Genomic DNA, 57,671 nt, shown 5'->3' with positions numbered 1-57,671 from the left:
CCCGCACGGTGAAAGGCCGCCGTCATCGCCTCAGGCTGGGGAAACTTGCTGTCATTCCAGTTAAAAACGTAGCGTTTATCGTTGATCGAGGTATACCCCGAGGAGAGCTGGAATGAGTCACACGGGATGCGATGCTCCGCGCACAGCCGTATAAACTGCATCAACTGTTGCTGAGCGTCCGGCGCGTCAGTGTAGTACATGGTCGAGCCGCTGTAGCCCAAGCTCCATTTCGGACCAAAAAATGTTTTACCGGTGAGGCGAACAAACTTTTTAGTGACGTCTACCATCGTCGGCCCTAAAAAGAGGTAGTAATCGAGGTCGCCCGCCTCGGCGCTAAAACGCCGATACGGCAGGTGATAATTATCCAGCTCGTTGCCCAAATCGATACGGCAGGTGCTGAGATTGTCATAAAAAAGGCCAAAGCTGAGTGCTTCATTTCGCGTGATGGTGAACGGAATGTGCTTATAAAGGGGATCGGTAGTGGCCGCGTTATACCCCATCGCATCAAGATTACGCATCTCAAAGCGGCGGCCGGTGCGGTTTAAGTCTCCGGCTTTTTCGCCCAGCCCGTAGTAATTATCCTGCGCATAACGGCGCTGAAAATGCTCTACCCCTCCCCCCTCCGACGGCAGTAAGTAGGCACCTGTGGGACGATCGCTTGCCATAAGCCGCCATTCTTTCTGCGCATCTTTACCCTCCCACTCCAGCCGCAACGGCTGATGCACCGTCACGCGCATTTGCGAGGTGGTAAGCGTCAGACTATTTTCGTGCTGTTCTAGGCTAAAGTCTGGCAGGCTGAATCCCTCATTGCTCAGCCGATCGCGGCCTTCTAGAGGTACGTCTTTATGAGGCGCAATACTCCAGGTACGGTCCAGAGCCAGTTCGCCCCTGCGGCGCAGCAACACGCGAAACAGCCCAGTTTCCAGCACGCGCAGGCTGAAAAGATGTGTATCGTCGACCCGCAAATCTATGCCCGCCGCGTGCCGACTCTCCAGTTGCCAATGTTTTAACGTCTTCATGCTTGCTCCCCTTTTGCTGGATTACGACGCTCGGCGATAAGCGCAATCAAAAAAACTGCCCCGACCAAATCAAAAAAACCCATCGCGATAAACAGCGGATTAAAACCAACGGTGTCGGCTACTGCGCCGATCAGCAGAGAAAATAGAAAGCTTGCGATCCATGCAGACGATCCGCGCATACCGTTCACCGTCGCCACCTGACTTTTATCAAAAGACTCCACCACGAGGGCGCTCAACATGCAGGAGATCACCTGATGCCCAAATCCGCCAATCGAAATAAGCCCAATGGCTAGATACGGGTCCTTAGTCATCGCCACAAAAGCCAGTGATACCATCATAAAAGCGCCGGTTACTGAACTGGCAACCACCGAGTTAACTCGGGTGCATTTGAACCATTTACGGTAAAGCGCGGTGAGATATCCGCTGGCTACGCTACCGATATCGGCGGCAAGAAACGGCAACCAGGCGAACATGGCAATGTGTTTGAGGTCCATGCCTCGCTCATTGGCGAGGTACAGCGGAACCCAAAAGCTGAACACCGCCCAGGCAGGCTCAGCCAGAAATGCCGGTATGGCGATGCCATAAAACTTTTTGTTTTTTGCTACGATTTTCAATGAGGCAATAAACGGTAAACGCGTTTGCTGCGGTTCGTTATCTTGGCGAATCAGGGCGAGTTCTTCTTTGCTCAAATTAGGATGGCTTTCAGGCGCATGATAAAAACGCCACCAAAGCACCACCCACAGCAGTGACAAAAATCCGCAGAAGAGGAATGCTCCGCGCCAGCCGAATGAGAGATGGGCAACGATAACGATTGGCGGTGCCAGCATGGCACCAATTGAGAAGCCGACCCCCGCCCAACCCGCGGCCACCGGTCTCTCCTTACGAGGAAACCAGTCGGAAATAGCTTTAGCATTGGCGGGCGTTGCGGCGGCCTCGGCGCTGCCCATAAAAAAACGTAAAACCGCCAGCTGTATCCAGCTTCCTACCCCAGCGTGCATCATGCACACCACCGCCCACACGGCGGCGAAAATCATAAAACCCAGCTTCAAACCGATAACGTCAATCACCCAGCCGCACAGCGGTTGAAAAAGGGTGTAGGCCAGTTGAAACGCCGCAACCACCCAAGAATAGTGCTCGGTGCTCATACTGAGGCTAGTTTTTAACTCCGGTGCCAGTAATCCAAGTGAATTACGAGTGATGTAGTTAACGGTGACCCCAAGCAGAAAAAGTGCCAGCATCCACCAGCGTAAGGCTTTGAATTTTCTTCGCGCAACAACGGCCGTCGACGCGGTATTAATTTGAGTTGTCATGCCTGTGCTCCCATCCGTCATTCAGTGTGCAGATGATGTTTATGTAAGGTACTCCAGAAGAGTAAGCAGGCCGATTTGTGAGCGAAACGTGATTTTTTGCAAAAGCTTTCACGTTATAACGTTGTTAACGAAGGAACACTGCTTTAGCGCCTATTTACTGGGCTTCGACCGTGATGAAAAATTTTGCACGATTGAATTTGAAGGAGATCACAGTTTGAAAGGAAAGTTGAATATCCAGCAGATTGCTGACCAAACGGGCCTCTCAATCAGCACTGTTTCTCGCGTTTTGGCCGGGAAAAGTAATACCAGCATTCAGGCCAGACAGCGGGTGTTGACGTGTGCCAAATCGCAGGGAACGCTTAGCGGTCTGTCGACAGGCAGACTGATGCTCAACAATATTGTTTTGTTTGCGCCTGCTCGCGCATTCGACGTCCGCAGCGATATTTTTTACTACAAGCTGATTCAGGGCATTCTCGCCGCCACGGCCCAGCATGAAGTACGGGTACGTTACTCTGCGATGGAGGAAGAGAACGCCGATGCAGCGCTGTTTATGGCGAAGATTTCCGATCCTTTGACCGATGCCGTGCTACTGGTTGGCATTGACGATGCGCACATTCATCAACTTGCCGCCGACGTCGGTAAACCCTGTGTGCTAGTAAACTGTCAGGATCGCCTAATGCGCCATGACAGCGTCTCGCCCGATCATCAAAGCATGGGTGACTTCGCCTGTGACTACCTTTTTTCTCAAGGGCATCAGCATATTGTCACATTACAGTGCCTGCGGCGGCAGACGATGGAGCTGCGTCTCAATGGGATTAAAAATGCGTTTACCCGCAATCATCAGGCCTTCAGCGATAGCCAGCACTTACTGAGCACCTCGGGATTTGGTGCCCAAGAGGCTGAACAAACGCTGCTCGACTATATTGACGGGTTGGAACCCAATGCTGCCCTGCCCAGTGCAATTCTCGCCGGCGGTGATTTTATGGCAGCAGGCGCGGTGGCGGCGTTGAGAAAACGCGGTTTATCCGTGCCGAGAGACGTCAGCGTGATGAGCACCGACGGCTTTAATCTGGCTGAAATTCACGATGTGTCGTTAACGGCGGTACAGGTTCCTCGTGACGAAATTGGCACCGAGGCGATAGCGCTGCTTCAGCGCCGTATTTTTCGTCCCGACGCACCTTTCACCACCCAGCTATTACAGGGGAAGCTGGTGGTTCGCGAATCAGTAAGAAAAGCCGGTGCGCGACCGGTCGCCCTTCGTCAGCATCAGTTGTATGACCCACAGAACTTGTGATGATGGGCAATAAAAAGGCTCCCCTAAAAGAGGGAGCCTGTAGGTAAGGTATGCCGCTAAGGCACAATGCGTTATGCCGGAACTTCCTGTGCCGCCGCCTCACGTGACCACACGCGGTGCTTCTTCAGCGCGGTAACAAACTTGTCGGCGACCTTTTTCGCATCATCATCTACCAGCACTCCTTCGTCCGGTTTGGGCAAAGGCAGCGCCTGATAAAGCTTTAGCGCCTCGCCCTGCAACCCAATGGCTTTAAGATGCTTAAACGCCTGCAAGAGATAGTTTTTTGCGTTACCGTTTTTAAGCAATGCCTCAATGCTCTCTTTGCCGGTCACTACGATCACACCGTCCACCAACACCGACGGGTTGCCTTCAATCGTGCCGTCGGCATTCACCTCTTTGCCCTGCAGGGTTTTAATTTTCCCCAACCGCGGGGCGAAAATTTTGGTGTGAATGCCCAGCCCGTTAAGCTCTGCGGTGATTTTTGCTACCGAGTCGCCGCAGACGCCGTCGGCGACCAGCAGTGCAATCTGGCGAGACTTGACCGGATGCTCTTTTTCGCCGTACAAACTCAGCGCCGCATCTTTTTTCAACCCGTTCACGTCTTTAGGGATCGGATGTGCGAGCTGTTCGTCAGTCAGAACAAGTCCGACGTTTTCCGCGACACGAGCGGCAAGCTGTTGGTCAATATAGGTCAACTGATCGACCACGCGCTCTCGAATCCACGGACGCACCACCTTACCGAGTTCGAAGCTGAAACCGCCCACAATATGATCCTGCTCGGTTTTGGTCTGGCTCAGCCAAAACAGTCGTGGCTGTGAGTAGTAGTCGTTGAACGATTCACTTCTGACGCGCACCTTTTCTCCACTTAGCGGCTGAGCATGCGTCGTGAAGCCGCCGTCTTTTTTGGCTGGTGGCGTTTCGCGCGGCCAGTTGTTATTAATTGAATTAGGCTCATAGTTGGCCTTGCCCGAAATGCCCATCCGATGCATGCCGTCTCGTTGATGATTATGGAACGGGCAAACCGGTTTGTTGATCGGGATTTCGTGGAAATTCGGGCCACCGAGTCGGCTGATTTGGGTATCCAGATACGAAAACAACCGCCCCTGCAGCAGAGGGTCGTCCGAGAAGTCCAATCCCGGCACAATATTTCCCGGACAGAACGCCACCTGTTCCGTCTCACTGAAATAGTTGTCGGGATTACGGTCCAACACCATTTTGCCGACAATTTGGACCGGCACCAGGGACTCTGGAATGAGCTTGGTCGGGTCAAGGATATCGAAATCGTACTTGTGCTCATCCTCTTCGGGAATAATCTGCAGTCCCAGTTCATACTCCGGATAGTCACCCGCCTCGATAGATTCCCATAATTCGCGGCGATGGAAGTCCGGGTCTCTGCCCGTCAACACCTGCGCTTCATCCCAAATTAGCGACGCGGCACCGCAGGTTGGTTTCCAATGGAATCGCACAAAATGACTTTTGCCTTCGGCATTGATCAGTTTGTAACTGTGGATCCCAAACCCCTCCATCATGCGGTAGCTGCGCGGAATACCTCTGTCGGACATCGCCCACATCACGTTGTGCATCGTTTCTGGCTGCAGTGATACATAGTCCCAGAAGGTGTCGTGTGCGCTTTGCCCCTGCGGGATTTCATTATGCGGCTCGGGTTTTACCGCATGAACGAAATCGGGAAATTTAATGGCATCTTGAATAAAGAAGATTGGCGTGTTGTTGCCGACCAAATCAAAGTTACCTTCCTGGGTGTAAAACTTGGTGGCGAACCCGCGAATATCCCTCACAGAGTCGGCGGAGCCTCGTGAACCCTGCACGGTAGAGAAGCGAACGAATACCGGCGTATCAAGACCCGGATCGACCAGAAAACCGGCCTTCGTTAGCGCTTGCTGAGATTTATAGACCTGAAAATAACCGTGCGCTGCGGCACCGCGCGCGTGAACAATCCTCTCGGGAATGCGCTCATGATCAAAATGAGTAATTTTTTCACGGAGAATAAAATCTTCAAGCAGCGTGGATCCACGAACGCCGGCTTTTAATGAATTTTGGTTATCGGCGATTTTCACACCCTGATCGGTGCGCAATGCCTGATTCTCAGGGTCCTCGCGATAGACATCGAGCTGCTCAAGCTTGGTATTGGTGACCGAGGGATTCTTATCGCTGCCTGCCGCGGTTGGCTCTGCCCCCGGAGGACTCACGCTTTTTTGCGGCTTAATGGGCGCGCCTTGCGGCGCAGTATCATTAAGATGGGGTTTAGCGGACTCTGCTTTATCTTTTTTTACTGACATTAATGACTCTCCTTGAAAGACTTACTAAAAACAGGGGTACTGAAAAATTATAGTCCCTGTGACAGTGCGCGCTTTTCGATGAAGGCTGAAGAGAGGGAAAGTGAGTGGTAACTTCAGGGCAAGCCGTTGCCTTGGCTCAAAAAAAGAATAAAAAAAACTGCATCTTAATATTTCAGACCCGAGTCTAAAACGTAAGATGCAGTTGTGCAGCGTGTGCCTTATCTGACTAAATTATTTCTTTTTCAGATGCGACATCAAACGCTTACGTTTACGCATTTGGTTAGGCGTCAGTGGGTTACGCTTACCTTCAAACGGGTTCTCACCCTCTTTGAACTGAATACGTATGGGTGTACCCATGATTTCTAATGAACGACGGAAGTAGTTCATCAAATAACGCTTGTACGAGTCAGCCAGGTCTTTCACCTGATTACCGTGAATCACCACGATTGGCGGGTTGTAACCCCCGGCGTGCGCGTATTTCAGCTTAACGCGACGGCCGTTAACCAGCGGTGGCTGGTGGTCGTCAGCGGCCATCTGCATGATACGGGTCAGCAAAGAGGTGCTTACACGCTTGGTGGCACAGTTATAGGCTTCGTTAACGGACTCAAACAGATTACCTACGCCACTGCCGTGCAGCGCGGAGATGAAGTGTATGCGTGCGAAATCGATAAAGCCGAGACGCAGGTCAAGGGTGTCTTTCACCTGGTCGCGAACTTCTTGAGTCAGTCCGTCCCACTTGTTCACCACGATAACCAATGAGCGACCGCTGTTGAGGATAAAGCCGAGCAGGGACAAATCCTGATCCGAGATGCCTTCGTGCGCGTCGATAACCAACATCACCACGTTGGCATCTTCGATTGCCTGCAGAGTTTTGATAACCGAGAATTTCTCAACGGTTTCAGTCACTTTACCGCGTTTACGCACGCCCGCGGTATCGATAAGCACGTATTCACGCTCGTCACGCACCATCGGAATATAAATGCTGTCACGGGTGGTGCCCGGCATGTCATAAACGACTACGCGGTCTTCGCCGAGGATACGGTTGGTAAGCGTTGACTTACCTACGTTAGGACGCCCAACGATAGCCAGTTTGATTGGCAAGGTGGTTGGATCGAAATCGTCTTCCACGTCTGCAGGAATTTCGTCGCCGTTTTCACCCAGCTGTTCTGCCCAATAGGCCGCGTTGGCCTCTTCTTCGGTCAATTCAGCTTCTTCAGGTTTTTCACCCACGAACGGGATCAGTACGTGCTCGATAAGCTGGTTAACACCGCGACCGTGCGAAGCAGCGATAGCATAAACTTCGCCTAGTCCCAGTGAATAGAAATCAGCGGTTGCACTGTCTGGGTCAAGACCATCGGTTTTATTTGCTACCAGGAAAGTGGCTTTTTCACGGCTGCGCAGGTGCTGAGCAATGCCCTGATCGGCAGGCATTACGCCCGCGCGAGCATCAACCATAAACAGCACAATATCTGCTTCTTCGATAGCCAGCAGTGACTGACCCGCCATACGGGTTTCTACGCCGTCTTCGGTCCCGTCGATACCACCGGTATCAACGATGATAAATTCGTTACCCTCGATCTCGGCACGACCATACTTGCGGTCACGCGTTAGCCCGGGGAAATCCGCCACCAACGCATCACGCGTCTTGGTCAAACGGTTAAATAAGGTGGATTTACCCACATTCGGGCGCCCAACAAGCGCGACGACAGGTATCATTTTTGAAGCCTCATTTTTTTATAGCCAATAAACATGCCCAACCCAAAGGGTTCAAACATCAAATCGCTATAATGCAAATCATTAAAATTCAATTTCTTACAACAGAAAAGGAGAACCATTTTTGCTGTTTTTAGAATACGAAACGGCCCCTGAGCAATTCAGGAGCCGTTTGATGGCAGAGCTATTATACCCATGATGCAGATATATACCCAAGTAATTGACGCTGCGACCAACGCAGCTACAGCGTCAAGAACGCAGGGTATTAGCGTTTAAAGGAGTAAACCTCTCCGCCTTTGGCCTGCACAACCAGCTTGTCGCTTGCCACAACCGGCGCACTCAACAGACCTGAGGTGTCCACTTTCTGCTGGGCGACAAAACGACCATCGTTAGTGTTCAACCAATGCAGGTAACCTTCGGCATCGCCGACCACAATAAAGCCGTTATACAGCACGGGTGCGGTCAAGTTACGGTGAAGCAGTTCGCTTTGCGTCCAAACGGTGACGCCGCCCTGAGTATTGAGGGCCATAACGCGGTCATTCTGGTCAACCATATAAATACGGTCACCTTCAACGATAATGTTATTTACCGAGCCCACTTCACGTTTCCACATGATTTGGCCTGAACGCAGGTCCATTGCTACCAGATTACCGTTATAAGCTACGGTATAGACAACACCGTTAACGATAACCGGTGTGGTATCAACATCGCTCAAACGGTCGATTTCAGTGGCGCCGCTTGGCTCAGAAATACGCTGCTGCCAAATCATCTGGCCTTCTTTCATCAGCACGGCGCTCACACGACCGTTGTCTCCGCCCACAATCGCCGCGCCAAAGGCTACAGCTGGAGCAGATTCACCGCGCAGAGAAAGCGTAGGCATATCAAGATTGGCGCTCCAGGCAATGCTGCCGTCTTTCTGATTCAACGCCTGCAGAATACCGTTGCTGGTGTGAATCAATACCAGACCGTCGCTGATGACCGGACGGGAGATAGCTTCACCCGCCACTTTAGACTGCCAGGCCACGGTGCCGTCTGCGGTATTGAGCGAGTAAACAATCGCTTTTTCGCTTCCGATATACAGGTTTGAACCGTCAACGGTTACGCCGCCGGAAAGCTGGGCAGAGATATTACTGGAGAAGAAGCCCGGATTTTCAGACAGGTTCACTTTCCATTTTTCTTTACCATTGTCAGCATCAAGCGCCTTCACGATGCCAAAGCGGTCAGCAGCGTAAATCGTGTTGTCTTTCCAGGCCGGATGCAGGTGAGAATAATACGCCCCTACGCCGTCGCCTACGGAAGTGCTCCACACTTCAGTTGGCGTGAACTGATTTTCAACTTTTGGCAGCGGAGACATTTTTACCACGTCTTCTTCGCCGCTGAACCAGGAACAGCCGCTCAGCAGGGCAACAGAGACGACGCCCACCAAGAGTGTTTTACGCAATTGCATCGGGGTTCCCCTTAGCTGGATAAATTATTCAATTTCATACGCAGCATGGTTTGCAGCGTTTGAGATGGCTTGGAATCAAGGCCTTTACTGTATGCATCCCTGGCACCTTTGGCGTCGCCCTTAGCGAGAAGAACGTCACCACGGACCTCTTGTTGCATCGCCATCCAGCCGTCGCCCTTAACGTTGTCGAGGGTTTTCATCGCGTCGTCCAACTTATTTTCCTGCAGTTGAACGCGTGCGAGACGGTAATTAACCAGTGATAATAAGTTTTCGTCTTTAGAAAGCTGAGTTGCCTGCGTCAGTTGTTTTTCAGCATTCGCAAAATCCTTGGCCTGAACAAAATGGTCGGCCAACTGCAGCGCAGCAAAAACGCCATAGCTGTTGCTGTTGCTCTGAGCAAACTTCTCTAAATTGGCAACGCCTTCGGCTTTGTTATCCGTCAATGCGGTGGATACCTGCTGGTATGAAGCAGAAGCTTCCGTTAAAGCGGTGTTCTGATGAACCTGCCAATAACGCCATCCACCCAAAGCAGCAATACCCAGCACGACGCCAATGGCCAGCGCTTTACCATTCTCGGTAAAGAAGCGGCGGACGGCATCAACCTGTTCGTTTTCAGTGGTATAGACTTCCACGTGGTCCTTCTCCTTAACCTAACATCGAGGCCAGACGCACAGCCAATTCGCTCTGCGCCAGCGTTTCTTGCTCACCACTTTGCAGATTTTTGACTACTACCTGCTGAGCCGCGACTTCGTCCTCACCTAATACCAGGGCGATACGCGCCCCCCATTTGTCGGCGCGGGCAAACTGTTTTTTAAAGTTGCCACCGCCGTAGTTAGTCATCACTTTTAGCTCAGGCAGCGCGTCACGCAGCGTTTCAGCCAGTTGCATCGCCGCACCCTGCGTACCTGCACCTGATGAAATGACGTAAGCATCTACCGTTGCAGGTGCTTTGAAATCGGGATTCACGGCCTGAACCAGCAGAACCAGACGCTCAAGGCCCATCGCAAACCCCACCGCAGGCGTCGCGCGTCCACCAAGCTGTTCAACCAAACCGTCATAACGACCCCCACCGCAGACTGTACCCTGCGCGCCGAGGCTGGTCGTTACCCATTCGAATACAGTGCGGTTGTAATAATCCAAACCGCGCACAAGACGCTGATTAACCGTATATGGGATACCTGCAAGGCTTAAAAGTTCACACAGACCTGCAAAGTGTTCGCGAGATTCTTCATCAAGGTAATCCGCCAGCGCCGGCGCACCGTTCAACAGCGCTTGAACCTCTGGACTTTTAGAGTCCAGAACGCGCAGCGGATTGGTATACATGCGGCGTTTGGAGTCTTCGTCTAGCTTCTCGGTATGTTGCTCGAGGAAGGCAACCAGTGCATCACGATAGTTTTTGCGCGCCTCAAGAGAACCGATAGAGTTCAGCTCGAGAGATACATGCTCGGCGATGCCCAGCTCACGCCACCAGCGGGCGGTCATCATGATAAGCTCAGCGTCAATATCCGGCCCTTGCAGACCAAAGACTTCCACACCCAGCTGATTGAATTGGCGATAGCGACCTTTTTGCGGACGCTCGTAACGGAACATCGGCCCGATATACCACAAACGCTGTTCCTGATTGTACAGCAGACCATGCTCGATACCGGCGCGCACGCAGCCAGCGGTCCCTTCAGGACGCAGAGTCAGGCTCTCGCCGTTGCGGTCCTCAAAGGAGTACATTTCTTTTTCAACGACGTCGGTAACTTCACCGATCGCACGTTTGAATAACGGGGTCTGCTCTACAATCGGCATACGGATTTCACTGTAACCGTAGGTGCCGAGAACGCGTTTAAGCGTGCCTTCAATGCGCTGCCAGAGTGCAGTGTCTGCAGGCAGATAATCGTTCATGCCGCGAATGGCCTGGAGGTTCTTTGCCACGTCAGTTCTCTATATTTTTTATAAAAATGAACCCGATTATAGGTGTTTTGTATCCTGAGGTTCAATGCGGATAGGTCAACACTTCATATCGGGTTCAGTTTAATTCGGCCCAAAGGGCAGGCGCGCCGCAATTGCAGCGCGAGCTCAGGTTACTTTTCGAGATGATTAATAACAATGCGCTTACTTTGATCCATCACGGCCGCTTTGGCCCGGATCTTGGCTTCAAGCTGGTCGATCATCTGCTCATTGTCGAATCTTTCTCTTTGACGAACGCCGTCTTCATAGAAGCCGCTCTTATTATGGCCACCGGTGACGCCCATGGTTGATACCAGCGCTTCGCCCGGGCCGTTCACAACGCAGCCAATGATAGAGATGTCCATCGGGGTAATAATGTCTTCGAGACGCTGCTCAAGGGCGTTAACGGTGCCGATAACGTCAAATTCCTGACGCGAACAGGTCGGACAGGCGATGAAGTTGATACCACGGGCGCGAATACGCAGCGACTTGAGGATATCAAAACCAACCTTCACCTCTTCAACCGGATCGGCGGCCAAAGAGATACGCAGCGTATCGCCGATACCTTCGGAAAGCAGCAGGCCGAGGCCAATCGCCGATTTTACCGACCCGGCGCGCAGGCCGCCCGCTTCGGTAATGCCGAGATGCAGAGGCTGCACAATTTGCTTGGCCAGCAGTCGATAAGACTCAACCGCCAGGAACACGTCCGAGGCTTTCACACTCACCTTGAACTGATCAAAGTTGAGTCTGTCGAGAATATCTACGTGACGCATTGCGGATTCAAACAGGGCCTGCGGCGTAGGCTCGCCGTATTTTTCCTGGAGATCTTTTTCCAGAGAGCCGCCGTTTACCCCAATACGAATAGGAATGTTTTTATCGCGCGCGCAGTCAACGACCGAGCGAATACGCGACTCATTACCAATATTGCCCGGATTGATACGCAGGCAGTCAACGCCGTACTCGGCAACCTGCAGCGCGATGCGGTAGTCGAAATGGATATCGGCAACCAGTGGTACGTTAACCTGCTGTTTAATCAGCTTAAAGGCTTCAGCAGCGTCCATGGTAGGCACTGAAACACGAACAATATCTACACCAACGCGCTCAAGAGCTTTGATCTGAGCAACGGTTGCGGCGACATCGGTGGTGCGGGTGTTGGTCATTGACTGCACCGCGATAGGTGCGCCATCACCGACAGGCACCTTGCCGACGTAAATCCGAGTTGATTTGCGACGGGTAATGGGTGCTTGGCTATGCATGTATACTCTTCTCCATTGTTACCAGTGTCTTGACCCCGTTTTTCACCTGAAAAACGGGGTCAACGTAGGCTGCTAAATTATTCAGCAGCCAGAGTCAGACGAGCAACACGGCTTGATTTTACAAAACGGCTTAGGTCAACAGGCTTGCCTTGGTATTGAATTTCAACCGCACCAGGTGCGCCGATTTTCAATTTATAAGGAGCCTTACCTTTCAGACTCAATTTTTCTCCCCCTTTCTTGATGCCGCTGAACAATGTTTTGCCCGCCGCATCGTCAACCTGCAACCAGCAGTCTGACTTAAAGGTCATGTTAACAGCGTCTGCATCTGTAGCAGCGTTGCTAGCCTGAGCATCGCCGGTTGGCAATGTAGAAGAAGGATTCTCAGCCGCAGTCGGCTGGCTTGTAGAGACCGCAGCGGGTGCCTGATTCTGCGCAGCAGTTACCGCGTTTGCAGCGGTATCTGGTGTAGTATTCAGGGGGACCGAGTTTTGCGCAGGCGTTGTACCGGCGTTAGTCGGTTCAACGGGCTGAGCTGCGGCTGGTGAAGATGCTTCACCCGTGCTCAGGGGAATAGATTGTCCCTGAGCATTGTCCTGGTTCAGTTGAGCGGTTGATTGATCTGCCATATTGGCAATCTCTTGCTGCTGTGCCTGATGGTTTTGCCACCACCATGCGCAGGTCAGACCGAGAACAACGAAAACTATCAGCCAGGTAAAGCCCATTAGCCAGCCGTCGCGCTTTTTGCGTGACTTGCGTAATGAAACACCCTGCATCGACGCCACTCTTGGCACGTTGATAGGCGCTTGCTTGCCGATTAATGTCGCCAATTCCTCTTCAGGAACGTGAACAAGTTTTGCGTAAGAACGAATGTAACCGCGTAAGAAAGTCGGTGCCAAATCGGCAGGCGTACTTCCTTCTTCAATTTGGCGAATAGTGGAAACCTTCAGGCAAAGGCGTTCTGCCACAGCCTGATGGCTGAGTCCCAACTGTTCACGAGCTTGACGCAGGCGCTCGCCCGCTGTCACTTTAGTGCTTTTATCTTGAGTGGCTTCAGTATTCATTAGCTAAGAACTGCTGGTACTGTTGGGATTGTGGAAAGTTTCGCGCAAGCTGCCTTCCATAGCGTTGAACGCTGTCTGGATTGCCTGCTGACGCCGCGAAACGAATTTGTAACATAAGACTGTCAGCGCTGGCTGGCAGAACATGTTGATAAACATCCAGTAAAACTTGCGCTTCGGCGCGTTTACCTTCTTTAAACTGTCTGTTGGCTTCAGTAATCAGCGGTGCACCTTTGTCGGGATCACGTTTCAGAGCCCGGCTCAATAACACTTTTGCTTCATCGTTCTGATTAGCCTTCAGAAAACAGTAGCCCGCATTTTCCAAACTGTCAGCTACCGGACCGGAATCAGGCAAACTGGCAGCGGCGCTAAACTGCTGTTGTGACGGTACATACTGCCCTAAACTACACAAAAACGCACCGTAATTATTCAGGACAGTCGCATTTTGAGGGGCAAGCTTGAACGCTTGTTGATAGCGGCTTTCGGCGGCATTGGCATTGCCGTTTTTTTGCTCGTACAAAGCCATTCCCAACTGGTTGCGATAATCCTGAGGAGCCGTATCAACCGCCTGTTGAAGATTGGACTTTGCCGCAGGCATATTGCCCTGCGACAGGAAGTTCATGCCAATCTGAAGCTGCGTTTGCGGCGCACCCGTGACGGCCTCAACCGGGGGTTGCTTCGAGCTGGAACAGGCTGCCAGTAGACACACTGCCACACTCGCCGTGAAAAAACCTTTCCACTGCCACTGCACTCTCGCCATACTTAAATCCTTTTACCCGCTACCGATAATAAGACAAACGCAAGCTAACACCCAGTATGAAGAAATTTAGACTGATTTGACCATTATGGACTCACCGGCCATTTTTTTCTTCAAAGTACGCTTGGTGCGGTCAATAACTTCACCGGCAAGCTGGCCGCAGGCGGCATCAATATCATCACCACGCGTTTTACGCACGATAACGGTAAAACCATAATCCATCAGAACTTTGGAAAAACGGTCGATGCGGCTGTTTGAGCTGCGTCCGTAAGGTGCACCCGGGAACGGGTTCCATGGGATCAGGTTGATTTTGCACGGCGTATCTTTAAGCCTTTCAGCCAGTTCGTGCGCATGTTCGGTGCCGTCATTGATATGGTCAAGCATGACATATTCAACGGTTACGCGGCCCTGATTGGCGTTCGACTTGCTTAAATAGCGGTTTACCGAAGCCAGGAAGGCGTCGATGTTATATTTGCGGTTAATTGGCACTATTTCATCGCGAATGGCATCGTTTGGCGCATGCAAAGAAATAGCCAATGCCACGTCAATCATATCGCCGAGCTTATCGAGCGCAGGCACAACTCCCGAGGTGGAAAGCGTCACGCGGCGTTTTGAAAGACCGAAACCAAAGTCATCGAGCATGATTTCCATCGCGGGAACGACGTTATTCAGGTTGAGCAAAGGCTCTCCCATGCCCATCATCACCACGTTGGTAATCGGACGCGTGCCGGCAATTTTTGCCGCACCGATAATTTTCGCGGCGCGCCAAACCTGACCAATGATTTCTGAAACGCGCAGGTTGCGGTTAAAACCCTGCTGCGCGGTTGAACAGAAAGTACATTCCAGCGCGCAGCCTACCTGTGAAGACACACACAGCGTAGCGCGGTCGCCGTCGGGAATATAAACCGTCTCAACCTGTTGATTGCCAACCTGAATAGCCCACTTGATGGTGCCATCGGCAGAGCGTTGTTCAACGGCCACTTCGGGCGCGCGAATTTCAGCAACGCTGGCCAGTTTGTTACGCAGCGTTTTGTTGATATCGGTCATATCTTCAAAATCATCGCTGCAGTAATGGTACATCCACTTCATAACCTGATCCGCACGGAACGGCTTTTCACCCATTTTGATGAAAAACTCTCGCATTTGTTTGCGGTTCAAATCCAGAAGGTTAATTTTGGCGCTTACCGGTGCCGCAGACTTTTCGGCCATTTCGGCCTTGGCTGCATTTTCGGCACGGATAACGTTCAGGGAGTCGATCTCGGTCGAGCTGAGAACGGGAATATCTAATTCGATAGTATTGGACATGCTATGTTGGCCTCGTTGTTACACGTTATGGCTCGAAGGAAGTGTGGGGATAATCTCCCACCGATGCTTATTGCTCAAACCAGTAAAATAATGAAACGCCCCAAGAGCGGGACTCTTGGGGCGCAACATTGTACAAATTTTAAGGCGGGGTGGCTATGGATGAAAGTCCGTTAATACAAATTTATTGTATCTGCGGGTTATCCTCCTCGGCGACCCAACGCCAAACTTCTTATTAACGCGCGCAGATTTCGCTTTCGTCAAAGAAGTAAGCGATTTCGCGCTGTGCAGACTCAACCGCGTCAGAACCGTGAACGGCGTTAGCAGTGAAGCTGTCAGCGAAATCAGCACGCAGAGTACCAGCCAGAGCGTTGTCTGGATTGGTTGCGCCCATGATGTCACGGTTACGCTGAACGGCATTTTCGCCTTCCAGAACCTGAACAACGACTGGACCTGAAGTCATGAACTCAACCAGACCGTCGAAGAATGGACGACCTTTGTGCTCAGCGTAGAAGCCTTCAGCTTTTTCTTTGCTCAGACGGATCATTTTAGAAGCGATGATCTGGAAACCAGCACGTTCAAAACGCGCGGTGATAGCGCCGATGTCGTTGTTAGCTACGGAGTTTGGCTTGATGATAGAAAAAGTACGTTCGATAGTCATAAAAAACCTCTGTCTGACTTTATAGGTTGTGCAGGTCGATAAAATGTTAACACTGCCGGAAAATGGCGCCGATTATAGGCGGCGAAGTAACGCTTGCCTACAGGAATAACAACATTTGATTAAAAAAATGTGTCACTGATTCGCTTTGTGGCGCAAAACGCCCATTTTCTATAAAGAATTTTACCTATCGACGGTGAAATCGAGGGTGCTGACCTGACTGCTCTCATCCAGCACGCTCAGTTGATAGTGTCCCGGCTGGCTCAGCGTGGTCTGAAAAGTGCGGTTTGATCCCGCCGTTTCAACCTGTTCACCGTTAAGAAACCACCAGCGCTGCCCTGCACCGCCCTGCGATTCAACGCGTAAGTCGAGGCTGTTTTTTCCAGGTAATGGTTTTAAAATCGCATTCTGGCGTACGCCAATAAGCAGCAGCGGGCTTATTGCAGGCTTGTTCAACGGGGGACAAACCGTGTCCGGGATCGGTAATCGCTGGTTGCGACGCTCGCTTTGCGATAACCAAGGTTCCAGTGGCAAAGGCCATAGCGCAACCCGCACAGGGTGAGAGTCAGGACAGTTGGCCGCCACCTGCTTACCCTGAGAATTCGTCCAAAGAGTGACGACATTTCCGCCCAGCGATTCCTGTCCGGGTGCCGCCAGCGTGGGGGGCAGAGTGCCGTCCAGCGTCCAGCTTTGCCGCTGTTGACGACAGTTTGCATCACCAGCCGCTAGCGGTTGCCCGCCCGGCCAGCACAATGTTGCAATACCTACAGAAGCGGGCCGAGGGTCGGTAACCGCCATATGCGTGTTAAAACGTGCTGAAGTGATTAATAAATTATTAACCTGATTAAGAATAGGCACTGCCGTGGCATAACCAAACTGTCCGGCAACCGGCGTGGCATCAGGTCTGCCGACCCATACACCAATGATATAACCAGGATTTACCCCCATAGCCCAGGCATCACGATAGCCATAACTGGTGCCCGTTTTCCATGCCAGTGGCACCGTGCCAGGCAATGAATCATCCGGCTGAGGCAGCGCCTGTCCGCCCAAAATGCGTCGAATGATCCAGGCGGCACCGGGTGAAAGCAGCCTGCGTTGTTGAAGGTGCTGCTCTGGCTCAAAACGCAGTTTGGCGACATTGCCGCCGCGAGCCAGCGCGCTGTAGGCCTCCGTTAACTGATCAAGTCGTGAGCCGGTTCCGCCAAGAATAACGGCAAGACTGGGGTCACTTGCGTTCGGGAAGCGCAGAGATATCCCAGCATTTCGCAAATTGGCAGTAAACCGTTTGGGTCCGTAGGCGTCGAGCAGCTGCACGGCGGGCAAATTTAACGAGCGCACCAAGGCTTCGCTGGCGCTGACCGGTCCGTGAAAACCGGTATCAAAATTACCCGGACGATAATCGCCGAAGCGCCTCGGCACATCCTGCAGCAGCGACTCGGCGCTGATTAATCCATCGTCGAGCGCCAGACCGTATAAAAAAGGTTTTAACGTAGACCCGGGCGATCGCCACGCAATGACGGTATCAACCTGACCAAAACGGGCATCGTCATTAAAATCTACAGAACCCATGTAGGCTTTAACCGCCATGGTCGAGCTTTCAACTACCAATACGCCCAACGACGTTTTCGCCGGTAGCTGGTGCTTCCAACCTGCTGCCAACGCCTCCAACTGCCGCTGTAGAGTGGCGTCTAGCGTCGTCGTCACCACTGCGCGTTTATTATTCGCCGTCAACCTGCGAGCCAGCAACGGCGCAAGCTGTGGCACCTGACGTGGTGCCAGCCAGATAGACTCCTGACGGATTTCATCCACCCGTTTTTGCGACCAAACGTGATACTCGGCCAAACGCGCCAACACTTTGTCTCTGGCTGCTTTTGCCCGCTCGGGAAATCTGTCGGGACGCAAACGGCTGGGTGCCTGCGGAAGCACGGCGAGAAGTGCCGCCTCACCCGGCGTCAACTCAGAAGGCGGTTTGCCTAAATAAGTCCAACTTGCCGCAGCGATACCTTGCAGTGTGCCGCCGTAGGGCGCGCGATTGAGATAAATTTCGAGTATCTGCTTTTTGGACAACGTCCATTCAAGCTGAAAGGTGCGGGCGATTTGTCGAAGCTTGCCGCTAAACGTACGTGGATGAGGGTCAATAAGCCGTGCAACCTGCATTGACAGCGTGCTACCGCCAGAAACAATGCCTCCGCTATGCAGATTTTGCCAAGTTGCACGCAGCAGCGAGAGCGGATTAATTCCTGGGTGATCCCAATACCAGCGGTCTTCGTAGGTCAGCAGCGCCTCAAGATAGTAGGGAGAAACCTGTTCAAGCTTCACCGGATAACGCCACACGCCTTGGGCATCGGCGTAGCGCCAAAGTGGCGTACCGTCCTGCGCGGTTACCACTCGCGCTACCGGAAGCTCCTGTAAGGGCAAAGGCCAAAGGCGATTTGCAGCCCACAGCAAAACGCCGCCGCCCAATATCAGTAACAGGAAAAAACGCGCCATTCGTACCCAAAAAATGGACCGCGCTCCGCCTCGCCATGTCATGAACAAGCGGCTACGACATTAGTGCACATTCATCTGCTCCGGCGTAGCGCCCGTTGCGCGCCATGCAGGTACATACATTGATTCAACCTGAGGCGCAGGAACCGCGTAGCTACCCGGGGTTACCGCGCGCGCCAAATACAGCAGCGCAACGTGGCGATATCCGTCAACGTTAACGGCTGCAATATAGCGGTCATCGCGGAACTCCTGATGTTTAATATCAGCCTGTTGCATTTCACTCATCAGCGCGGTCAATCCGCTGGCAGCCTCACCCAAGCTGGCGCTACTGTCGGCCAGGTTCTGATTTTCAAGCTCCAGTCCGGCAGGGAGTAGATCGACCACCAACGCATCAGGTATGTGCGCGTCAGCCCAAACATCGAGATGCACCACCACCAGATCGCCACTTTTCAGCGAAGCCAGCGACAGAGGGTTACCGTCCATACCGATGTAGTTGCGTTTTATATGCAGCACATTTCCACTTTCGGCCGGAGCCTGCAGCGGATAACCGGTAATATCAAAGCGGGTATAAACGGCTGCATCGCCGGTATTTTTCAATATCACCGGCTGCTGCAGCCGTGTGGCATCTAAGACCTGAGTCATAGCCGATGTGCCTGACAGCGGCTGTGTCTGGCCGTCAAGCGTGACCTGCCACGGCGTTTCTGCACTGTTAATCAAACTGCGCCCTGCCATAAACAGTGCGTTGCTTTCCTGCGTCGACAGCCAGCGCTGACCGTTGAGACTGTCTGAAAGAGACAGCAGCAGTTTATCTCGCGCATCCGGCAACAGGTTATTTTCGGTCAGCAACGAGAGGATTAAAGCGTTATCACGCAGTGAACTGCCATAATCCTCAAGCCAGTAATTTTTCTCTGGCCGCGTTTTATTGAGTCCCTCATTAATTGCCGCCTGCGAGCGCGGCATGTCGCCCATCATCTTCAGCGCAACGCCAAGCTGAACCAGCGGAAGGCCTGACTGCGCCGCACTGCGTTTTTCATACAACTGACGCAAGGCACCCAATGGAGCCTGCTGCTGAGCGGCAAGTACCAGCCCCGCATAGGCCTGAACCGCAAACCGCGTGCTGTCTGGCTGCGTGCTGTAGCGAACATCAATTTGATTCGGGTCTTGTAAATAGCGCTGCAAACGCTTGTTAGCCTTATCGAGTCCATCCGTTGAAACGCTGTAACCCTGCTGTGAAGCGCGCAGCAGGAAATCGGTAGCATAGGCTGTAAGCCAATACTCCTCGGGACTGTCTTTGCTCCATAAACCGAAACCGCCGTTTTCTTTTTGCATGCTGAACAGTCGGTCGATACCAATATCAATGCTGTGGCGGCGCGCATCATCGGTTGAGGTTTTAATCCCCATCGCGGCCAACTGAGCACGGCTGGTATAAAGCGATGGATAAAGCCCGCTAACCGTTTGCTCCAGACAGCCATACGGATAGGCCAGCAGCTCGGCAATATAGCGGGCAAGATTAAGTGGCGGTTTGCTGCTGAGCAGTAATCTCCCCTGCAGCGTATCGGACGCAAGCTGTTGGTTTGCATCTGGCGGAAGCTGCCACTGCTCCCCCGCGTGCAGTACAGTGCCTAAGTTACGCGTCAATGCGGGAAACGCGGGCCTTACGCCAATCGACCAACTGCGCTGATAGTCCGGAAGTTTTTCATTCGGCAGTAGCATACCGCTCAGGGTAATGCTCACCTGACCGGCACCCAATCCTTGCAATGCCTTCACCGGTATTGTCAGCGTTTTACGCTCGCCCTGCGCCAGGCCGAGGCTTTGCTGGGCAGCATCACCGCCGAGTTGGAGTAAACCCGAAGTTTTCAGGTCAAGCCTGAGCGTCTGCGCGGCCCCCGACAGATTGGTAACGTCAAGCGCCAGCATCGCCGTGTCACCGTTGGCCATAAAGCGCGGCGTCGCCAGGTCAACAATCACCGGTGCGGCAACCACAACTTTGGCCTCAGCGCTGCCAAAGTCTTCGTCACTCCAGCCCTGCGCCATTAAACGCAGTTCACCGTTAAAATCGGGTATCGGGATCTGCACTTCACCTTCGCCGTTGTCATCGAGCACAACAGGTTGGGCCTGCTGTGCCACGATAGTCACTTCAGTGACCGGCTTCTGTCCGCCGCGAGAAAGGGGGTCTTCATCACCGTCCCCCCCGAAACTTAAGCTGGCCAAGCGCCCTTTTCCCTCAATCAGATGACCATAAACATCATATTGGTCCACGCCGTAGCGCTTGCGCCCGAGAAATGCCTCGTAAGGATCGGGCGTTTTGAATTGAGTAATCGACAGCACGCCAGCATCCACGGCGGAGAGCAATAAATTAATACGATGCGGCACCGCTTTGCCCTCTACGCCTGCTTTTACCTTCACGGTCAGCATTTGATTTGGACGAATTTTTTGCGGCGCGCCGAGTTCAAGGCTCAGTTTTCGACCTTCAGTAACCAGCGGCAAATGCAGCAGCCCGACGGCGCGTTTCGGTGTCGATTGACGTTTTTTATCACCGGGACGCAGCACCAAGGCACTGAAATAGAGATCGTGTCGACGCCATTCGCTGTTTATCGGAACATCAACATCAATACCGGCCTCTGGCACATCAATTTCCTGCCACCACAGTGGACCTTCGCTGGACTCGACAAGCAAATAACCTTTACCCGCTGCCGGTGCCTGAATATGAATTTTTGCCCGCTCACCGGGCTGATAGGCCGGCTTATCGAGTTTTAACTTAACTTGGTCAGGGCGTACCGCATCGGTTCCGTCGGTATTGTCCTGCCAGCTGTAGCCCGCCCAGAAACGCAGGCTGCTGAGTTGGTGAGTTTGTGAGTCTTCCACCTCTATACGATAGGCACCAAATTCAACGGGGAAGCTGACTTTGGCAGAGCCGTCGGCAGCAATATCAACCTGCTGGCGCGTAAGCACCAAATCTTTTTTATCGTAGAGCGATTGCCAGCCGTCGCTTTCTGACCACTGCCAGTAATAGTCGCGGCGCTCACGCACCAGCCGCACCTCAATGCCTTTTGCCGCCATTTTTTGTCCGGCGGCATTGGCAAACACAATGTCAAAGTCGGCTTGGCTATTTTCATTTACCATCGCCTGAGACACCGTTTTATCCGTGCGATAATCGTAAACGTCCTGTTTTTGGAACAGTGGGCGAATACCTGGCAGTATTTCGGCAGGCCATACGGCCTGACTCACGCGGCGTGTTACCGGTCGACCGCCGGACTCCAGCAAACTGGCCTGCAAAATCACGGTCAGCGGCGAGTGAACATCGGCCCAGCTATTTTCAATGCTGACCTCACCTTTGCCCTCTTCGTCCAATGTCTGGTCAACGTCACTTAACGTTCTTGAAAGATTTTCTTCATTAATGGCTCCAAACTCGTAGTCAGGTAAAGCCGGAACCGCCTCACGCAGCGGCCTTAAATAGACTTGCCCTTGTAAACGGTTGCCCGCCGCCGGTGCGCCATACAGATACCGGCCCGTTACGTTGAAATCTACGGCTGCATCGATTGAAAGCGGTGCCTTACTGCCGTTTAGGTCGAGCGCCATACGCTCGGGTAGAAAGTCTTCGACTTTGAATTCGTAATAGCGTAGTTGGTTATCCCCCAGGTTAACACTGACCTTCCAGTCGCCGGTGGGTGCCTGATCGGGAATAGCATACTGGTATTGGTAGAGGCCATTTTGTGGCTGCCACATAAAGGTTCGTGCCACCTGGCCGTCAGGTTTGATCACCTGCGTTTTCACTGGCTGGGTGGCCACTGTTTTACCGTCAGCATCACGCAGCAGCGCATTGAGCAACAGCGTTTCACCCGGACGATATAAATCTCGCGGACCAAAAGCAAACAGCGTTTTGTTATACCCCTGCGGACCGGCAATATCGAATTCGGCGAGATCCAAAGCCGGTTCAGTCAGATTTATCAGACTGGTTTCTCCGCCGTGCTGAGCTAACAACAGCGCGGCTTTCGGGTCTTTGGTGAAGCGTGCGTGGCCTTGCGCGTCGGTTTTCCCTTGCGACAGCGTCCGACCTTTATTATCAAGCAGCAGCAGGTCAATATCCGCCAGCGGCGTACCGGCCTCTAATCCTTGGGTATAAATGTCATACTGCTGGCTGAAACTGTGCAGCGATACGCCAATATCACTGAGGGTAAACAGCGTGGCCGGATTGGTATAACTGTAATGTCCGGCCTGCTGCATCACGGCAAGATAAACGCCCGGCTGTTTGAGCGTCTCAATGCCGCCCAGCGGCAACAGCAAATGTTCACGGGTGTTAAGCTGTGGATTAAGTGCAAAGCGGCCGGTGTAAACTAAATCGGCCCGTTTTAACAGTGTGTCAGACTCCCAGGATGAAAGCGCACTGCGCGACTGCCAGTCGGCTAAAAACTCTGGCAACGCCTCGCTTTTAATTCTGAAAAAGTTAACGTCTACATTGTTGATATTCAGAGCAATAACCGGCAGGCCTTCGGCCAGTCGCGTTGGCAGCAGTGAGCCTTTGCTGGCAAAACCGACGCTAGGCTCAATGTTACGCGTGGTGATATTTTTTTGCTGTTCGCCGCCCAACTGCGCGCCATTAACGGCCTTAATACCCGCATCAACGGTGAGTACCAGCTTGCGGTCGGGCAACAAATGGCGAAAACGCAGCTCAGTCAGGCTCTCTGAAAGCTCCCAGGCACCGTCAGGCGTTCCACTTTTGGTATCCACCAAATGCACTAAAGAAGAGAAATTCTGCTCGGGGTCCAGCGGCACAGAAAAAGTCAGCACCAAGGCGCTGGCGCCGTCGAGCTGAAGTTCTGAGGCATCGAGCAACGAAAGAGGCTGTCCGGCGCTCTTTTTAGCGAGTGCTTCACGCTGTTGGCCGGTGAGACTGGCCGCGGGATGAGTGGGCTGCGCCGCCGTCGGGGCTGATGCCTTTTCAGCGGATTGGGCCTGCGCGGCAGGTTTTGGTGCCGGGTCTGTAGGTTTAGGGTTATCGCAGCCGCTAAGCCAAAGCACGGCCACTGCGAGCATCATTGCCTGCCAGCGCCTCGCGCCCCTGCGCATTCCCGAGCTTACAGACTCACGCATTTCCTTCTCCCTGATGATTATTGAAATGATGCAAACCCCCTCAATGCCGATGAACATGCGCCAGTGCGGGGTGAAATACAACTACATGTTTTGAAAAATTGCGTTACCGCAAGACGTAAAAATACACCAGAAGACATTTTTTGCCAGAATGATTGGAATGTATCTCGCAAAAAAGTGCTTAGAAAGCGAATAAATTGACGATTTGTAAAAACATAGATAAATTGTCAATTATGAAAAAAATGAAGCCTGACCTCCCGTCCAACCAAACTTTGCTGAACCAGCTTGAGCAGATAGCTCAAGGCATCGGCGCAACTTTTGCGCCCTTTTGCGAAGTCGTGGTTCACGACCTGCTCGACCCCAAACACTCTATATTGTCGATTCACAATAATCTTTCGGGCCGCCAGGTAGGTTCACCCACCACAGAGCTAGGTCTGGCGCGCATTGCCGACCCTGACTATCCGCAGGTCATCGCTAATTATGCCAATCGCTTTGCCGACGGTCGTCGAGCAAAAAGCACTTCAGTTGGCATTAAGGATGAACAGGGGCGCTATGTTGCAGCGCTGTGCATGAATGTCGATCTCAACCTTTTCGGACAAATGCAAAGCATGCTGGCGCAGTTCTGCCAGATGGATAATGTAGAAATCAAAGAAACGCTGGCCCCCGCCAACGCAGAAACTATCCGCGAGCATATCGACAAGTTTTCGGCCAGTCGCTCCAAGGCACCGCAGGCGCTTAAACCCGAGGATCGTCGAGCGCTGCTTGGCGAGCTAAAACAGGCGGGTTATTTAGAGGTACGCAAGGCTTTCAGCACGATTGCCCAGCACTTGGGCGTATCGAGGGCAACGTTATACAACGACATGAAATCCTGATTAACCGCCGTGCGCCTACTCGCACTCGCCGCCATTGTGTTACTGAAATCACAGAGGAAAAAATGATCACACTGCCTACTTATGATGATGTTGTGGCTGCCGCAAAAAGAATTGAAGGCTTTGCTCACAAAACGCCGGTGATGCAGTCAAGCATCCTCAATCACGCACTTGGGGCAGAAATCTTCTTCAAATGTGAAAACCTGCAGCGCATGGGCGCTTTCAAATTTCGTGGCGCTTTTAACTCACTGGCACAGCTTGATGAAGCCCAGCGCAAAAGAGGCGTTATTGCCTTCTCCTCTGGAAATCATGCGCAGGGCATTGCGCTTTCGGCCTCGCTATTAGGTATTCCCGCCACCATCGTGATGCCGCAGGATGCACCCAAGGCCAAGCGCGCAGCCACTGAGGGATACGGCGCCACTGTGGTGGAATACGACCGTTATACCCAAGACCGAGAAGCTATTACTGCAGCACTGGCCGAGAAACACGGTTACGCAGTGGTACCAGCCTATGATTATGCGCCGGTGATAGCCGGACAGGGTACGGCGGTGAAAGAGTTGATTGAAGAGGTTGGTGAACTGGATGCGCTGTTTATCCCTTTAGGCGGCGGCGGGCTGCTTGCTGGCTCTGCGCTGGCGGCTCGTGCGCTGTCTCCGAACTGCAAAATCTATGGTGTTGAACCCGAAGCCGGTAACGATGGCCAACAGTCACTGCGCAGCGGTTCAATCGTCACCATCAGCACGCCAAAAACCATTGCCGACGGTGCCCAAACTTCGGCGCTTGGCCACCATACGTTTGCGATAATCCAGCGTGACGTCACAGACATTCTTACCGCGACGGATGAACAGCTAGTTGAAAGCATGGCCTTTTTCGCCTCCAGAATGAAACTGGTCGTTGAGCCTACGGGCTGTCTTGGCCTGGCCGCAGTTAGAGCCTTGGCATCGTCGCTTAAAGGTAAACGCATCGGCGTTCTCATTAGCGGCGGCAATGTTGATCTCGATAACTTTAGCCGCCTGCTTGCGGCGCATGCCAAAGCGGGCGGCCATATATTATGAGATTTATTTCAGCGGCCCAATGCCTTTCGATTGTCACCCACAAGTTGGCATTCGATGCGATAAAAACCGCCCTTATTGCCGTCGCCTCTCCCCAAAGCACGCTGTTTCCGGTGTTGGTCGGCCACGGTTCAGATACCACTACCCGCTTTGGCGTGAAGTCGGCCACTCAGTCGGTAACAGAACCGCTAAGTGGATTAAAAATTGGCACCTACTGGCCGAAAAACAGTGAAAGAGGACTGCCGTGCCACAATTCTTATATTTTGCTGCTTAATGACCAAACGGGTGAGCTTCAAACAGTCATAGACGGTGGTAAGGTCAATGCCTATCGCACTGCCGCTGCCGACGCGGTGGCCGCCACTGTGCTTGCCCGAGCCGAGTCTGCGCAGTTGGCAATATTTGGCGCAGGCCATCAGGCCTATTACGAAGTTGATGCCCTGCTCGAACGCTTTCCGATTACCTCAGTACATATTGTGAATCGCGACCCGCAAAAAGCTGAAAACTTACGCCAACATTTGCTCACAAAAGGCGTAAACGCCACGCTGAGCGAGGCAGAAACAGCCTGCAAAGCGGCCGATATTATCGTTACCGCTACCGGCTCTACGTCGGCTCTGTTTCAGGCTGACTGGATAAAGCCTGGCACTCACATCGCCAGTATGGGGTCCGACGCCAAGGGTAAACAGGAGCTGCCTCCCGAACTGTTTACTCAGGCTCGTCTGTTTGCCGATTTGCCCGAACAGTCGTGCACCCTTGGTGAGTTTCAGCATATTAGCACGCTGCGTGAAGCGCCAAATATCACCGTCACGGCTATTGGTGAGGTGATTTTGGGGCAATCAGAGGGAAGAATGAACGCGAGTGATATCACGATTTTCGACAGTTCAGGCGTTGCGCTCCAGGATTTATATATTGCCGCCGCAATCGTTGCCGCACTGGACGACGTCGGTGCTTAATAAAACTTATTGCACTCGCGATAATGAACACAACTTTTCAGGTTACTAATATGAAAGATAAAAACCCAATTTCCGGTGCGAGCATTCTCGAGCGGGAAACGCCTTTTCTCCTGCTAAACCGCGATAAGCTTGAACGCAACGTCGCCCGCCTGCGTGAGCACACTGACCGGCTGGGCGTCCCCCTACGGCCACATCTTAAAACGGTTAAATCCGTTGAGGCCGCGCGTTTGATCCTCACTAACGGAAAGGGTCCAGCAACCGTTTCAACGCTGAAGGAGGCTGAAGTTTTTTCTGCCGCCGGATGCAAAGACCTGATTTACGCCGTGGGCATCGCGCCTCAAAAACTGGCAAGAGTTATCGCTCTGCTCAACGACGGCACTGACATCAGCGTCATTTTAGACAGTCTTGAACAAGCCCGTGCCGTGGTCGAAGCATCACGTCAATTTGGGGTAAAAATTCCGGCTTTAATCGAAATCGACAGTGATGGGCACCGCAGCGGCGTGGTTCCCGGTGATAACTTACTGATTGAGATTGGTAAAATTTTGCATAATGAAGGCGCTGAGCTGCGCGGCATTATTACCCACGCCGGTGAGTCGTATCACTGCAAAAGTATGCAGGCTCATCAGGCAATGGCAGAAAAAGAACGTGCTGCCGCCGTAGCCTGCGCCGAAGCCCTGCGTGGTGCCGGATTGCCCAGCCCGGTAGTGAGCGTGGGATCTACGCCTACGGCACATTTTAGTCAGGACTTGACCGGTGTTACTGAAGTTCGTGCGGGAGTATTTACCCTTTTTGACTTGGTTATGACCGGCGCTGGCGTCTGCCACACAGCAGATATTGCGCTGTCGGTGGTGGCCACGGTGATTGGCCACCAGCGGCAAAAAGGCTGGATCATGGTTGACGCCGGTTGGATGGCGATGTCGCGTGACCGTGGCACCGCATCACAGGCGGTCGATCAGCGCTACGGCATTGTCTGTGACATGTCGGGTGAGCCGCTGGAAGATTTGGTAATGATTGATGTCAATCAGGAGCACGGAATCTTGGCACTAAGAGCGGGAAGTCAGCAAACGCTGCCAGACTTGCCCTACGGCAGCCGCGTAAGAATACTGCCCAATCATGCCTGCGCCACGGTAAGTCAGCATGCGGAGTTTGCCGTCGTCAGGGACGGCAGCGAAAAAATTGAAGCACAGTGGCCAATTATTCACGGCTGGTAGCGAGTCAAACCTGTAAAAAAGGCCGCAAAAGCGGCCCTTGATTTAACGCATCGAAAGTTTAATACATCGAATTCAGAAACAAGCGGCTCACGCCTCTGCGACTAGGCTTTCCCGGATGAAGGGATAATATTACGCAGCCAACTGCCCCATTTGCGCTGATAAAAAGGCTGAGTATGGCTGACCAAATAATGGCTTAGCCCCCTCTCCTTCTCGTTGACGATGCAGAAATCGACCGGCTTATCGTCGGGCGACGTTTCACTGGCCACGTTTCCTGCCTCACGGATCAGGGCATCAACTTCTGAATCAGTGCCGTCGGCTTCGATCCCCACCAGCAGATTTGGCTCAGGATCCACGGTTTTGTCGTGGATTAGCGCCAAAAATGCGCGGCGAACCGGTTTTTTCTGGCTGAACAGCGTAGTCAAGGCGTCAACCATTGCCGAAGGATACGCCTCCGGTTGGCCAATCAGCAGCTGACTTTCGGCGTCGAGCACCAGTTCGGTTGGCACAGCAAGGCCACCGGTATTTAGCAGCATGGTGATTTCGCTGGGATAAAGCTCTTTACCAAACTCGGACTTCGGGTTGAGAAACAGCTCCTCACCCTGTGTCATCTCAAACAAAACGCGCGATGGAAGAGCAACAAACGACTGCTCGTGCTCACTCTCCCCTGCGGCGGCCCGCTCAAGCACCTCAACAGAAGAGAAGAAAGGAATAATCGAGCTGCCGTCCTGCTTTTCCCAATGCAGTAAATTCAGTTCGCTACCGGCGGTTATTTCCGTCAGATTGTCGGCGTTTTGCTGGCCGGCATCGCCTAAAACCCACACCGTAGACTCGAGCAACGCCTGATAAAATGCCGGGCGATAGGCCGCTTGCGTCACTGAAAGACGCAGCAAACGCTCAAGCTCATTTTCATCCTGCTGCGGCGCAGCAGGAATATCATGCGGAACGCTCATGCTTATTTCGCTTTTGCTAACAGCAGGTTAGCCACGGTACGAACGCCAACGCCGGTGGCACCGGCAGACCATTGGTCAGCGGCACTTTTGCGGTAGGTAGCAGAGCAGTCGATGTGCAGCCAGCCTTTTTTGTAGTCTTTCACAAAATGAGACAAGAACGCAGCGGCCGTGCTGGCACCCGCGCCGTAGGCTGGGCCTGCAATATTATTCAACTCTGCAAAGTTGGAAGGCAGTTGGCTGCGGTGGAACTCGGCCAGCGGCAAACGCCAGAAAGGCTCGTGCTCGGCGGCAGCGCTGGTCAGCAGCTCGGCGGCCAATGCATCGTCAAAGCTGAACAGTGCATGGTAGTCATTGCCCAATGCGGTTTTAGCCGCGCCGGTCAACGTGGCGGCATCAATCAGCAATTCAGGATGGTGTTTGGCAGCGTCGATCAGGCCGTCGGCCAGCACTAAGCGGCCCTCAGCGTCGGTGTTCATGACTTCAACAGTTTTACCATTGCGATAGCGGATGATATCGCCAAGTTTCAATGCGTTGCCGCTTACCATATTGTCTGCACAGCACAGGTAAAGTTTAACGCGCTTATTTAAACCGCCCGCAGCAGCTAATGCCAAAGCACCGGTCAGAGTGGCTGCACCGCCCATATCGGCCTTCATAGAATCCATAGAGCCGCTGGGTTTAAGGCTATAACCGCCAGTATCGAAGGTAATACCTTTGCCGACCAGACAGGCAAATACCGGTGCATCAGGATTACCGGTTGGGTTGTAATCGAGCGACAACAATACCGGTGGACGATCGGAGCCGCGACCCACGGTATAGAGGCCGTTGTACTCTTTTTCGCGCAGCTCATCGCCTTTGGTAATGCGGTAAGTGATGGAATCGCCATACTCACACAGTAAATCGACAGCGCTGCGAGCCAGTTTTTCAGGGCTCAAGTCTTCTGCCGGTTTGTTAATGGTGTCGCGAACCCAGTCAATGATCTTCAGACGCTGTTGCAGCACCTTGGCGTCAGCTTCTGACAGTTGCGCCCATTCAACGCTGCGGGTGCCTTTCGGGCCGCGGAAGCCTTGCCAGAATGCCCAGCTGTTTTCGAGATTCCAGCCTTCGCCAGCCAGTTTAACCTTCTTCACGCCCTGTCCGTCGATGCGGCGCCCGGCGCGTGAAATGGAAGACAACGTATCTTCAGCCGAAAAATGAACGGTAATACCCGCAGAATCCGTGCTCAGCAGGGCTTTTTCACCCCAACGCGCGTCGGCCGATTTTGAAGACAGCAGGACGGGCATTACATCGGTAGTCGTAGCTTCGGTGGTCATTAAAACACTCCAAATTCTTCTAAGTTGATCTTCAATGATTAGCGTTAGATAGCTCACGCAGGCGGCTTATTGATTTACCGATAAGCGAAATACTGTAGTCGATCTCTTCTTCTGTCGTGAAGCGCCCCACGGAAAATCGTAGAGAACTGTGCGCCAGCTCGTCATTGATGCCGAGCGCCTTCAACACATAGGAAGGTTCCAGGCTGGCCGAAGTACAGGCCGAACCTGAAGATACGGCGAGATCTTTTAGGGTCATAATTAACGATTCCCCGTCAACATTGGCGAAGCTGACGTTGAGAATATTGGGCGCAGTGTGCCCTTCACATCCGTTAAGAAACACGTCTTTTATCTGACGAATACCTTGCCACAGGCGATCACGCAGCTGAGACAAACGCAGCGCTTCGTCCGACATTTCGAGCTTGGCAATGCGGTACGCCTCGCCCATTCCAACAATTTGATGAACGGGCAACGTCCCCGAACGCATACCGCGCTCGTGTCCACCGCCGTGGATCTGTGCGTCAATGCGCACGCGCGGTTTACGGCTGACATACAACGCGCCTATGCCTTTCGGACCATAGATTTTATGCGCTGAAAATGACATAAGATCGATTTTTAACTCGGCAAGATCGACCGGAATTTTGCCCACGCTCTGTGTAGCATCAACGTGGAACAGAATATCGCGGCTGCGGCACATTTCACCGATTGCGGCGATGTCCTGAATGACGCCAATCTCATTATTAACATGCATCACCGACACTAAAACGGTGTCTGTGCGTAACGCCTGCTCCAACTGCTGTAAATCGAGCAGCCCATCGGGTTGAGGGTTCAAATACGTGACCTCAAAGCCTTCTTTTTCCAGCTGCTCGCAGGTATCTAGCACCGCTTTATGCTCGGTAGTCAGCGTAATAATGTGGCGGCCTTTGTGCTGGTTAGCCAGCGCCGCACCTTTAATGGCCAGATTATCTGACTCTGTCGCGCCTGAGGTGAAAATCACCTCACGGGAGTCGGCGTTGATAAGCTCGGCAATATTGTTACGCGCTACGTCAACCGCCTCTTCCGCCTGCCAGCCAAAACGGTGGGAGCGCGAAGCAGGATTACCGAAAGTACCGTCCAGCGTTAAACACTGCATCATCTTTTCGGCTACGCGTGGGTCAACCGGCGTAGTGGCCGAATAATCCAGATAAATCGGTAATTTCATGGCAAGAGTGCTCCGTACTGCGCGTTCTAAGACGAACGTGACAATTTATTATTGGGACTAGTTTAAAACGGCTTTACTGCAGGTTAAAAGGGAAATCATGCCATACGAGGGATAGAGAGCAGAATATGTTTATCCAACCTTATTCTGCCGCTGAATAATGCATAAAAAAACCGGGCAACAAGGTTGCAATGACGCGGAGTCGTTGCCCTCATTCTACCCGGTTTCTACTGCGCCAGACTTGCTGGCGCGATGACGCTGAACGGTATTAGGCGCGCAGATTCACATTGATGGTTTCTTGTGGACGACCGTTCGGCATGCGGCGCACGTCGTTATTCTGACGGTCAGCCACTTCCAGCACGTCTTGGTTATTAACCAGTTCGCCGATGGTGATGTCGTTAAGGAAGTCGGTAATGCGCTCGCTCAGGTCACGCCACAGAGTGTGGGTCAGGCAACGTTCACCGCCCTGGCAACCTTCTTTACCCTGACAACGTGTCGCGTCAACAGATTCGTCAACCGCAGTAATCACTGCACCCACGGAGATTTCAACCGCGTCACGACCTAACAAATAACCGCCGCCTGGACCACGGACGCTGGCAACCAGCTCGTGTTTGCGCAGACGAGAGAACAGCTGCTCCAGATACGAAAGAGAGATGCCCTGGCGTTCAGAGATGTCTGCTAAAGGCACGGGGCCTTCCTGGGAATGCAGTGCTACGTCAAGCATTGCAGTAACAGCATAACGGCCTTTAGATGTCAGTCTCATAACATGATTACCTGTCAGTGAAATTCAAAAATATCAATGGGGGGACAACATGAAAATGAGTCTGACATTCCCGACTAATTTAGTCAACTATTTAACCTAGTAATTTACTCAAGTATTACATGCGCAGTTTAAAGGGGTATTTTCCCTTTAATCAGTTGGCATGTAACACTTTGATAAATAACTTTATAACAGACTTTATAGGCCTATTCTTTTTCGTTATCACTCTTCTCAACAGAGCTTAGAATACCGCGAAGGATGTTAAGTTCTTGCGCTTCAGGATGCGCACGAGTGAATAAACGACGCAGTCTACTCATCACCTGACCCGGATGTTGCTTGCGAATAAACCCGACTTTTAGCAGCACTTGCTCAAGATGTACGTAGAAACGTTCGAGGTCATCAATCAGCGGATAAGGCGTTGCTTCCTGCTCGGTCTGCGGCTTGGCGGCTTCAAGCTGGCTCAGCCAGGCAACGCGCACTTCATAGGCAATTAGCTGCACCGCCATCGCCAGATTCAGCGAGCTGTATTCTGGGTTAGCAGGAATACACACATGATAATTGCACTTTTGTAGCTCTTCATTGGTTAAGCCGACGCGTTCACGACCAAACACCAGTGCGACCGGTGAAGAGGCTGACGTTTTAGCACTCAACTCGCCGCATTCACGTGGCTCAAGCATTGGCCAAGGCAAAGTGCGTGAACGCGCACTGGTACCAATGACCAGGCTGCAGCCTGCAAGGGCTTCATCGAGCGTGTCGACGATGGTGGCATTACCAATCACGTCGCTGGCACCCGCTGACATCGAAATAGCCTGCGAGTCAGGTTTAACGAGTGGATTGACCAGATAAAGGTTGGATAACCCCATGGTTTTCATAGCGCGGGCGGTGGAGCCCATATTCCCGGTATGGGAAGTTTCAACCAGGACAATACGAATGTTGTGTAGCATACGAACTCTGAGCGTTGCGGAAAATCGCAACAGTTTATCACAAACCAGGGCGACGTCATGATTTAGCGGGTACCCTATGAGTGAAACTTGCCAAAGTCATTGGCGTTTACAATAACTATTGCTATACTGCGCGCCGTTTCCCGTTCTTTAACATCCTAGTTGGAAGATATCCATGCATCCGATGCTCACCATCGCCGTGCGCGCTGCGCGCAAGGCCGGTAACCTGATTGCCAAACATTACGAAACGCCAGACTCTGTAGAAGCAACTCAGAAAGGCACTAACGATTTTGTCACTAACGTAGATCGCGATGCAGAGAGCATGATCATCGACGTTATTCGCAAGTCATACCCTAAACACACCATCATCGGCGAAGAATGTGGTGAGTTAGAAGGTGAAGACAAAGACGTACAATGGATTATCGACCCACTGGATGGCACCACCAACTTTGTTAAACGTTTCCCTCATTTTGCTGTTTCTATCGCTGTGCGCATTAAAGGCCGCACCGAAGTTGCCGTAGTCTATGACCCAATGCGTAACGAACTGTTCACCGCTACCCGTGGTCAAGGCGCACAGCTGAACGGCTACCGCCTGCGCGGCACCAACGCGAAAGACCTCGACGGCACCATTCTGGCGACCGGTTTCCCCTTCAAAGTCAAACAGCACGCCACCAGCTACATCAATGTAGTGGGCAAACTGTTCACCCAATGTGCAGACTTCCGTCGCACCGGTTCTGCTGCACTTGACCTGGCCTACGTTGCCGCCGGTCGCGTTGACGGTTTCTTTGAAATCGGTTTGAAACCTTGGGACTTCGCCGGTGGCGAACTGATGGTTCGTGAATCTGGCGGCGTGGTTACTGACTTCGTTGGTGGGCACAATCATTACTCTTCTGGTAACGTTGTTGCCGGTAACCCACGCGTAGTTAAAGGTATTCTGACTGCCATGCGTGATGAACTGCATGACGCTCTGAAGCGTTAATCAGTTAAAGATCTGCAAATAAAAAAGGATGCCTCGGCGTCCTTTTTTATTGTACTTTAGTGCCCGAACGGCCCCATTCCTCCGCCAAAAGCAGAAGCGCTGCTTTGATAAAGAATCATACCTGCCCCCAATAAGACCAGCCCTCCGGTTAAAGAAAGCAGTGAAAAGGTAAGCTGAGCCCAGATTGACGGCGTTCGATTGACGCTGAGCCTCACCGCCAGTTCGCGGCTGTAAAACACCAAAAAACCCACCAATGAAACGGTAAGTGAAGTACCAAGCGCCATCACCAACGCAGAAAGCACGCCCCAGGCATATACACCGATCACCTTGGAAAACAGCAGCACCATAATTGCCCCAGAACAGGGCCTGAGTCCCATAGCCAACACGACGGCAATCTGCGTGCGCCAGTCTTTACCCGCTTGCAATTGGCGATCGTCGGGAACGTGCTGATGGCCGCAGCCGCAGTTTTCATGATGCTGGTGGCCTTCGATAATGGGGCTGATACGCTGGATATTCATGCCGTATGAATGAGGTTTGCCCGAAGACCGTGACTTTTTTATCTGCCGAATACCCTGCTTTATCGCGCGCCAGCAAAGAATAACGCCCAACAGCATGACGAGAATAAAGCTGCCCTTCTCCATCCAAAAACTGCTTTGATGAAGCTGGCGTGATGAAAGCTGAAATACCCCCAGTACCAGCGTAACCAGCAATATCGCCACCAGCCCCTGTACTACGGCGGAGGCAAAAGTCAGCCGCAGGCTCGTTTTCAATCGTGAGGGATGGGTGGCGAGATAAGTAGTAATCACCACTTTGCCGTGCCCCGGCCCCACTGCGTGAACCACGCCATAAATAAGACTAAACAGCGTGAGGCTGAGACCGGCCTGCGCAGGATGCGTGCTGACCTGCTGCAAGATAGCGGCCAACTGCTGATGCAGGTCACGCTGCCAGATAATGCTGCTTAATAAAATTCTCGGCCAGTAATGCCAGATAGCCGCGCAGGCCGTTGCCAACAGCAGTAAAAAAATGACCAAAGGCCAGAGGGACAAGGCGCCTCGCCAATTTGAGGTGCCTGACTGAGATAACGGCGAGATATCTTTTACTGACATTGTAGCGTCACCTTTTGAGCAAATTGCTGGCCTAAATCCATGTCTTCCGGCGGTGCATCGGCTTTATCAAGCGATAAGGCATAGGCCTGCAGCGACGAATTGGGCGCAGGGGTAAATAAAGAAAGCTTACAGCTGGCCTGCGCATCGGCTGGAAGATGCAGCGCTTGCGCATCTTTATAGGTCATATCAACGAAATAACTGGGATCGAAGGTCGAAATAATCAGCGGTTTCCCGGCCAGTGCGGCAGGTTCTGCCAGTGGAATAACAAATTCCAGTACGGCTTTATTCGCGCTCCGTGAAAGCTGATACTCACTGGGCAGACGCATGTATCGCACAGGTTTGCCGTCGCGATAAACGTCGGTGAAATAGTGCTGCGCCATGACCCGCGCCATCACTTCTGCCGCCAGCTTCTTCCACACTTCTGAACCCGGCGCAGCCTTACCTGCGTCATAAAGCAGATCGGCAGAGGTAATCTCGTCCATAGTCCAGACCATTTTAAGGCCCACCAGCGCACTGCCCTTGGTGACCAACGTCGTTTGCATGTCGATAAAACTGTGTGGGTGAGCCAGCGCTGGAGCGGACATTCCCCCTAGCAGCGCAATACCCAGCAGCAGGCAGCCTCTCTTAAAAGCGGCATAAGCCGTCATCGGGCGCGGTTTTATTCTTTCCAAAAGTGTGTCCGAAAGCGAATAATTGACAATATTTGTTATAAAGTAACATCTTAAAACAAATCTATTAACCCAATCACCCTAAATAACTGTGATCTGAGTTGTAAGCCGGTGTAAAACCCCGATCGGCAGCACATTGAAGTACCTATGATTTGCTATGCTATCCTAAGAATTTTCAACATAATGAATACGGAAGGTGATATGAGCCTGGACACCTCCCCTGTGCCTGAGCTCTCCGCTCAACAACGACGCTGCAATCTTTTGTTGATGTTGTATGCGCCGTTAGAAGCGGTGCAACTGGAGAACGTGAATCAACTCAATGGCGTAGATCTCCCTACCACGCAAAAAGATATTGTGCAGCTTTGCGAAGAAGTTCAGCGCCTGCATCGGCTGAGTATTTCCGTATCTGATCAACTGCACTGTCATCTTGGTGGCAGCCTTCTGGATAAAAGGATCTGTTTGATCAACGGACTGCGACGGGCAATCAGAAGCAGTCCTGAGTTTATTCACCAATATTTCGCCCCACTGTTAGCACAAAAGCTCAGCCAAAAACCCGATGTTGACTACCTTCATTATCAGCAGCAGTTTCCACGTCTGATCGCGCGCCTGTCGCAATTGCTCAATCGCGAGTTCAGTGCACGCGACGAGCAATTTTTGCAGCTCTACTTTCAACTCTGTCTGTGGCAAAACATTGTGCCTACTGAGTTAGCTTTCACCGATGTACAGCGGCAATGGCTGCACGATAAACCTGAATATGCCGCCGCAACGCTCATCTTCGACAAGCTGCAAACGCTGAGTGAAGCCAGCATCGCCGAGTGTGAACGGGACTTTTTTGCCCTTCTGCTGACGTTAATAAAAAATCACAGCTACGACAGCTCAGGCTCAGTGGAGGATTTAAAGCTGATGCGTCAGGTTGAAGAGCTGGTGGCCAATTTTCAGGACGTATCCGGCATGACCTTCAGCAGCTATGAGGGATTGATAAGCCAGCTTTTCGCCCATCTTGGCCCGGCCATTGAGCGCTGCCGTTTCGATATTACGGTAGACAGCCAGCTGCAAGATGAAGTTAACCGCATGTATCCCCGCCTGATGCGCACCACGCACGATGCGCTGCAGGGATTCAAAACCGCCTATAGCATTAACTTTTCATCCGAAGAAGTGGGGCTGGTGGCGGTGATTTTTGGTGCCTGGCTCATGCAGGGCAATGCGTTGCAGGAGAAACAAATTTTACTGCTGACGCACTCGAATCCTGCTTTGGAGCAGGCGGTAGAGCAGCAGATTCGCGAAGCGACGCTGATGCCGCTAAACATAAAATATCAAACGTTGAACGAATTTCACCAGCAGGGCGCGCCGAGCGGCGTTTCGATGATAGTCACCCCGTACGCGACCCAAACTATCGATGCCGATCCGCTAATTATCTACACCCAACTTCCTCTCACCAAAGAAGAAAGAAAAAGAATTCGCTCATTGTTAGAAGCACAGTAATTCGTTGCACGCATTGTGTGACCTAGCGCAATTTATCTGTCGGCTCTTCCCATAGACTGATTTTTTACTCATGGAAAGAGCCGAATAAAATGCCACATAATGCAATTCAGAACACAACACATAAAAATATCAATACCATTTCGGCGAGGCTGAGGGAGACGGATAGTTCTTTGCATCCAGAACCGTCGTCGTCACGTCTTGCTGCCCATCATATTAGCAATAGCCATCAACAACCGCATAGTCAGTATGTTCCGACAAAGGCTGATCAATTATCAAATTCAAATTATCAAAAACCCCCTCTCGAATGCGTTATCAAAAGAACGCTCTGCGGATTAATTGGAAAATTTAAAATTTCCCAACAAATAATGAAAAATGAAATACTGGCGCTGCCCATGATAATTTCGGAGGAACATAAAAAATTTATTAATCAGAAAGCGGCGAACTATGCATCCGCATGCGGTTTGAATGAAAGTTATGAGATTGACTATGAAAGTTCAGACTCAGAATCTATCGCGCAAACCACGCGTTATACACCCGATCAAACAGCGACCTTTGATACGGCAAAAAGAAAAGCTTTCTCACCCGACCTTATTGAGATTCAATCAATCACCGGTGAGTTTACTCCTGTTAAGTTGACTTCGGGTCAATCGTTAAAAGAGAGGTGGGCTATGGCTAAAGGCTTGGTGAGTTTTCTAAAAAAATCAACAGATGAAGGACATCTATACCGAGAACCTTTCGAAACATTTAAATTTTTCAACGAAAATCATTTGGAACAAAACCACAAATCTGGAGAAATCAGGTTCTCATTGAAAGGTTATATTTTAAATTGCATGCTAGATAAATATAACCCTTTTGGTAGATCAACGGAAATTACTCATGATATAAAATACGGTGCTGATTTTATCAAGAATGAATATTTGACATATCGCTTTGCTCCAGAGATATTTAGCTCATATCCGAAACTTGATAAAGCGATTATTTATTCTTTATCAATAACGCTAGCTGAAATCTTGACCATTGATATCAACGATATAAAGGACGAATTTTCGGTAAAAATAAGCAATCTGCTTGCAGATATGCAACACACTTTTCGCAAAGCAAGACCCGATTTTGAACTTGTGTATAGAGAGTTTTTAGCTCTAAGTGAACAGATGGAGCATGAGATAAAACAAGAAAGCCAGGGCTATGAGTCCCCATTTTTAAACTATTTTAAAAAAAATATCGCGAAGCAATAAGTTAACAGATAAAAAAGTGGGTATAAAAAAACCACGTCCAGGGACGTGGTTTTTTTATACCGCAAAGTCGAGATTATGCGTACACAGGGAAGCGTGCGCAGATATCCAGGACTTTTTGCTTAACGCGTTCGATGGTCGCTTCATCGTTCAGGTTGTCAAGAACGTCGCAGATCCAGCCTGCCAGTTCACGCACTTCTGCTTCTTTGAAGCCGCGACGAGTAACAGCAGGCGTACCGATACGCACGCCAGAGGTCACGAACGGGCTCTTTGGATCGTTAGGTACGCTGTTTTTGTTAACAGTAATGTTTGCGCGACCCAGTGCAGCATCGGCTTCTTTACCGGTCAGGCCTTTCTCAACCAGGTCTAGCAGGAACAGGTGGTTATGAGTACCGCCAGAAACGACTTTGTAACCGCGCTCAAGCACCACTTCAACCATGGCTTTCGCGTTGATGGCAACCTGCTGCTGGTAAGCCTTGAACTCAGGCTCCATCGCTTCTTTCAGCGCAACAGCTTTACCGGCGATCACGTGCATCAATGGACCGCCCTGACCACCTGGGAACACCGCAGAGTTCAGTTTTTTGTACAGGTCTTCGTCGCCGCCTTTAGCCAGGATCAGGCCACCGCGTGGACCTGCCAGGGTTTTGTGCGTAGTAGTGGTAACGATGTGAGCATGTGGAACCGGGTTAGGGTAAACGCCTGCCGCAATCAGACCGGCTACGTGAGCCATATCAACGAAGAACCATGCGTCGATGCTGTCTGCGATTTCACGCATTTTTGCCCAGTCAACCACGCCGGAGAATGCAGAGAAGCCACCGATGATCATTTTCGGCTTGTATTTCTCAGCCTGACGCGCCAGATCTTCGTAATCGATTTTTCCGGTTTCGTCGATGCCATAAGGCACCACGTTGTAGAGCTTGCCAGACAGGTTAACCGGAGAACCGTGAGTCAGGTGACCACCGTGCGCCAGGTTCATCCCCAAAATGGTATCGCCTGGTTGCAGCAGAGCAGTGTAAACCGCGAAGTTAGCCTGTGAGCCGGAGTGGGGTTGAACGTTTGCGTAATCAGCACCGAACAACTCTTTTGCACGGTCGATAGCCAATTGCTCAACGATGTCAACGTATTCACAGCCGCCGTAGTAACGCTTGCCAGGATAGCCTTCGGCATATTTGTTGGTCAGTTGAGAACCCTGAGCCTGCATAACGCGCGGGCTGGTGTAGTTTTCTGACGCAATCAGCTCGATATGCTCTTCCTGACGTACGACTTCCTGCTCCATTGCATGCCACAGTTCGGCATCATAATCGGCAATGTTCATTTCACGCTTTAACATCTGCATCTCCTGACTCAACAAACTTTAATAAGCCCCTAACGGGTTCTGGCGCACAGTGTAAACTGTTTCGCCCCCGTTGGCATAGTCTCAGTAACAGGTTTTTAAGCAAACGATTGGCTACCCGTGGCACAAGGCTTTGATCTGCTATAGACATTCCCAGCTCAAGCGACTTTTCTTCACTCTTGCATGCAAATTTTTCAGCTTTGTGAGCCCGCACGCAACGATCTGCTTTTCCTTTGAAAAGATAAGGGTATTTACAAACTGAGCCGCTGGCTATAACATGCATTTAAAATACATGTTATAGCCGTTGTCAAAATTACCGGGCCGTGTCCCACAGGAGCTCTCCATGCTAGACAGTCAAACTATTGCCATCGTCAAATCCACTATTCCAGTTCTTTCCGCTACCGGACCTCGATTAACCGCCCACTTTTACGATCGCCTGTTCGAGCACAATCCTGAGCTAAAAGACACGTTTAACATGAATAATCAGCGCAACGGGGACCAGCGTCAGGCGCTATTTGATGCCATTTGTGCCTATGCCGCCAATATTGAAAACCTCGCTGCCCTGCTTCCTGCGGTTGAACGGATTGCCCAAAAACACACCAGTCTTAATATTCGCCCCGAGCAGTATCAGGTGGTCGGCGAACATTTGCTGGCAACCCTTGACGAGCTGCTGAGTCCGGGACAAGAGGTGCTTGACGCCTGGGGTAAAGCCTACGGCGTGCTGGCTAATGTGTTTATACAGCGTGAATCTGCTATTTATCAAAGCAGCGAAAATCAGGTGGGTGGATGGCAAGGGACGCGTGCGTTTCGTATCAAAGAGAAGCAGCAGCAAAGCTCGCTGATTACCAGTTTTGAGCTTGAGCCGGTCGATAATCAGCCGATTGCAGATTTTAAAGCCGGGCAATATCTCGCTGTTTACTTAAGCAAGGCGCAGTTGAACAGCGCAAAACGTGAGAATCAGGAAATTCGCCAATACTCGCTCACGCAGGCGCCTAATGGCAAAACATACCGCATTGCGGTGAAACGCGAAGCGCTGGGCACGGTATCGAACTATCTGCACCAGCGGGCAAAGATCGGTGACACGCTTTACCTGGCACCGCCTCACGGTGAATTTTATCTCGACGTCACGCCACAAACGCCGGTGGCGCTTATTTCCGGCGGCGTAGGTCAAACGCCGATGCTGGCGATGCTCAATCAGTTGGCGGCGCAGAAGCATCCGGCTACAGTGCAATGGATACATGCGGCGGAAAATAAACAGGTGCACGCCTTTGCCGACGAAGTTAACGCACTCAAGGCCACACTGCCGCGGCTGCAAACACAGGTCTGGTATCAGCACCCGAATGTGCTCGATTTACCGGGGGAGGATTATCAATATCAGGGACTGCTGGATTTAAGCGCTATCAAAACTGACCTGGCTGCCGATGGGATGCAGTTTTACCTGTGTGGACCGGTTGGTTTTATGCAGTTTGCCGCGCGCCAGCTGCTAGAGCTAGGTATTGAAGAAGCCAACATTCACTACGAATGCTTTGGCCCGCATAAGGTTATATAAAGAAAGGTAAGGCTTTGCGCAGGAACGCAAAACCGATAACGGCAGATGATAAAGTAGGTGCGGGCCGGTAAAATGCCAACTAGCCCGCAAAGAGTGCTTAGATAGCCTCTTCGTCCTCTTCACCGGTACGAATACGCACAACGCGCGCCACGTCAAAGACGAAGATTTTGCCGTCGCCGATTTTGCCAGTTTGCGCAGTGGTCATAATGGTTTCTACGCAGGTATCCACGATATCGTCAGCCACAACGATTTCGATTTTTACCTTAGGCAGAAAATCCACCATATACTCTGCACCACGGTACAGTTCAGTGTGGCCCTTCTGACGACCAAAGCCTTTAACTTCAGTCACCGTCATCCCGGTAATCCCTACTTCAGCCAACGCTTCACGTACGTCATCAAGCTTGAAAGGTTTAATAATTGCGTCAATTTTTTTCATGGCAGGCCCTTTTATCATTCGTATGTCGGTGCTTTTTATCGGCAGCGGCAAGATTTAATTCTTTGCTTTTGGGTGCCAACGGCACCGGCAGGCGCATAAAGTATCATATCCCCGTCATGCTTAAAACGCAGCGAAATAACGGCAATCAATTTTTAAGACTCTTTAAAGTCGTTGGCTTCGAGTTCATGTCTTGAAAGCAGCTTATAGAACTCGGTTCGGTTGCGCCCGGCTATTCTCGCCGCCTGTGTCACATTGCCGCGTGTAATTTGTAAAAGCTTACGTAAATAGTGCAGCTCGAAGGTATTACGAGCTTCGACGAAGGTCGGCAGCGCCGTGTTTTCGCCTTCAAGCGCCTGTTCAACCAGCGCCTCGCTGATAACCGGTGCTGAGGTCAACGCCACGCACTGCTCTATTACGTTAACCAACTGGCGCACGTTGCCCGGCCAGCTCGCGGCCATCAGCCGCTTCATGGCATCAGTTGAAAAACTCCTGACAAACGGCTTATGCCGCTGCGCCGCTGCGCGCAGCAGATGATTGGCCAAAAGCGGAATATCTTCCGCACGTTCGTTAAGCGCCGGTAGCTTGAGGTTAACCACGTTCAGTCGATAGAACAGATCCTCACGAAACTCACCCTTCTCCATCGCTTTCGGCAAATCGCGGTGGGTGGCGGAAATAATGCGCACATTCACGTCGAGGTCGTGGTTACTGCCCAACGGCCGCACCTTGCGCTCCTGCAATACGCGCAGCAGCTTAACCTGCAGAGAGAGCGGCATGTCGCCTATTTCATCAAGAAACAGCGTGCCGCCATCGGCCGCCTGAAACAGGCCTTCGCGACTGCTCACCGCGCCAGTAAACGCGCCTTTCGCGTGGCCAAACAGTTCGGACTCCAGCAGTTGCTCGGGTAATGCACCGCAGTTTATGGCAATAAAAGCCTTTTTACCCCGCGGGCTGGTGCGGTGAATTGCCTGCGCCAGCACCTCTTTACCTGTGCCGCTTTGGCCATTAATCAGCAGGCTAACGTCGGACTGCGCCACCATTTTGGCCTGCTCTAACAGACGCAGCATAACGGGGCTACGCGTGACAATCTGCTCGCGCCAGCTTTCATCACCGGCGGGGGCAGACTGCGCCAGCGCTTCGTCAATCGCTTTGTACAGGGCATCGCGGTCAACCGGCTTGGTCAAAAAGCCGAACACGCCCTGCTGAGTGGCGGCCACAGCATCGGGAATAGAACCGTGAGCGGTTAGAATAATCACCGGCATACCGGGCTGATGCTTCTGAATCTCGGCGAACAGCGCCATGCCGTCCATTTCGTCCATCCGCAGGTCGCTGAGCACCAAATCGACACGCTCGCGGCGCAGCAGCTTTAACGCCTCTTCACCGCTGCCCGCCGTAGTGACCTGAAAACCTTCGCTTGAAAGGCGCATCCCGAGCAATTTCAACAGGCTGGGATCGTCATCTACCAGCAGCAAGCTGGCATTTCTCCGTGCGGTCATTTGTCTCCCGTCGATTTTAACTGTAGGCCTTTGGGCGGTACGTAGGTGTCTTTAGCCTGAACGTTGCTACCGGTACTGCTTCGGCCGGTTGACGCTGGCGTCGCGTCGCCGTCAGGTATTTCACCCTGTAGTTGCTTGCGCGAAGAGAGCTGTCGCTCGATATCGGTCAAATTTTCAAGCTTGCGACGCGTATCAGCCAGACTGTCCTGCAACTCTTTTTGCTGCAGGGACATTTCGCCTATTTTGGCTTCATTAGCAGTCTGCTGACGCGAATTACGCGCTTTTTCATCTTCAAAGGCGATTTGCAACGACTGACGTTCTCGCCACAGCTGCACCAGCGGACGAATATCCCCCGGCATTTGCCCGCGATAGTCATTCATATTGTTAAGCAGCGTTCTGCGCTGCGATAAATCAGGGTCTGCCCCGGCGGCTAAAATACTTTGTTTAAAGATATTAGCCCATCCTGACGCAGGAATGAGCGCGGCCTGATAACTCGCCTGTGCGTTGCTCATGCGCTCGGAGCAGTCCATCGCTCGCAGCCAGTACAGCGCGTTGGTCAACGTGGCACTGTCGTCGAGCGACCAAAGGGTTTCGCACGGCGCAATGCGAAAGTCGATCACTTTACTGCCGGGAATGACGTCATCGACCGGCTGATAAAATCCCTCGCCTTTATCACGCGCGCAGCCGGTAAGCAGGATCGGTGTCAGCACGATCGGCGCGATAATCCTGGGTACGTAAAAGCCAAAACGGCTCAAAAAAGAGAAAAATCTTGTCTGCATGGTTTGATTATACTCAGCTAAAGTTTTCCGCCGCCTGAAGGCAATTCGATGCGGAAACAGACATCGGCGTAGTCGACATCGACCAGTTTTAGTTCACCCTGCATACGCTTGATGCAATCGTTGGCGATACTCAGCCCCAATCCGCTGCCCTTGACCGCGCCTTTACGCAGTTGGCTCCCCTGAAAGAAGGGTTCAAAAATCAGCGCCCGTTCTGCCGTGGGAATTGGCGTGCCTGAATTCGCAACATCAATAATCGTGCGTGAGCCGTCCTGCCAGCTATGGAGCCAAATGTTACCGGATTCAGCCCCGTAGTGCACCGCATTGGAGTACAGATTATCCAGCACCCGCACTAATAGAACAGATTCGGCCCAGCAATGTTGCGCCTCGGTGTTTATCTCAGTATGGATCATCTTGGTACGCGCCGTCAGACTATGTGCGGCAGCGATGTTATTAAGAATTTCAGGCAGATTGACCTGCTCTTTGTCAGCGGCTACGTCGGCCAGTCGACGGTTGTAGTCGAGCAATTGTTCAATCAAGGTCTGCAGATGCCGGCTGCTGGTGTTAAGGATAGTGACCACTTCTCGCTGATCGTCAGTCAAGGGGCCGGCCACCTCATCACGCAGCAGTTCGGTGCCTTCACGCATGCTGGCCAACGGGGTTTTCAGCTCGTGGGAAATATGGCGTAAAAACTCGTGCCGCTGGGACTCAAACCAGGCAAGCCTGTCACTCAGCCAGTTGATCCGTTTTGCTAAAGCGCGAATCTCTCGCGGCCCGCGAAATTTAGAGGCGCTGCCCGGCGCTCGCCCTTCCCCCAGTAGGTTTATCATGCGCTCTACGCCTTTAACCGGCCCGATAATCATGCGGGTAAACAGCACAACCAGCATGCCACTGAGCAAGAAAAGTACTAGCGCCTGCCAGCCAAAGAACTTGCCGCGGTCGGCGATGGCGTGCTGCAACTGCTGTCCGCGCGAATAAATCACTTCGCGGGTGGCCTGCACCATCTCGGCGTTAGAGCGAGAAAACTCCTCAAGCTGGCGCGAAGCTTCAGGCTCGGGACTGTTATTTTGACATTTAAAAGAGGAGAGCTGCGTCAGCAGGTCGCGCAGATTTTGATAATAGCGAACGTCGGGAAGAATTGAGGCGTGTGCGTCGAGCATTTGCGAATATTGACGTCGCTGGCTCTGATAAAGCGTAGAAAGCGTGTCGTCATCAAGCACGCAATATTGCCGATAGCTGCGCTCCATTTCCAGCGCAATGCTGGTCATCGACTCGCTTCGTCTGGCATCGACAATGGTGGTGCGGTTAATTTCGGCCGCTTGCCTGCTGAGATGATTGAGACTCTCGTAAGCCTGATACGCCAAAATCAACAACGGCAGCAGAACCAATAGAAAGGCCATTAAAACCAATTGCCTAAGCGAACCTGGGAATAAACGCCACTTTTTCAATGAAATCATCTCGCGCTCAATACATTCGCTGATGCTAACCGAGCCGGATGAATAAAGAAACAGCGTAGCGATATGTGGCGTAGAGGGGCTGTGATGCAAACTTGGGGGTTGCCCTGCAAACATGCTGAAAGCCGGTCTACAGGGCAGAAGAGGTGGTGCCTCACTCAACGTGTCGTTCGATGTTTGATAAGATTGCCGAAGCAACGATATCGGTGTAGTGAACGATAGGCACCTTTTCTACGGCGTCATTCGAGTGGTTATGAGCGTAAATTGCGGTGAAACCGCAAAAGCATTTATAACTGAGTGAATGAGCAACCAAGAATATTATAGCAGGAATCATGCCAACAATTAAAGCTAAATTCTAACCTACTGTTATTCATTGGATAAAAAATTAAATTAAATTTAAAAATAAATTTTAAGCGAATTATTTATGCTTAAAAATCCGGCATTTAGTCTCTAAAAAGCGACAAATAAACAGCAAAAAATGTGAACCTATACTAATCAGTGAGTTAGGCGTCACCTTTTGGAGACACTCAATTCCTTCGCTGTCGCCAATCCCAGACAGTATTAGTGTTCGTCGTAGCCTTGCGTGCCAGGTTTAAGTTCCGTTAGCTGGCAGGCTGGGCTGCTCTTGTTCTTTTCATCCACACAGTCTGTAGCATCATCTTTCACAAAGATGTGGTCGAGGATCGCGCGCATCGTCGGGCCTGCGACCACCCCATCGCCACCGCCGTTTTCCAGAATCAGCGCCACGGCAACGGTTGGGTGATCAAACGGCGCAAAGGCGGTATAGAAAATATGGTCGCGCAGGCGGACTGGCGTCATTTTGGCATTATAGTTCTGGTTTTCACGCAGGCTAAACACCTGTGAAGTTCCCGATTTTGCCGCAATTTTGTAGGGTGCGGTATGGAACAGCTTGTAACCGGTGCCGTTTGGCGCATTGGCCATGCCGAACATGGCATTTTTAACAATGGTCCAGTACGGTGATTTCGGGTCAGCAATCTGCGACGTTGGCGGCATTTTGTACGGCGTAATCACTTTGCCAAGCTGCATTGATTCCATCAGGTGCGGGGTCAAAATCTTGCCGTTATTGATAAGAATAGTCAGCGCCTTGACCATCTGAATCGGCGTTGCAATCCAGTAACCCTGGCCTATCCCTACCGACACCGTGTCGCCCTGATACCACTCTTTTTTGTGAACCTTCATTTTCCATTCGCGGCTTGGCAGGTTGCCGGAATACTGTTCATCAAGGTCGATACCCGACGATTTACCGTAGCCAAATTTGCTCAGCCATTCATGAATGCGGTCAATACCCATTTCATAGGCAACCTGATAGAAGAAGGTATCCGCCGACTCCTCAATCGCCTTGGTGACGTTCAGGTAGCCGTGGCCGGTCTTCATCCAGTCGCGATAGTGGCGATCGGTGCCTGGCAGCGTCCAGGTCGGCGCGCCAAAGAAGGTGGTTTGCGGCGTAATAACCCCGGCAAACAGCGCTGAAATCGACATATAAGGTTTGATGGTCGATGCAGGCGGATAAAGCCCCTGCGTCACGCGGTTGATTAACGGCAGATCAGGGTTTTTTAGCAGTGCGCTGTAGGCCTTACCAGAAATGCCGTTAACAAACGGGTTCGGATCATAGCTTGGGCTGGAGACCATCGCGCGCACTGCACCGTCGCGCGGGTCAACCACCACCACGGCGGCACGCTGGCCTTTAAGCAGTTGCTCAATGTACTGCTGCAGCCCAAGGTCCAGCGTCAGCTTAATGTTTTGACCAGCCTGTGGCGGCGTCTCGGTTAAAAGGCGTACCACGTGGCCGTGGTTATCCACCTCAACTTCCTGATAACCGGTTTGCCCGTGCAGCTCTTTTTCGTAGTACTTTTCGATACCCTGCTTGCCGATATCGTGGTCGGCGGCATAGTTTTCTGCCAGACCGTCTGCCGAGAGTTGCTTGTCATCGCGGTCGTTAATTTTCGACACATAGCCCACCACGTGCGCCAGTTCTGCACCGTAAGGGTAGCGGCGCTGCTGATAGCTGCTGATAGACACGCCGGGGAAGTCAAACTGGTTAACGGAAAAACGCGCGACTTCTTCATCAGTCAGCGCAAGCTTCAGTGGAATTTCCGCGAATTTACGGCCGTGATACATCGAGTCTTTAAAATTGTCGAGATCGTCTTGGGTGAGATCGACAATCGGCGTCAGCGCCTTCAGGGTGGCCTGTAGATCCGGCACTTTCCCGGGGATCACCTGAATCTGATAAAGCGTAATGTTATCAGCCAGGATCACGCCATTGCGGTCCATAATCAGCCCACGGCTTGGGGCGATCGGCAACATTTTGATGTCGTTCTGATTCGAACGCGTCTGATAGAAGGAGTGCATCCCTACCTGAAGGTGGTAAAGATTGAAGATGAGTACCCCAAACAGCAGCACGACAATAACAAAGGCGATAACGGCACGGCGTATAAACAGCAGTGACTCAGCCGTATGGTCTCGGATTTCATCGTTAAGTAGGGCCATTACCGGGGGATTACCTTTCTTGTCAAACGTCGGTCAAATGCGAAAAATGCGGGGTGTTCGGAAAGGGCAAAAGGATAACGCTTATCAGCCAGCACGACCATAAGAACTGTGCTAATCACGCAAGAGTAATGTTTCTATTTATGAATAGTTAAGCAGGATTTAAAGTTATGAATGCTTCAGGAAAGTGACTGCAGGGGGATAACAGCCTCAATCCATGAATTATGGGGTTGAGGCGCGCGGAGCTTACTTGTCTTCTATTTTGATACAGTCACCGTAGATAAAACCTTCCGTTTCATTGGCGATGACAAAACTGTTTTGCACGTGAATATACATCAGATGATTAGCCGTTCCCGCCTTCATCGGCTGATTATTCTGGCCGATAATATCGGTCAGTTCAGGGCTGGTAATGGTTCTGCTGTTATCAGGATAGGCGGTAAAGGTATTACCGGCGTCTGCTACCCGCGCGTCTTTATTCAAGACTTCAGCCGAGTCATCGCCGTCGGGGCGCTGGATGCTGTGGGTCAAAACACATTTATAGTTTGTCACTGCAAACGCTGAACAAGATGTAAAAGTCAGTAATACCGCAATGAAAGCGACGAGCCTGGCCATTGAAAAATCCCAACTAAGAAAAGTGAGCCACATCCTATCACTTGGCAATATTATAGAAAGTAGTCGGCAAAGAAATAGTCATAATTTATTCAATGCTTAGCGTGATAATAAAAGCCCGCACTTTTTTCGTGCGGGCAGCAATAAAATATCGCTATAAAGAAGGATTGCAAATAATCCCTTTACGTCTCGCGCAGGACGCGTTTTCAGGGTCGTTGCGCAGGCAGGGAAATATGGCCAACCTGATAGTTTTGACTCGACGTGTCACTTTTTTGCCGCAAGGTTTGCCATAGACTGATGCGCATAAGCTGCCAGTTTTGGGTATCCCATGCCACCACCTGCGCCAGTGCGCCGTCTAGCGCCGGCGAATCGCTCAAGGACGTGAGTGAGCTATAGCGTTCAATCGGCTCAAATTGACGAGTGGCAAACTTTGCCTGGTCGAGATTGTCTGCAAGCGAAGCGGCTAGCACCGGATAAACTTTCACCTGAGGCCAGCCAAACGCCCGGGTTAATGCCTCAAACCCGGCACCAAGCAAAAATTGGTGCATGCTGTCGGCGTCTTGCCAAAGATAGAAAGGCGCATAGACATTTTCCTTACTGCCGGTAAGCGGGCAGGTCTGGCGTGCATAAAGGTACGTTTTAAACAACAAACCCGGAAATCCGTCCAACCGATGGCCGTTTTCTGCAATTCTTCGCTCAATAATCGCCATATCGTAGTCGGCGGGCAGCGTAAAACTGTATTGCATCGCAAGCATGTTTAGCCTCCTAGCGCGTTGGGATACTGGAGAGTTGGAACATTTCGCCACTGCCGAACGACCAGTCCTCAGGCTCGGTAAAGCTCACAACCACCATCACATCCTGCGCCCTGATGCCGATAGAAGCCTGCAAAAGCTCGACTAATCGTGAATATAGCGCCTGCTTTTGTTCGGTGCTGCGCGGCTTTCCAGCGGTAATTTGAAACAGTAAATAGTCTTCGCTGCGCCCCGCTTCTGCTCCACACAGGTAATGTCGGTCAATGACCCGCAGCTCAGGATCATAACAGTCAAAAAGCTGAAAACAGTCGCCAGCTGGCACGTTAAAACGGCTTTCCAGCGCCTGCTGCAGCGCACTGGAAATGGCGCTTTGCCACTGATTGAGCCGCTGCCGAGGCAGTGAAATGCGGGTGATAGGCATAATTCCCTCCTGTTAATCGGCCGCTAAATTAGCGAAAACGGTCAATGCCGAGGCGGCAGTTGGCCAGCCTGAGTAAAAAGCCAGGTGGGTAATAAGCTCAACGATTTCATCATGGGTCACGCCATTTTTTTTAGCCAACTGTAGGTGATAAGGCAGTTGCTCAGTGCGCGACAGCGCGACCAGCGCACTCACGGTAATCAAGCTGCGATCGCGCGCCGACAGCTCGCTGCGTTGCCAGACATCACCAAACAATACGTCTTCACTCAGCTGTGCCAGCTTGGGGGCAATCTGTAACAAGGTTTCGCGATTGATGGTTAACGGCGTAGTACGACTCATGGGAAATTCCTCTTCAAGGGTGTAATGAAGAAGATAAACGCCTATGATGGTTTATAAAATCAGAAATATCAGCAGTGTTAATCCCAAAATGCAGGATTATTAAAATGGCAAAAAGACCGCTAACTTTTGATGCCGAGGCCTTAAGAAGCTTCGTCACGGGTATTGAGCTGGGCAGTTTTGTGCTTGCCGCCGAACGGCTTGGGCGCTCAACCTCGGCTATCAGCGCTCAGCTTAAGAAACTAGAACAGCAGGCGGGCGCGGCGCTGGTGCAAAAGTCTGGACGGCATTTGGCGCTGACAGAACGCGGAGAGATCCTGCTGGGATATGCCCGCAGGCTGTTGAGTTTGAATGATGAAGCATGCGCGGCGATGACGGCCAGCGCAGTGGGCGGTGAAGTGCGTCTTGGGTTGCAGGAGGATTTTGGAGAAGTTCTGCTTCCTGCCATTCTCGGCAAGTTCGCTCGCGCTCATCCCAATGTACAAATTTCAGCCAGCGTCAGCAGAAATCTGCCGCTGCTCACCGGCATTAAACAAAATGAACTGGACCTCGCACTCAGCTGGCAAAGTGACGACAGCACGCCTTTTAGTCAACCTTTAGGCAAATTGCCGCTGCGCTGGATTGGCGATGCACAATTCAATGTGAATACATTTTTGGACAGTAATACTCCGCTGCCACTGCTGGTGTTTGAAGCCCCCTGCATCATGCGAAATGCGGCAACTGCGGCGCTGGACAGAGCCGGCATCCCGTGGCGAATTGCTTTCACCAGCCGCAGTCTGGGCGGTATTTGGGCAGCCGCAACTGCCGGATTAGGCATTACATTGCGCACCGAAATGGGCATGCCCGCTCCCCTTCGCTACCTCGAGGCCTCATCGTTACCCGAAGTGGGCGATATTGGCATCATGCTGCATCAGTCCACTAGCCAACTGACACCGGCAACGGACTACTTGCAGCAAACCATCCGTGAACTTTTCCCACTGCAGTTTTCGAGATGAACATGTAGCCCAATTCCCCCGCCCTGACCCTCCCGCAAAATTGAGGGAGGAGATTTAGCTTAGTCTCCGCCAAAATCATTGACGGGATCTCCCCATCACGAAGGGGTGTTTATCTTATCGCCGTCCCCGCACTGAGGGTGCCGTGCGCCTGAACGTTGGTATCACCAGAATCACTTTGCATCGTACAACCATTAAGAATCATAAAAACCAAAGCAATCATCGATATTTTGCTAAAAGTAAGCATCGTGTGAGCCGCCTGAAATTGTCCAAAAGTGATATTGTGACTTTTGGACCGATGCCCTTCGTGGAAGTTTCACCTTTTACACTTCCCGATCATTGCTCACTAAATGTTAACGTTAGTCCCAGTCCATGCCCTACCTGCAGCACAATTTTTTGACCATCGTCTTCGACATGAATCTCGCCGCGCTGCAGGCTTTGGCGTGCCGCCTCCAGGGAGTGAGTGGCGAAACCGAGTGCGATCATTTTGGCCTCCTGAGACTCCTCCTCTGGCGAAACACCCCAGCCAGAAAGTGCCTTCTGTGGGCTGACAAATCGCACTTTTGCGCGTCCGGCGCGCAGCGTTATTTCCTCTTCATCAACGTTATCAAGATATTCTGCTCCAAAAATCTCAACATAAACCTGCGCAGCCTGCTGGATATCAGTAGCTGAAATAACAAACTCACTGATGTGCGATACCGCGTTTGGGTGAGACTGCCACTCTGCGCGCCAAACCAACTCCGGCGTGAGATGCTGGCAAAAGAAGCTTCTGCCGTGTGCAATGCGCGAAGCAGCCACCGGCACAGTTTGGAATCGTGCATTCGGTTCAGTTCCATCGTTCAATTTTACTGGACGGAAAAAAGCCTTGGGCGGCGTGTCTGCCAGCCGTTGCTGAGTAAGATGCTGATAAACCTCGCCGGCATCCTGCGTCTTCCACACCAGTCCGTTCAAGCCAAGCGGGGCCTGCCATAAATCCTTGCGCTGCAAATTTGCGCGGTCTTCATAACCCAGCAGCTCCAGATAGTTATCATTAAAAATTGCCAGGTGATTGCTTGAGCCTAGGGAGTGATGCCCCCGTGAAGTCAGGCTGAAACCCAGTCGACGAAACAATAGCTGTGACTGATCGAGGCCGTCAGCAACGTTGATAACTACGTGGTCGAGATGCGGAGTAAGGGAAGACATATAACACTCTCTTCTATCATATTAGTAAGCGATAGAAAGCAGGATAAAGAGAAGAAGGGTTTTCAAGAACGAAGTTTTCAGCAAAACCATTCCCTTTTTTGAGATAAACACCTCCATTTATCTCATCACAACCTCTCCCCATGAGTGATGACGATTTGCTTATTCAGCCGGTCAAGCTATTGATGCGCTGTGCGCCACGAAATATAACTGACCAAATTGTGATTTAGATCAACTAAACCCAGGCAACACGCGGGCTGCAAAAGGGACTTTCGACGCGTTTTAGAGGCATTTTACTCCGCTTTTAGGCCATTCATACCGCGATTAATGCACTTCATTCCACTCACCGGGCATTTCATGCCTGAATCGGTTCAGTCTCCTGATTAAGACTTATCATAGCGTCAATCTAATTGAATCAGTCTCGCTCGGGAGAACCCACTATGAGTGATAAATCAGGCTTCAAAAATGCAAGTGCAGCACACATTGCTGCAACGCCCAATCTTAATCGCACCCGCTGGATGACCTTGATAGGCACTATCATCACTATGTTTGCTTTGGGATCGGTTTATACCTGGAGCCTGTTTAACGGTCAGCTGTCTACCAAACTCGACGAGCCTATCAGCCGCGTTGCGTTCTCATTTGGTCTGCTGAGCCTGGGACTGGCCGTCGCCTCTTCCGTCGCAGGTAAACTGCAAGAACGTTTTGGCGTGCGCAATGTCACCCTCGGTGCCGGAGTATTAATGGCCGTGGGCTTTTTCCTGACTGCCCACTCCAACAACCTGATGATGCTTTATCTCAGCGCTGGCGTGCTCGTTGGCCTGGCGGACGGTGCCGGTTATCTGATGTCACTGTCAAACTGTGTAAAATGGTTCCCTGAGCGCAAAGGCGTGGTTTCGGCCTGCGCTATCGGCGCCTACGGACTGGGCAGTCTTGGCTTCAAGTTCATCTGCGGTTACCTGCTGAGTATCGGCACGCTGGAAAATACCTTCATCATTTGGGGATTGCTGGCCATGACGATGATTATCATCGGCGGCCTGATGATGACGGATGCGCCGAAGCAGGAAGTCAAAATCGTGAACAACCACATCGAACAACCGCGTGATTTTAGTCTGGCCCAGGCGATTCGCGTACCCCAATATTGGATGCTGGCGCTGATGTTTCTGACTGCCTGCATGAGCGGCCTCTACGTTATCGGCGTAGCAAAAGACATTGGCCAGGGGCTGGTTCACCTTAGTGCAGTGACCGCGGCCAACGCCGTTACCGTCATTGCCATCGCCAACCTCAGCGGCCGACTGGTGCTGGGCGTGCTTTCCGATAAAATAGCCCGTATTCGCGTTATCTCGATTGCGCAGGTTATTTCTCTGGTGGGTATGAGTATTCTGCTCTTCACCCATATGAATGAAGCCACCTTCTTTGCCTCTGTTGCCTGCGTTGCCTTCAGCTTTGGCGGCACAATCACCGTTTATCCGTCACTGGTCAGCGATTTCTTCGGCCTTAACAACCTGACCAAAAACTATGGGCTGCTGTATCTCGGCTTCGGTATTGGCAGCGTATTAGGCTCACTGATAGCTTCGCTGTTTGGGGGATTTGTCGTGACCTTCAGCTTCATTACTGTGCTATTAATTATCTCACTTGCGATTTCTGCCACGATTCGCCTACCCAATAAAGAGATTCAAGAGCAGAATACGCTCCAACATGTGTAGACCGATGTTCTGACCCTTTCATGAACGGTAAACGGGAGCCATTGGCTCCCGTTTTCTATCGTCAGCCTTAAGCTTCTGCACACTTAAAACCCTTAAAAAGCTTCACCTCCGCATCCGTGATGAGAGGTTCGACAGCTATTTACCTGAAGATTTTCGGACACATTTAACATGATCAGCAGTAAAAGTATTCTAGCCGCCCTGTTACTTTCCAGCGCGGCGTTGGGCGTTCAGGCGGCAGAAATCCCGCTGAGCAGCGTGGCGCAACCTTGTGTGGAACACGCTTCGTTTAACGTCCACGCAGGCAATCACGATATGATTAACATACCAGAACAACCCGCTAATCAATCGAGCAACCCTTGCTTGACGAGCCTGCAAAGCAGCGACAGCAATAAATTATTTGGCAATAACGAACTGCTTAAATAATAGACTCGCCCTCGGCAAAAAACTGAATCAGCTGATATTTTTAGCAGTTGATTCAGCGTACTCCCCCATTAATCCCTCCCTCCAGTCTTCCCGTTCTCACCGGCCTATAATATTTTTCCGAAGGTATTCACGCTGTAATACCGCGTCTTAATTTAAGCAAAATAATGTTTATGCTATTCTAATTTGAATATTTTCAGCACCCTGCATGGCAAAAGAAATGACGAACTCGTTAATTAATCCTTATATCACCTCTCGGATAGTTTATTTATCGTACAAGTACGATAAACTCCATATATTAATCTTTAGGTGATCCAAATCACGGACATTCCTACTCCTCATGAGTACCATCACGCCATCCAAAATCTGTCCCTTCCCTGGCGACATTTTTTAATATTGTGACGTAGTCTCTCTATTTGAGATGACTTAATTTTGTTCACCAGAGGTTTTATGAGTAATTCTCAAGTTGATATTCTTGCAACCGAAAGCGTTGAAAGAGCAGGTGCATGGCGCAAAACGGATACCATGTGGATGCTGGGCCTGTACGGCACGGCCATTGGCGCGGGGGTATTATTCCTGCCAATAAATGCGGGCATTGGTGGGCTTATCCCACTGATTATTATGGTCATTCTCGCCTTCCCCATGACCTTTTTTGCTCACCGAGGTTTAACCCGCTTTGTTCTTTCTGGCAAAAATGCCGGTCAGGATATTACCGAAGTCGTTGAAGAACATTTTGGTATTTCGGCAGGTAAGCTCATTACACTGCTCTATTTCTTTGCTATTTATCCTATTTTATTGGTTTATAGCGTGGCTATTACCAATACTGTCGAAACTTTCATCACTCACCAAATGCATATGAATGCTCCGCCAAGAGCCCTATTAGCGCTGATATTAATTCTGGGCCTGATGACGCTGGTTCACTTTGGTGAACACCTTATTGTTAAAGCAATGAGTATTCTTGTTTATCCATTTGTTATTGTTTTAGTGGCTTTGTCTCTTTACCTTATTCCACACTGGAATGCTTCTATTTTTGACCACGCCTCTGCCACCACTAATGGCGTGGGAAAAGGGATGTTGATGACGCTGTGGCTGGTTATTCCAGTGATGGTTTTCTCCTTTAACCACTCGCCAATTATTTCATCATTTGCGGTTGCAAAACGTCAGGAATATGGTGATGAAGCCGAGAAGAAATGTTCTAAAATTCTGACCTTTAGTACGCTGATGATGGTTGTGACCGTCATGTTCTTCGTGTTTAGCTGTGTATTCAGCCTTTCCCCGGCAGACCTGATGGAAGCCAAGCAGCAAAACATCTCAATTCTTTCCTACCTTGCCAACCATTTCCAAACGCCGGTTATCGCCTATATCGCACCGGTTATTGCCTTTATTGCCATCACAAAATCTTTCCTCGGCCACTATCTTGGGGCGCGTGAAGGTTTTAATGGCCTGGTAACCAAATCGCTGCGCTCCCGCGGTAAAACCATCAGTCTGGCGAAAATGAATCGCGTAACGGCCGTTTTCATGCTGCTGACGACGTGGGCAATTGCCACCTGGAACCCAAGCATTCTTGGCATGATTGAAACGCTTGGCGGCCCGATTATTGCCATGCTGCTGTTCCTGATGCCGATGTACGCTATTCGTAAAGTACCGGCGATGAGAAAGTACGGTGGTCACATCAGCAATATTTTTGTCGTGCTCGTGGGTCTGGTTGCCATGTCTGCGATTGTTTATAGCCTGGTCGGTTAATTCGTAATCCGTTTATAAACAATACGGTCAAGGGGCCCATGATGATCAGCGTATTCGACATTTTTAAGATTGGTATCGGACCTTCAAGCTCACATACCGTGGGTCCAATGAAAGCAGGAAAAGCGTTTATCGATGAGCTCGCCTCGTGCGGTTTGCTGGAGACCACAACGCGCCTGCAGGTTGACGTCTATGGCTCCTTGTCACTGACCGGTAAAGGGCACCACACAGATGTCGCCATTATTATGGGTTTGGCCGGCAACCAACCTGACACCGTAGATATTGACGGCATCAGCCCTTTTATTGCTCAGGTACGGCAGAACGGTCGCCTGCCTCTCGCCAGCGCCAATAAAGAGGTAGACTTTGCTTTGCCGGATGGAATGCGTTTTCATGACGACAATTTACCGCGTCATGAAAACGGTATGACCATCCGCGCGTTTAACCACAATACCTTGCTACACACGCAGACTTATTACTCCATCGGTGGCGGTTTTGTGGTTACCGATGCCGAGTTTGGCCTCACGCACTCTGATGCGCCGTGCGTGCCTTATCCGTTCAACTCAGCCGCCGATTTGCAGCGCCACTGCGATGAGTCTGGGCTGTCACTTTCGAGCGTGATGATGAAAAATGAGCTGGCGCTGAATGATAAATCGGCCATTGATGCTCATTTTTCGGCTATTTGGCAGGTGATGAGTGAAGGCATCGAGCGCGGGATCCACACCGAGGGCCTGCTTCCGGGTCCAATGAAGGTCAGGCGACGTGCAGCCGCGCTGCGAAATATTTTAGTCACTCAGGGCAAAAACAGTATCGATCCGATGGGCGTCGTTGACTGGATAAACATGTACGCGATGGCGGTGAATGAAGAAAATGCAGCCGGGGGTCGCGTAGTCACTGCCCCTACCAACGGCGCCTGCGGCATTATTCCCGCGGTATTGACGTATTACGATCAGTTTATTCGACCGCTGAGTACCGATGCCAGCGCACGCTTCTTCCTTGCCGCCGGAGCCGTTGGCGCATTGTTCAAGATGAATGCCTCAATTTCTGGCGCCGAGGTAGGCTGCCAGGGAGAAGTTGGCGTTGCCTGTTCAATGGCGGCGGCGGGCCTGACTGAACTGCTAGGCGGTAACACCGTTCAAGTGTTTAGCGCGGCGGAAATTGCCATGGAGCATCATCTGGGACTGACCTGTGACCCAGTTGCGGGTCAGGTTCAGGTTCCTTGTATCGAACGCAACGCCATTTCTTCAGTGAAGGCGGTCAATGCTTCACGAATGGCGCTGCGACGCACCTGTAAACCGCAGGTTTGTCTCGATCAGGTGATTGAAACAATGTACGAGACGGGCAAAGATATGAATGCTAAATACCGCGAAACGTCCCTCGGCGGACTGGCATTGAAAATCCTTCCCTGCCACTGACTTTCCCTGCTAAACAGCATAAAGGCTTACCTTGAAAAGTAAGCCTTTTTACTTTCCATCGTGTCAATGCAACGCTTTACATATCGATTCTTAACCTTACCGGACGATGACAAAACCATACATTGGGTTTGGTATCTTAAATCCATCGAGAGAAAGTGATGTCCCTGTGTAAATCTGTAGAACCCTGTTGTGTAGAAACCCTGTAGTACCCCTGTTATTTTGCCCGCTCCCAAGCGGG

At 51.5% G+C, this 57,671-nt stretch carries 47 protein-coding genes (2 of these 47 only partly in view); 14 read left to right on the top strand and 33 right to left on the bottom strand.

Features of this window, described 5'->3' with window-relative positions:
- Window positions 1-1,019: the beginning of a TIM-barrel domain-containing protein gene (locus GA565_RS06655; protein WP_152197830.1), read on the bottom strand. 1,348 nt of this gene lie to the left of the window's left edge; the window shows 1,019 of its 2,367 coding nt (coding positions 1-1,019); its start codon is at window positions 1,017-1,019; the stop codon falls past the left edge of the window.
- Window positions 1,016-2,329: an MFS transporter gene (locus GA565_RS06650; protein WP_152197829.1), complete on the bottom strand. Its 1,314-nt coding sequence runs from the start codon at window positions 2,327-2,329 to the stop codon at window positions 1,016-1,018. The genes GA565_RS06655 and GA565_RS06650 overlap by 4 nt, the downstream gene beginning before the upstream one ends.
- 214 nt (window positions 2,330-2,543) lie before the next feature.
- Between GA565_RS06650 and GA565_RS06645 the strand changes: the two genes are divergently transcribed.
- The gene (locus tag GA565_RS06645) at window positions 2,544-3,623 is read left to right on the top strand and encodes a LacI family DNA-binding transcriptional regulator (protein ID WP_152197828.1); all 1,080 of its coding nucleotides are present in this window, start codon (window positions 2,544-2,546) and stop codon (window positions 3,621-3,623) included.
- A gap of 71 nt (window positions 3,624-3,694) precedes the next feature.
- On the opposite strand, the gene katE is transcribed toward GA565_RS06645, so the two are convergent.
- The 12 genes from katE to GA565_RS06585 form a co-directional block, all read right to left on the bottom strand.
- Window positions 3,695-5,920 (bottom strand): catalase HPII, encoded by a 2,226-nt coding sequence (katE, locus tag GA565_RS06640; protein ID WP_152197827.1) that lies wholly within the window; start codon window positions 5,918-5,920, stop codon window positions 3,695-3,697.
- Window positions 5,921-6,151: 231 nt separating this feature from the next.
- On the bottom strand, window positions 6,152-7,636 hold the full coding sequence (gene der, locus GA565_RS06635; RefSeq protein ID WP_055781517.1) for a ribosome biogenesis GTPase Der: 1,485 nt from the start codon (window positions 7,634-7,636) through the stop codon (window positions 6,152-6,154).
- 262 nt (window positions 7,637-7,898) lie between these two features.
- The gene (bamB, locus tag GA565_RS06630; RefSeq protein WP_152197826.1) at window positions 7,899-9,080 is read right to left on the bottom strand and encodes an outer membrane protein assembly factor BamB; all 1,182 of its coding nucleotides are present in this window, start codon (window positions 9,078-9,080) and stop codon (window positions 7,899-7,901) included.
- A gap of 11 nt (window positions 9,081-9,091) precedes the next feature.
- Window positions 9,092-9,712 (bottom strand): YfgM family protein, encoded by a 621-nt coding sequence (locus GA565_RS06625; protein WP_152197825.1) that lies wholly within the window; start codon window positions 9,710-9,712, stop codon window positions 9,092-9,094.
- Between the two features lie 13 nt (window positions 9,713-9,725).
- Window positions 9,726-11,000, bottom strand: coding sequence for a histidine--tRNA ligase (gene hisS / locus GA565_RS06620; protein ID WP_152197824.1), 1,275 nt, complete (start codon window positions 10,998-11,000; stop codon window positions 9,726-9,728).
- Window positions 11,001-11,149: 149 nt separating this feature from the next.
- Window positions 11,150-12,271 (bottom strand): flavodoxin-dependent (E)-4-hydroxy-3-methylbut-2-enyl-diphosphate synthase, encoded by a 1,122-nt coding sequence (gene ispG / locus GA565_RS06615; RefSeq protein WP_055781504.1) that lies wholly within the window; start codon window positions 12,269-12,271, stop codon window positions 11,150-11,152.
- A 77-nt stretch (window positions 12,272-12,348) separates the two neighbouring features.
- Window positions 12,349-13,332 (bottom strand): cytoskeleton protein RodZ, encoded by a 984-nt coding sequence (gene rodZ, locus GA565_RS06610; protein WP_152197823.1) that lies wholly within the window; start codon window positions 13,330-13,332, stop codon window positions 12,349-12,351.
- Complete coding sequence (gene pilW, locus GA565_RS06605; RefSeq protein ID WP_152197822.1) at window positions 13,322-14,089, bottom strand: type IV pilus biogenesis/stability protein PilW; 768 nt, start codon at window positions 14,087-14,089, stop codon at window positions 13,322-13,324. The genes rodZ and pilW overlap by 11 nt, the downstream gene beginning before the upstream one ends.
- 66 nt (window positions 14,090-14,155) lie before the next feature.
- Window positions 14,156-15,295, bottom strand: coding sequence for a bifunctional tRNA (adenosine(37)-C2)-methyltransferase TrmG/ribosomal RNA large subunit methyltransferase RlmN (locus tag GA565_RS06600; protein ID WP_055782096.1), 1,140 nt, complete (start codon window positions 15,293-15,295; stop codon window positions 14,156-14,158).
- A 328-nt stretch (window positions 15,296-15,623) separates the two neighbouring features.
- Window positions 15,624-16,049 carry a nucleoside-diphosphate kinase gene (gene ndk / locus GA565_RS06595; RefSeq protein WP_009638953.1) on the bottom strand — a complete coding sequence of 142 codons (426 nt, stop codon included), beginning with the start codon at window positions 16,047-16,049 and terminating at the stop codon, window positions 15,624-15,626.
- A gap of 180 nt (window positions 16,050-16,229) precedes the next feature.
- Window positions 16,230-18,536, bottom strand: coding sequence for a peptidoglycan glycosyltransferase PbpC (gene pbpC, locus GA565_RS06590; protein ID WP_226950919.1), 2,307 nt, complete (start codon window positions 18,534-18,536; stop codon window positions 16,230-16,232).
- 60 nt (window positions 18,537-18,596) lie between these two features.
- Window positions 18,597-23,624 (bottom strand): alpha-2-macroglobulin, encoded by a 5,028-nt coding sequence (locus GA565_RS06585; protein ID WP_304621423.1) that lies wholly within the window; start codon window positions 23,622-23,624, stop codon window positions 18,597-18,599.
- A 239-nt stretch (window positions 23,625-23,863) separates the two neighbouring features.
- Here GA565_RS06585 and GA565_RS06580 point away from each other — a divergent pair, with 239 nt between their 5' ends.
- The 4 genes from GA565_RS06580 to GA565_RS06565 all read left to right on the top strand — a co-directional run bounded on the left by GA565_RS06580 (window position 23,864) and on the right by GA565_RS06565 (window position 27,703).
- Complete coding sequence (locus GA565_RS06580; protein WP_226950918.1) at window positions 23,864-24,493, top strand: transcriptional regulator; 630 nt, start codon at window positions 23,864-23,866, stop codon at window positions 24,491-24,493.
- Between the two features lie 62 nt (window positions 24,494-24,555).
- Complete coding sequence (locus tag GA565_RS06575; RefSeq protein ID WP_152197819.1) at window positions 24,556-25,545, top strand: threo-3-hydroxy-L-aspartate ammonia-lyase; 990 nt, start codon at window positions 24,556-24,558, stop codon at window positions 25,543-25,545.
- Window positions 25,542-26,492, top strand: a complete 951-nt coding sequence (locus GA565_RS06570; protein ID WP_152197818.1) for an ornithine cyclodeaminase family protein — start codon at window positions 25,542-25,544, stop codon at window positions 26,490-26,492. Before GA565_RS06575 ends, GA565_RS06570 begins: the two co-directional genes overlap by 4 nt.
- Before the next feature lie 50 nt (window positions 26,493-26,542).
- Window positions 26,543-27,703: a DSD1 family PLP-dependent enzyme gene (locus tag GA565_RS06565; protein ID WP_152197817.1), complete on the top strand. Its 1,161-nt coding sequence runs from the start codon at window positions 26,543-26,545 to the stop codon at window positions 27,701-27,703.
- Between the two features lie 101 nt (window positions 27,704-27,804).
- On the opposite strand, the gene sseB is transcribed toward GA565_RS06565, so the two are convergent.
- The 5 genes from sseB to trmJ form a co-directional block, all read right to left on the bottom strand.
- On the bottom strand, window positions 27,805-28,653 hold the full coding sequence (gene sseB, locus GA565_RS06560; RefSeq protein WP_152197816.1) for an enhanced serine sensitivity protein SseB: 849 nt from the start codon (window positions 28,651-28,653) through the stop codon (window positions 27,805-27,807).
- Window positions 28,654-28,655: 2 nt separating this feature from the next.
- Window positions 28,656-29,963, bottom strand: coding sequence for an aminopeptidase PepB (gene pepB / locus GA565_RS06555; protein ID WP_152197815.1), 1,308 nt, complete (start codon window positions 29,961-29,963; stop codon window positions 28,656-28,658).
- A gap of 31 nt (window positions 29,964-29,994) precedes the next feature.
- Window positions 29,995-31,161 carry an IscS subfamily cysteine desulfurase gene (locus GA565_RS06550; protein ID WP_152197814.1) on the bottom strand — a complete coding sequence of 389 codons (1,167 nt, stop codon included), beginning with the start codon at window positions 31,159-31,161 and terminating at the stop codon, window positions 29,995-29,997.
- 265 nt (window positions 31,162-31,426) lie between these two features.
- On the bottom strand, window positions 31,427-31,921 hold the full coding sequence (iscR, locus tag GA565_RS06545; protein ID WP_055781471.1) for a Fe-S cluster assembly transcriptional regulator IscR: 495 nt from the start codon (window positions 31,919-31,921) through the stop codon (window positions 31,427-31,429).
- A gap of 203 nt (window positions 31,922-32,124) precedes the next feature.
- A complete protein-coding gene (gene trmJ, locus GA565_RS06540; protein ID WP_152197813.1) occupies window positions 32,125-32,862 on the bottom strand; it encodes a tRNA (cytosine(32)/uridine(32)-2'-O)-methyltransferase TrmJ in 738 nt (245 codons plus the stop codon).
- Window positions 32,863-33,034: 172 nt separating this feature from the next.
- On the opposite strand from trmJ, the gene suhB reads away from it, so the two are divergent.
- Complete coding sequence (suhB, locus tag GA565_RS06535; protein ID WP_055781466.1) at window positions 33,035-33,838, top strand: inositol-1-monophosphatase; 804 nt, start codon at window positions 33,035-33,037, stop codon at window positions 33,836-33,838.
- 56 nt (window positions 33,839-33,894) lie between these two features.
- Here suhB and GA565_RS06530 read toward each other — a convergent pair whose 3' ends face one another.
- The gene (locus tag GA565_RS06530) at window positions 33,895-34,944 is read right to left on the bottom strand and encodes a nickel/cobalt transporter (RefSeq protein ID WP_152197812.1); all 1,050 of its coding nucleotides are present in this window, start codon (window positions 34,942-34,944) and stop codon (window positions 33,895-33,897) included.
- On the bottom strand, window positions 34,935-35,591 hold the full coding sequence (locus GA565_RS06525) for a DUF1007 family protein (RefSeq protein WP_055781450.1): 657 nt from the start codon (window positions 35,589-35,591) through the stop codon (window positions 34,935-34,937). Before GA565_RS06525 ends, GA565_RS06530 begins: the two co-directional genes overlap by 10 nt.
- A 222-nt stretch (window positions 35,592-35,813) precedes the next feature.
- Here GA565_RS06525 and csiE point away from each other — a divergent pair, with 222 nt between their 5' ends.
- Together csiE and GA565_RS06515 are read left to right on the top strand one after the other, a co-directional pair.
- Window positions 35,814-37,094, top strand: a complete 1,281-nt coding sequence (csiE, locus tag GA565_RS06520) for a stationary phase inducible protein CsiE (protein WP_152197811.1) — start codon at window positions 35,814-35,816, stop codon at window positions 37,092-37,094.
- Between the two features lie 89 nt (window positions 37,095-37,183).
- Window positions 37,184-38,329 carry a hypothetical protein gene (locus GA565_RS06515; RefSeq protein ID WP_152197810.1) on the top strand — a complete coding sequence of 382 codons (1,146 nt, stop codon included), beginning with the start codon at window positions 37,184-37,186 and terminating at the stop codon, window positions 38,327-38,329.
- A 73-nt stretch (window positions 38,330-38,402) separates the two neighbouring features.
- Here GA565_RS06515 and glyA read toward each other — a convergent pair whose 3' ends face one another.
- Window positions 38,403-39,656: a serine hydroxymethyltransferase gene (glyA, locus tag GA565_RS06510; protein ID WP_152197809.1), complete on the bottom strand. Its 1,254-nt coding sequence runs from the start codon at window positions 39,654-39,656 to the stop codon at window positions 38,403-38,405.
- Between the two features lie 346 nt (window positions 39,657-40,002).
- On the opposite strand from glyA, the gene hmpA reads away from it, so the two are divergent.
- On the top strand, window positions 40,003-41,208 hold the full coding sequence (hmpA, locus tag GA565_RS06505) for an NO-inducible flavohemoprotein (protein WP_152197808.1): 1,206 nt from the start codon (window positions 40,003-40,005) through the stop codon (window positions 41,206-41,208).
- A gap of 97 nt (window positions 41,209-41,305) precedes the next feature.
- On the opposite strand, the gene glnB is transcribed toward hmpA, so the two are convergent.
- From glnB to GA565_RS06460, 9 genes are all read right to left on the bottom strand, one after another.
- Entirely contained in the window at window positions 41,306-41,644 is a 339-nt protein-coding gene (glnB, locus tag GA565_RS06500; RefSeq protein WP_009638933.1) for a nitrogen regulatory protein P-II, read from the bottom strand.
- A gap of 152 nt (window positions 41,645-41,796) precedes the next feature.
- Window positions 41,797-43,137: a two-component system response regulator GlrR gene (gene glrR / locus GA565_RS06495; protein WP_152197807.1), complete on the bottom strand. Its 1,341-nt coding sequence runs from the start codon at window positions 43,135-43,137 to the stop codon at window positions 41,797-41,799.
- Window positions 43,134-43,916: a two-component system QseEF-associated lipoprotein QseG gene (gene qseG / locus GA565_RS06490; RefSeq protein WP_152197806.1), complete on the bottom strand. Its 783-nt coding sequence runs from the start codon at window positions 43,914-43,916 to the stop codon at window positions 43,134-43,136. Before qseG ends, glrR begins: the two co-directional genes overlap by 4 nt.
- Window positions 43,917-43,933: 17 nt before the next feature.
- Window positions 43,934-45,370, bottom strand: coding sequence for a sensor histidine kinase KdpD (locus GA565_RS06485; RefSeq protein WP_152201341.1), 1,437 nt, complete (start codon window positions 45,368-45,370; stop codon window positions 43,934-43,936).
- A 558-nt stretch (window positions 45,371-45,928) separates the two neighbouring features.
- On the bottom strand, window positions 45,929-47,875 hold the full coding sequence (gene mrdA / locus GA565_RS06480; protein WP_152197805.1) for a penicillin-binding protein 2: 1,947 nt from the start codon (window positions 47,873-47,875) through the stop codon (window positions 45,929-45,931).
- A 243-nt stretch (window positions 47,876-48,118) separates the two neighbouring features.
- Window positions 48,119-48,484: a hypothetical protein gene (locus GA565_RS06475; RefSeq protein WP_055781428.1), complete on the bottom strand. Its 366-nt coding sequence runs from the start codon at window positions 48,482-48,484 to the stop codon at window positions 48,119-48,121.
- 203 nt (window positions 48,485-48,687) lie between these two features.
- On the bottom strand, window positions 48,688-49,236 hold the full coding sequence (locus GA565_RS06470; RefSeq protein ID WP_152197804.1) for a DUF4865 family protein: 549 nt from the start codon (window positions 49,234-49,236) through the stop codon (window positions 48,688-48,690).
- 10 nt (window positions 49,237-49,246) lie between these two features.
- Window positions 49,247-49,654 carry a tautomerase family protein gene (locus tag GA565_RS06465; RefSeq protein ID WP_152197803.1) on the bottom strand — a complete coding sequence of 136 codons (408 nt, stop codon included), beginning with the start codon at window positions 49,652-49,654 and terminating at the stop codon, window positions 49,247-49,249.
- 12 nt (window positions 49,655-49,666) lie between these two features.
- Window positions 49,667-49,990 (bottom strand): carboxymuconolactone decarboxylase family protein, encoded by a 324-nt coding sequence (locus GA565_RS06460; protein WP_055781417.1) that lies wholly within the window; start codon window positions 49,988-49,990, stop codon window positions 49,667-49,669.
- Window positions 49,991-50,094: 104 nt separating this feature from the next.
- On the opposite strand from GA565_RS06460, the gene GA565_RS06455 reads away from it, so the two are divergent.
- The gene (locus GA565_RS06455) at window positions 50,095-50,982 is read left to right on the top strand and encodes a LysR substrate-binding domain-containing protein (protein ID WP_152197802.1); all 888 of its coding nucleotides are present in this window, start codon (window positions 50,095-50,097) and stop codon (window positions 50,980-50,982) included.
- A 333-nt stretch (window positions 50,983-51,315) separates the two neighbouring features.
- On the opposite strand, the gene GA565_RS06450 is transcribed toward GA565_RS06455, so the two are convergent.
- The gene (locus GA565_RS06450) at window positions 51,316-52,161 is read right to left on the bottom strand and encodes a VOC family protein (protein ID WP_152197801.1); all 846 of its coding nucleotides are present in this window, start codon (window positions 52,159-52,161) and stop codon (window positions 51,316-51,318) included.
- A 437-nt stretch (window positions 52,162-52,598) separates the two neighbouring features.
- Between GA565_RS06450 and GA565_RS06445 the strand changes: the two genes are divergently transcribed.
- From GA565_RS06445 to GA565_RS06430, 4 genes are all read left to right on the top strand, one after another.
- A complete protein-coding gene (locus GA565_RS06445) occupies window positions 52,599-53,861 on the top strand; it encodes an MFS transporter (protein ID WP_152197800.1) in 1,263 nt (420 codons plus the stop codon).
- A gap of 168 nt (window positions 53,862-54,029) precedes the next feature.
- Entirely contained in the window at window positions 54,030-54,284 is a 255-nt protein-coding gene (locus tag GA565_RS06440) for a hypothetical protein (protein WP_152197799.1), read from the top strand.
- 447 nt (window positions 54,285-54,731) lie between these two features.
- Complete coding sequence (locus GA565_RS06435; protein ID WP_152197798.1) at window positions 54,732-56,024, top strand: HAAAP family serine/threonine permease; 1,293 nt, start codon at window positions 54,732-54,734, stop codon at window positions 56,022-56,024.
- 41 nt (window positions 56,025-56,065) lie between these two features.
- Window positions 56,066-57,433, top strand: a complete 1,368-nt coding sequence (locus GA565_RS06430) for an L-serine ammonia-lyase (protein WP_152201340.1) — start codon at window positions 56,066-56,068, stop codon at window positions 57,431-57,433.
- A gap of 96 nt (window positions 57,434-57,529) precedes the next feature.
- On the opposite strand, the gene GA565_RS06425 is transcribed toward GA565_RS06430, so the two are convergent.
- Window positions 57,530-57,671, bottom strand: partial view of a hypothetical protein gene (locus GA565_RS06425; RefSeq protein WP_152197797.1) — the 3' portion only. It continues 101 nt past the right edge of the window; only the last 142 of its 243 coding nucleotides appear in the window; its start codon lies off the right edge, out of view; its stop codon occupies window positions 57,530-57,532.

The organism is Rouxiella sp. S1S-2 (assembly GCF_009208105.1).
GTDB lineage: Bacteria > Pseudomonadota > Gammaproteobacteria > Enterobacterales > Enterobacteriaceae > Rouxiella.
This window is presented reverse-complemented; position numbering and strand designations above follow the sequence as displayed.

Coding starts and splice junctions, on each gene's coding strand:
- GA565_RS06450 (WP_152197801.1), bottom strand. CDS start 52,161: ATGTCTTCCCTTACTCCGCATCTCGACCACGTAGTTATCAACGTTGCT.
- iscR (WP_055781471.1), bottom strand. CDS start 31,921: ATGAGACTGACATCTAAAGGCCGTTATGCTGTTACTGCAATGCTTGAC.
- GA565_RS06430 (WP_152201340.1), top strand. CDS start 56,066: ATGATCAGCGTATTCGACATTTTTAAGATTGGTATCGGACCTTCAAGC.
- qseG (WP_152197806.1), bottom strand. CDS start 43,916: ATGCAGACAAGATTTTTCTCTTTTTTGAGCCGTTTTGGCTTTTACGTA.
- GA565_RS06455 (WP_152197802.1), top strand. CDS start 50,095: ATGGCAAAAAGACCGCTAACTTTTGATGCCGAGGCCTTAAGAAGCTTC.
- GA565_RS06565 (WP_152197817.1), top strand. CDS start 26,543: ATGAAAGATAAAAACCCAATTTCCGGTGCGAGCATTCTCGAGCGGGAA.
- bamB (WP_152197826.1), bottom strand. CDS start 9,080: ATGCAATTGCGTAAAACACTCTTGGTGGGCGTCGTCTCTGTTGCCCTG.
- suhB (WP_055781466.1), top strand. CDS start 33,035: ATGCATCCGATGCTCACCATCGCCGTGCGCGCTGCGCGCAAGGCCGGT.
- GA565_RS06465 (WP_152197803.1), bottom strand. CDS start 49,654: ATGCCTATCACCCGCATTTCACTGCCTCGGCAGCGGCTCAATCAGTGG.
- GA565_RS06440 (WP_152197799.1), top strand. CDS start 54,030: ATGATCAGCAGTAAAAGTATTCTAGCCGCCCTGTTACTTTCCAGCGCG.
- pepB (WP_152197815.1), bottom strand. CDS start 29,963: ATGACCACCGAAGCTACGACTACCGATGTAATGCCCGTCCTGCTGTCT.
- trmJ (WP_152197813.1), bottom strand. CDS start 32,862: ATGCTACACAACATTCGTATTGTCCTGGTTGAAACTTCCCATACCGGG.
- GA565_RS06550 (WP_152197814.1), bottom strand. CDS start 31,161: ATGAAATTACCGATTTATCTGGATTATTCGGCCACTACGCCGGTTGAC.
- mrdA (WP_152197805.1), bottom strand. CDS start 47,875: ATGGCCCTACTTAACGATGAAATCCGAGACCATACGGCTGAGTCACTG.
- pilW (WP_152197822.1), bottom strand. CDS start 14,089: ATGGCGAGAGTGCAGTGGCAGTGGAAAGGTTTTTTCACGGCGAGTGTG.
- pbpC (WP_226950919.1), bottom strand. CDS start 18,536: ATGGCGCGTTTTTTCCTGTTACTGATATTGGGCGGCGGCGTTTTGCTG.
- GA565_RS06445 (WP_152197800.1), top strand. CDS start 52,599: ATGAGTGATAAATCAGGCTTCAAAAATGCAAGTGCAGCACACATTGCT.
- der (WP_055781517.1), bottom strand. CDS start 7,636: ATGATACCTGTCGTCGCGCTTGTTGGGCGCCCGAATGTGGGTAAATCC.
- ndk (WP_009638953.1), bottom strand. CDS start 16,049: ATGACTATCGAACGTACTTTTTCTATCATCAAGCCAAACTCCGTAGCT.
- csiE (WP_152197811.1), top strand. CDS start 35,814: ATGAGCCTGGACACCTCCCCTGTGCCTGAGCTCTCCGCTCAACAACGA.
- GA565_RS06460 (WP_055781417.1), bottom strand. CDS start 49,990: ATGAGTCGTACTACGCCGTTAACCATCAATCGCGAAACCTTGTTACAG.
- GA565_RS06485 (WP_152201341.1), bottom strand. CDS start 45,370: ATGATTTCATTGAAAAAGTGGCGTTTATTCCCAGGTTCGCTTAGGCAA.
- GA565_RS06570 (WP_152197818.1), top strand. CDS start 25,542: ATGAGATTTATTTCAGCGGCCCAATGCCTTTCGATTGTCACCCACAAG.
- hmpA (WP_152197808.1), top strand. CDS start 40,003: ATGCTAGACAGTCAAACTATTGCCATCGTCAAATCCACTATTCCAGTT.
- GA565_RS06585 (WP_304621423.1), bottom strand. CDS start 23,624: ATGCGTGAGTCTGTAAGCTCGGGAATGCGCAGGGGCGCGAGGCGCTGG.
- GA565_RS06600 (WP_055782096.1), bottom strand. CDS start 15,295: ATGGCCGAAAAGTCTGCGGCACCGGTAAGCGCCAAAATTAACCTTCTG.
- glnB (WP_009638933.1), bottom strand. CDS start 41,644: ATGAAAAAAATTGACGCAATTATTAAACCTTTCAAGCTTGATGACGTA.
- sseB (WP_152197816.1), bottom strand. CDS start 28,653: ATGAGCGTTCCGCATGATATTCCTGCTGCGCCGCAGCAGGATGAAAAT.
- ispG (WP_055781504.1), bottom strand. CDS start 12,271: ATGCATAGCCAAGCACCCATTACCCGTCGCAAATCAACTCGGATTTAC.
- glrR (WP_152197807.1), bottom strand. CDS start 43,137: ATGACCGCACGGAGAAATGCCAGCTTGCTGCTGGTAGATGACGATCCC.
- GA565_RS06575 (WP_152197819.1), top strand. CDS start 24,556: ATGATCACACTGCCTACTTATGATGATGTTGTGGCTGCCGCAAAAAGA.
- glyA (WP_152197809.1), bottom strand. CDS start 39,656: ATGTTAAAGCGTGAAATGAACATTGCCGATTATGATGCCGAACTGTGG.
- GA565_RS06470 (WP_152197804.1), bottom strand. CDS start 49,236: ATGCTTGCGATGCAATACAGTTTTACGCTGCCCGCCGACTACGATATG.
- GA565_RS06580 (WP_226950918.1), top strand. CDS start 23,864: ATGAAGCCTGACCTCCCGTCCAACCAAACTTTGCTGAACCAGCTTGAG.
- GA565_RS06530 (WP_152197812.1), bottom strand. CDS start 34,944: ATGTCAGTAAAAGATATCTCGCCGTTATCTCAGTCAGGCACCTCAAAT.
- GA565_RS06525 (WP_055781450.1), bottom strand. CDS start 35,591: ATGACGGCTTATGCCGCTTTTAAGAGAGGCTGCCTGCTGCTGGGTATT.
- GA565_RS06435 (WP_152197798.1), top strand. CDS start 54,732: ATGAGTAATTCTCAAGTTGATATTCTTGCAACCGAAAGCGTTGAAAGA.
- rodZ (WP_152197823.1), bottom strand. CDS start 13,332: ATGAATACTGAAGCCACTCAAGATAAAAGCACTAAAGTGACAGCGGGC.
- katE (WP_152197827.1), bottom strand. CDS start 5,920: ATGTCAGTAAAAAAAGATAAAGCAGAGTCCGCTAAACCCCATCTTAAT.
- GA565_RS06515 (WP_152197810.1), top strand. CDS start 37,184: ATGCCACATAATGCAATTCAGAACACAACACATAAAAATATCAATACC.
- GA565_RS06650 (WP_152197829.1), bottom strand. CDS start 2,329: ATGACAACTCAAATTAATACCGCGTCGACGGCCGTTGTTGCGCGAAGA.
- GA565_RS06475 (WP_055781428.1), bottom strand. CDS start 48,484: ATGGCCAGGCTCGTCGCTTTCATTGCGGTATTACTGACTTTTACATCT.